Here is a 57,671-nt window from a genome sequence, read left to right on the forward strand (position 1 = left end):
TGTTCGTGGATGTCGAGTTGACCGCCCTGCGTGCGAGCTTCTGCCGACAGTTCCGCCTCGTAGATCTTCGACCGAATTCCATGAACGTGAAGGACACGCGCGAGGGTCAGACCGCCGAGGCCCGCCCCGATGATCGTTATCGAGTTGCTCATGTTTGTTTCCTTTCAGGCTTCGATTGGAACGTCGTTCCAATGACATCTTGGAACGGCGTTCCAGATATGTCAAGATGGTTCGCATGGCGACCAGGAATCAGCGGACCGAACGACGTACGGATGCGCTCTCGAAGGAGCGAATCGTCGAGGCTGCGATCGAGATCCTCGACGACGAGGGCGAAGCCGCGCTGACATTTCGCGCACTCTCCGCACGCCTGGCAACAGGTAGCGGGGCGATTTACTGGCACGTTGCCAACAAGAGCGAACTGCTCGCCGCGGCGACCGACGACGTCATCGCCCGCGTGACAACCGGTGCAACCGAAGGCGCAGCCCCACGGGAGGCGATCCGGACCATCACCCTCGGCGTGTTCGACGCGATCGACGCCCACCCCTGGGTCGGCACCCAACTCTCACGTGAACCGTGGCAATCAGCGGTGATGCAGATCTTCGAAAGTCTCGGCGAGCAACTCCAGGCGCTCGGCGTTCCCCAACCGGCGCAGTTCGACTGCGCGTCCGCACTCCTGAATTACGTGCTCGGCCTCGCCGGGCAGTATGCCGCGGGGGCCCGCCTCCTCCCCCGCGAGACAGATCGGTCCGCTTTCCTCGCGGGCGTCGCCACGCGGTGGGAAGAACTCGATTCCGCTAAGTACCCGTTCCTCAATCAGGTGACGGCGCAGTTGCGCGACCACGACGACCGAGAACAGTTTCTGGCAGGCATCAACCTCATCCTCGCGGGGATCGACACCGTCCGATAGCGGCCGTAGCCGTCAGCGTGAATGAACAGCGGTGTTGGAACCGAGCGCTATGTCGAGGAAATCTCTTGCCGCACCGCGCAATCCGCGATCGGGATCCCAGACGGCTTGGAGTCGACGCGGCATCCGCAAGCCGTCGACGTTGACCGCGACCAGTCGGCCGTCCGTCAGGTCGGCGGCAACTGCCAGCGACGACAGAACAGCCGGGGCGTTGCCTGCCACCACCGCAGCCTTGACAGCGGTACACGAGGTGAGCTCGAGCAACGGCGGCACACAATCGGGAACAGCATTCTCGAGTGTCAGACGCGTGCCGGACCCTGATTCTCGCTGAATGAGCGGTGTGCGCGCGAGTTCCTCGACCGGAACGGGCACACCGTTCGCCCAGTCGTGCCCCGGCGGCACAACCACGACGAGGTGATCACGCGCTACTTCGCACGACGCGAGCGCCGACGGCACATCCGGCCCTTCGACAAATCCGATATCGGCCTGGCCGGCTTGAACTTGAGCAGAGACGTCCGAGGAATTGTGCAAGCTCACCGACGCCACGACGTTGGGGAACTTGTGCCGCATCGCGACCGTCCATCCGGGAACCAGATACTCGGCGATGGTCATGCTGGCGGCAACCGTGACGGCAGCATCACGTTCACCGCGAAGTGCGGCAACTCCCGATGCCATTTCCTCGGCACTGACGAGGATGTGACTTGCCCACTCGAGAATCAGACCGCCCTCGGCGGTGGGACGAACACCGGTCGCCGCTCGATCGAACACCTTGATTCCGAGTTGGCGTTCGACCGAACGCACCCGGGCGCTGACCGCCTGCTGACTGAGTCCGTGCTCCCGGCCGGCAGCACCCATGCTGCCCAGACGCCCTACGGAAAGGAGGACGTCGAGGGCACTGAGTTCCGGCACCCGAGGAGACAACGACATAGTCCCAAGATTAGACCCACAAGGCGAGTTTGTGGGCATTCAAGAACAACCGGTCTACCGGTACGGACCGGATGAGACGACAGTGAAATACATGACCACCACAACGAGTTCCACCTTCGCCCACATCACTCCGAACTGGTTCGCGGCAGCGATGGGAACGGGAATCGTGTCGGTGGCCGCCGCTTCGCTCGAACCGGAGATCGAGGGCTTGAAACTGGTCTCCGAGATCTTCTGGGTTCTGGCGGTTCTCGTACTGTGCGCCTTGATCGGAGCATTTGCCACCCATTGGTCACAACATCGATGTCAGGCCCTCGCCTACCTGCACAGCCCCGCGATGTTCCCCTTCTACGGCGCCGTCGCAATGGCACTGCTGACCGTGGGATCCGCAACCGGCATCACCGGCCCGGACTTCCTCGGCCACGACGTGGCGATCACCGTGTCGCTGACACTGTGGACACTCGGCACGGCACTCGGCCTGGTCACCTACGTCGTGATGATGATTCGACTCGTTCGAGATGCCGGGATGGCGACGGCAATGCCGTTCTGGCTCATGCCCGTCGTACCTCCGATGGTCTCGGCCACCACCGGCGCAGCGGTCAGCACCCACATGCCCGAAGGCGCTCCACGCATCGCGGTACTGGTTTTCTGCTACATCCTGTTCGCTCTGGCGCTGACCGCCGCCATCGGCATTCTGGTAGCCGTCGCCAGGCAGTTCGCACGCAACCGTTCGGCCGGCGTCGACGTGATCCCGTTCAATGCCATTCCCTCACTGTGGATTCCGTTGGGCGTGATCGGACAGTCGATCGCGGCATCCAACCTGTTGGCCGCCGCCTCACGGCATGCACTCAGCCCCGAGCATGCCGACACCCTGCACGAATTCGGGATCGCCTACGGAACCGTCGTCGGAATCATCGGCGTGATCGCGTTTGTCACCGTCACCGTCGTCACCATCCACGCACTGCGCCGCGGCTTGGACTTCTCGCTCGGCTGGTGGAGCTTCACCTTCCCCATCGGAGCATGTGCCGTCGGAGCGAATGCCTTCGGAGTCGCCACCGGTTCCACCCTGATCCTGGGAATCGCACTTGCCCTGCTGACCGTACTGATCCCCATCTGGGCAACCGTCGCGGTCAGGACCGTCCGGTCGATCCGCAGTGGAGTTCTACCGGCGGCTGCATGAATTCGCACCGATGAGTTTTGGCTCGCCGTACGGTCTGTACTCACGTAGACCATTGTCGAGAGCAGGAGTACACGGTGAGTCAGTTATTGCGAGTGCAGAATTTCGGCGTTTCGAGTGACGGAATAGCCTGCGGTCCGGACCAGAGCTTCGAGAGCCCGTTCGGCCTGGACCACGGTGAAATGTTTGCGTGGGCAGGAGCTACGGCCAGCTGGCCCAATCGCACCGATCCCGGCGGCAGCCGAGGCCTCGACGACTATTTCACGCGGGACTTCTCCAACAACATCGGCGCCGAAATCATGGGCCGCAACAAATTCTCACCCTACCGCGGCCCTTGGGAGAATCTCGAGTGGCAGGGCTGGTGGGGCGACGAGCCACCGTTCCACACCCCGGTTTTTGTCTTGACCCACCACGTGCGGCCGTCGTTCACGCTATCGGACACGACATTCCACTTCGTCGACGCCGACCCCGCGACGGCCCTCGCGCAGGCACGTGAGGCAGCGCAGGGCAAGGACGTTCGACTCGGCGGCGGAGTCAGCACTATCCGTGAATTCCTCGACGCCGATCTGGTCGACACGATGCACATCGCTGTCTCCCCGATCGAATTCGGATCCGGTCTACGACTGTGGGAGACACCTGACGAGTTACTCGACCGCTTCAACCTCGACGTTGTGCCGAGCCCGAGCGGCGTGACGCACCACCTGTTCTGGCGGAAGTGACGTGTTGGGGCAGCTCCGTAAACGGGAGCTGCCCCAACAGTTACGCACTATTCGCCGGTCTCGACCTGGCGCCCCGACTGGTACCACGCCATCGTTCCACCGGCCACCGAAACGGCATTGATGCCGCGAGCCTGCAGATACTCAGCGGCTTGCAAGCTCCGACCACCGACGGCGCAGATGATGTACACCGTTTCCGCGTCCGGAATTTCACCCACGCGAGAGACGAATTCGCTGAGCGGAATGAGCGTCGCACCGGGAACTCGGACCTGAGCGAACTCGTCGGCCTCACGGACGTCGATCAACGGCTCACCCGCTGCCAAAGCCGTGTCCAGTGCATTCAAATCGACTTCCAACATTTCTTCTGCGCCTGCCTTCGTGTTCGCTGCTGTCCGAATAGACGGTACCCGGGCGTTTTCGTGCAGCTCCCTTTACGATCTGACAATGACCAATACGGTTCCCGAAAAGTCCGGTTTTTGGAGTCGCCCCACCGTGTGGAAAGTGCTCCTGCTGATCGTCGTCTACCTGGCGTTCTATCTTGCTGTCGGGCAGGTTACCTCCAGGGTTTTTGCAGACCAGATCGACACGGACAATGTCGTGGCAAGCGCCTCCAGCATCCTCCTCGGCGTCGCATTGCCCATCGCGATCGGCGGGATCGCCCTGCTGGTTTTCACGACAAAGGTCGGCTGGCTGCGCGGCGTCTTCGGCCCACAACCCATTCGTGGGCGGGGTTGGATGTGGATCGGTCCGATCATCGTGGTCGCCGCCATTGTTGCGCATCTGGCGGGAACCGATTGGAGCGCCTGGACCACCGGCGAGGTAATCGCCCTGCTGGTGCTCGGTGCGTGCGTCGGCCTGACCGAGGAATTGGCCACCCGTGGCCTGGCAGTGAAGATGTTGCGCGACGCCGGCCACCGGGAACGCTTTGTCGCCGTCGTGTCTTCACTGGTGTTTGCACTCATGCACACCGTCAACCTCATCGCCGGGATGAAGGCGTCAACCGTTCTGGTCACCGTGGTCTACACCTTCGGTTTCGGTATGTGCATGTACCTGACAATGCGTGTGACGGGCACGATCTGGGCCGCAATCGTGTTACACGGCCTCACCGACCCCACCACAATTCTCTCGACCGGCGGGCTGGACACTTCGGTGACCACGGAAGTGAGCGGCGCCGCCGCCATCACCTCTCTACTGACGGTCCTCTTGGTCGTCTTCGGGGTGATCGCCGTCTTCCTCATTCGAGATCGAATCGGCGAAGATCGGCACACACCCGTCTCGGCCTGACCGACCGCGACCGTACAAGACATACTTGTGCCCATGCCTTCTCGAACCACGTACTCGTTCGCCGTCGTGACTGCATCGTGTCTGCTGGCACTCTCCGGTGCCGTCACTCATGCCACCGCGGGGGTTCCGACAACTCCCGAAGTCGCGACCACCGAATCCATCGCGTCGGAATCGATCAGCGATCTGTATGCAGCCAAGGGTGCGCATGAAGTGGCTGCCGATTCAGTTCCCGGGTACCAACTGTTCTACCCAGCCGGCTTGTCGTCTGATGGCAATCGGCATCCCGTCGTCACCTTCGGCAACGGCAGCTATGCGACTTACGAAGAGTACGAAGCGCTCCTGCAGCATCTCGCTTCTTGGGGTTTTGTCGTTGTGGTGGCCGACAGCAGCGTCACCGGCGACGGGACGGAGATCTTGGGGGCTGCCCAGTACGTCGTCGATCAGAACACCAACGCTGAGAGCATTTTTCACCAGCGGATCGACACCGACAACATTGCCTCGGTCGGACACTCCCAGGGCGCCGGTGGCGCGATCAACGCGGCAACCCAGTCCGCGAATCTGATCACCGCCACGGCGGTACTCGATTTGCCTGACCCGTGGTGGGCCTCGCGACCTGTCGACGTGATCGACGTGGCCCAGTTGACCGGACCGACGTTCTTCATGACCGGCGCCGACGACCCGGTCTCCACCGCCGATCCGCAAGCTGAGTACTTCGACAAAACCGCCGGACCGGCGGTCCGCGGCAGACTGCTTGGCGTCGGCCACAATTGGGCCGCAGATGGCGAAGGATTCCGGGGCTACCTCACCGCGTGGCTGAGATTCACCCTGAGCGGCGACCAGACTGCCGCACGTGCATTTGTCGGCGACTCGGCGGAAATCCTCACCGATCCCCGTTGGGACCGGCAAGCGATCAAGGGTTTGTGATGACGATCTTGCCGTAGGCCTGCCCGGATTTCTGCTGCTCGAAAGCGTCAGCGAGGCGGTCGAGGCTGTAGGAAGAATCTATGACGGGACGAAGCGCCAGGCTCTCCAGCCCGGCGACCATCTCCTCCTGATGTGCACGACTGCCCACCAGAACACCTTCGATGGTGACCTGTTTGGTCAGTAGCGAAGTCAGGTCGATCGACGACGAGGGGCCGTTCATGATGCCAAGCGCGCAGATTCGCCCGCCTGGTCGGACTGCCGCCAGAGATTGGCCGAGGGTGGACGGCCCGCCGACGTCGAGGACGAGGTCGATCCCGCCGCTGAGCCGCATCGCTTCCGAACCCCAGTCCGGGCGCTCACGGTAGTTGACCACGTGATCGGCACCGAGCTCGACCAATCGTGCCATCTTGTCGGGGGCCGACGACGTTGCGATCACCTGAGCTCCAACAGCTTTGGCCAGCTGGACGGCAAACAGCGCCACCGTGCTGGTCCCAGGGATCAACACCGACGACCCCGGGATGATCGGGACTCCGGCAAATAGTGCGCGCCACGCTGACAAACCTGCGGTGGGCAAGGTAGCGGCTTCCTCGTAGGTGTAGTTTCGCGGCATCACTGTCACAGCAGATACCGGCACGGTGACGGTGTCGCGGGCGAACCCGTCGACACCGTCACCCGGCGAATTTCCGAATCCGTCGAAATCCGGTGTGCCGCTCCGCCAATGCGGCAAATAGGTGCTCATCACGCGATCTCCGACGCTGAACTGCGTTACGCCGTCTCCGACCGCAACGACCTCCCCGGCAGCATCGGACAACAGGATCCGCGGACCGTCGGTTGCTATCTCTCCGGTCGCCACGAGGTAGTCATGGTGGTTGAGCGAATTCGCGTGGATCGCGATCGTCACCTCACCCGCACCCGGGCCCGGGGTCTCGATCGTCCTCGATTCGAGGTTGTTCAATCCTCCAGGCGGGAGTACGTACACGGCGCGGTTGGTCATGGTGTGGATCCTCGCACGAATGGTGATCGGGTGACGTTCGGAAAGGGTTCTGCTGCTCAGAGGAGAGAAGCGGTGAACCCTCCGTCGAGAACCAGGCTGCTGCCGTTGCACCACGACGACTGGTCGCTCGCAAAGAACACTGCGGCGGCGGCAACTTCCTCGGTCCGGCCATAGCGCGTCTGCTTCGTGACCATCAAGTCGTCGAATCCCCCGGACTCGAGGCCGAGGGCATTCTCGAAATCCTGCTGGTGACTCTTGACCAGGTCGGTATCGATGAATCCGGGCAGCAATGCATTCGCGCGGATTCCGTGGAAGCGAAGTTCGGCTGACAGGGTTTCGGTGAGATTGCGAACTGCTGCTTTGGCTGCGGCATAGCTGCCGATCAAAGGCGAGCCGGTGGTCGACGAGATCGACGAGATGTTCACGATCGAACCGCCACCGGATGCGACGAGAGCGGGCAGCGAATGACGCACTGTCAAGAACACTCCATCGAGGTTGACCGACATCACTTTCCGCCAGTCCTCGAACGAGGTCTCGATCAGCGGGGTCGTGGTGGCGATACCGGCGTTGGGTACTACGACGTTCAGTCCGCCGAACTCTTCGACCGCTCTGGCGACGAGATCCTTGACCTGCTGTTCGTCGGTGACATCAGTTGTGACAGCGATAGCTCCGTCGATCGAGTCCGCCACTGCCTGTGCTGCGCCACCGTTGATATCGGAGACCACGACCCTCGCGCCCTCCGCCCCGAACGCCCGGGCAATGGCGGCGCCGATTCCGGCACCTGCGCCGGTGACAATTGCAACTTTGTTCGCGAGAAGATCGGACATGTCAGCGTTCCCCTTCAATTCTCGGTCGGGACGTAGAAAAGCAATTCGGGTCCGGTGTCGCCGGTGGTCGCGATGGCCTCGGACATGTCGAGAGTTCCGTCGCCCAAACCACTTCCCAACGCCTGCGCGGTGCCCGCGAGATCTTCCGTGTCGAGTTGATAGATGCTCAGGTAGCGGCGCGCGGGCAATGCATCCTCGGGCAGCAACTGCACATCCGCCAGGAAGAATCTGGAGGCGGAGACAACTCCGGGCACTCGTTCGACGACCTGCGGAATATGCACGTCGTCGTACCAGCGGTTGAACGCATCCTCCGAAGACGGATCGGCGGGGTGTACGTGTGCGACGAGAATCGCTGTGCTCATGAAGTTCCTCTTCGACTCGAAGTGCTTTTGGTTCAGCGCGTTTGGAAGGCGACGATATTCACGCGCAAGGCAACTGACCGCGGCTGCGTGTGGTGAATCGATCGCGCTCAAGCGACAACCCTAGGGAGCAAATGTGACCCGCACCATATGCTCGGAGGTCAGAGTTGAGCTCCACATTTGTCCTCTCGGCACAAAACTGTCTCTCGGCACTAACACGGTGGCCAGAATCAGGCGTTAACGGAAGTCTCGCGATTTGGCCGTAACTCGCAGATCCATCAGCTGCATCCGGTCTGCCACGACGGTGACAGCGCCTTCTGCATTCTGCACCTTCCCTCGAATAAGCAACGCCGGCGCCGTATTTGCCAATTTTCGGTACTTTGCCCACAACCCCACCGAACACACGACGTTGACCATGCCGGTTTCGTCCTCGAGGTTGATGAACGTGACGCCCGCAGCTGTGGCCGGACGCTGCCGGTGTGTGACTGCTCCCCCCACCAGCACACGGTCACCGTCCGGGATGTCGAGAAGTCTCGACGCCGGCACCACGCCGAGCGCGTCGAGCTGTGGGCGGAGGAATTGTGTCGGGTACGTGTCGGGAGATACTCCTGTCGCCCAGACATCCGCCGCCGCTAATTCGACGTCGCTCATGCCGGGCAGGGTGGGAGCTGTGACCGACGCACCGATACCGGGCAAGCGGTCGGGGCGCTCCCCCGCCGCAGCGCCCGCTGCCCACAGCGCTTCTCTACGCGAGATACCGAAGCTGGCTAGCGCACCGGCGGTCGCCAGCGATTCAGCTTGTGCGGTAGTCAGTTCCACCCGCCCGGTCAGATCGAGAAACGACGTGAACGGTCCACCGAGGTCGCGCTGTTCGACAATTTTCTCGGCGAGTGCATCGCCGATGTTGCGCACTTCCCCCAGCCCCAGCCGAACCTCGAATCCACCTGCCTCGACGGTGGCATGCGCGAGGCTGACATTGATGTCTGCACCGTGTACCTGCACTCCGTGCCGGCGCGCATCGGCAACCAAGGACTGCGGCGAGTAGAAACCCATGGGCTGCGCGCGCAGAAGTCCGGCGCAGAACGCAGCGGGATGATGAAGTTTGAACCACGAGGAGTAGAAGACCAGCGCGGCAAAACTCTGTGAATGGCTTTCCGGGAAACCGAAATTAGCGAATGCATACAGCTTTTCGTAGATCCGGTCGGCAACCTCGTCACCGATGCCGTGTAGGTCTCGCATGCCCTGATAGAACCTCGCGCGCAGTTGTTCCATCTTCTCGGTGGAGCGTTTCGATCCCATTGCCCGACGCAATTGATCGGCCTCGGACGGCGTGAAGCCCGCAACGTCGACGGCCATCTGCATCAACTGTTCCTGGAACAGCGGAACCCCCAACGTGCGTTCGAGTGCCTTCTCGAGCGACGGATGGTCGTAGGACACAGGTTCGAGTTTGTTGCGCCGACGAATGTACGGATGCACTGATCCGCCTTGGATCGGCCCCGGACGGATGAGCGCGACCTCGACTACCAGGTCGTAGAAGTTTCGAGGCTTCAGACGCGGCAGTGTCGCCATCTGCGCACGTGATTCCACTTGGAACACACCCACCGAATCTGCCCGCTGCAACATCTCGTACACCGCTGTTTCCGACAGATCGAGTTGCGCCAAATCGACTGTGATGCCTTTGTGTTCGGCTACCAGGTCCATCATGTAGTGCAAAGCTGAGAGCATGCCGAGGCCGAGCAGATCGAACTTGACCAGCCCAGCGGCAGCGCAATCGTCCTTGTCCCATTGCAGGACACTGCGATTGGCCATCCGCGCCCACTCCACCGGGCAGACGTCGGCGATGGGACGATCGCAGATGACCATGCCGCCTGAGTGGATACCGAGGTGCCGCGGATAGCCTTCGATCTGCGCCGCCAGTTCGAGTACCGGACGCGGAATATCGGTATCCGCATTCTTGTCGATACCACCCCACCGGCCGACCTGCTTACTCCACGCATCTTGCTGTCCCTGCGAAAAGCCCAGCGCCCGAGCCATGTCCCGCACCGACGACTTTCCTCGATAGGTGATGACATTGGCGACCTGCGCGGCATACGTACGCCCGTACTTCGCGTACACGTGCTGGATCGCCTCTTCCCGGCGGTCGGACTCGATGTCCACGTCGATGTCCGGCGGGCCGTCACGTTCAGGCGCAAGAAACCTCTCGAACAGCAGTTTGTTGCGAACCGGATCGACATTGGTGATGCCGATCGCGTAACACACCGCCGAGTTCGCAGCGGAACCTCTTCCCTGACAGAGGATGTCGTTGTTCTTGCAGAACGACACGATGTCATGCACCACCAGGAAATATCCGGGAAAGTTCAATCCCTCGATGATGGCAAGTTCATGTTCGAGCTGTTCGTATGCCTTCGGTGCACCTTCCGGCGGTCCGTAGCGTTCCAGCGCCCCCACCATGGTGAGCTCACGCAACCACGACGCCTCGGTATGCCCGGCTGGCACGTCGAACGGTGGCAATTTGGGCGCGATGAGCTTGAGATCGAAAGCGCACTCACGACCAAGATCGGCGGCACCACTGACAGCCTCGGGATAGAGCGAGAACAGTGCCGCCATCTCCGCGCCGGACCGCAGGTGCGCTCCGCCGGTAGGGGCCAACCATCCTGCTGCCTCGTCCAAGCTTTGACGCGACCGTACAGCCGCCATTGCCATGGCGAGGCGTCGACGCGGAGGAGCGGCGAAGTGCGCGGCGGTGGTCGCCACCGTACGTAGTCCATGCTCTCTCGCCAATTCGGCCAGAACGGCATTGCGCTCGTCGTCCTCCGCCAACCCATGATGAGTGAGTTCCACCGACACTCGCTCCGCCCCGAAACGCTCGACCAGATCCCCCAAGGCATCCGCCGCTGCTTCGCGACCACCCGACGTCAAGGCTTGCCGCACATGACCTTTCCGGCACCCGGTCAGGATCTGCCAGTGGCCACCGGCTGCTTCGGTCAGCACGTCGTAGTCGTACTGCAGTTTGCCCTTCTCGCCGCCCGCCAGATGCGCGGCAGCGATCTCCCGCGAGAGCCGGCGATACCCTTCCTGCCCACGGGCAAGTACCAGGAGGTGCGTTCCACCGGGATCTGCCGTGCCGGTTCTGGGTACCGAATCCAGAGACAACTCGGCCCCGAACACGGTGCGCATTCCCCATTCACGTGCGGCTTCCGCAAACCTCACCACGCCGTAGAAGCCGTCGTGATCGGTGACGGCGATAGCTTCGAGCCCGAGACGCACTGCTTCCTCGACCAGCTCTTCCGGCGGTGATGCACCGTCGAGGAAACTGAAGGCCGAGTGAGCGTGCAGTTCTGCGTAAGGAATTACACCGGCACCACGGGTGAGCTCGCCCGCGTGGTACTCGCCGCGCTTTCTTGACCAGGCGGGGCTGTCGCTTCCATCGCCCGGAAACAAATCCTCGTGTTCCACACGGCCGGGTCGTCCGGAAAGCACCCGTTCCATCTCGGACCACGTCGGCGGCCCATTTCCCCAACCCACACTGACCTCGCACCTGATCGAGTCGGCCGTCAGGGACGACCGACTGCTCGAGGATGCCGAAAGGGAAGACGCACCACATGCATCGAACTGATGTTCGATGCAGATTCAGTCTGACAGGTCACTCACCCACAGTCAACAGAGCGAATCTCAACCCTCACCGTCTCGTCACATTCAGATGTACGCATGTCTGCACTCCGTTCACTTTCGCCCCAGATCATTAGCGGCGTTCATAATCTCCATCCATACTGTTTCCAGGAGTACTACTCGTATGTCGTTCTCGCGCAACACACGTAGGTTGACGGCCGTCGCCGGCGCCGTCGCCGTTCTGGCCGCTGCCGGCTGCAGCAGCAGCGCCGACGAGGCCACCGGCTCGAACGGCGCGACCGTCGATCGCGCCGCGACCGGCGAACTGTCCTCGAACGGTGGCGCTCGTCGCATCGACGGTGATCAGTCGGCCGCAGTGCGCGACGCCGTCAATGCCTCCGGCGCGAAGAACGTCATCCTCCTGATCGGGGACGGCATGGGCGACTCGGAGATCACCGCCGCACGCAACTACGCCGAAGGCGCTGCGGGCAGCTTCCCCGGCCTCGACGCCCTGCCGATCACCGGCCAGTACACGCACTACGCACTGACCAAGGACGGCAAGCCCGACTACGTCACCGACTCCGCAGCCAGCGGATCGGCATGGTCCACCGGCACCAAGACCTACAACGGCGCGATTTCCGTCGACATCAAGGGGCAGGCCCAGTCGACCGTCCTCGAGATCGCCAAGGCGAACGGCAAGGCCACCGGCAACGTCTCCACCGCCGAGGTGCAGGACGCCACCCCCGCAGTGCAGGTCGCGCACGTCAGTGGCCGCAAGTGCTACGGACCGGAGGCGACGTCCAAGTCCTGCCCGGAGAACGCCCTCGAGAACGGCGGCAAGGGATCGATCAGCGAACAGCTCCTCGACACCCGCGCCGACGTCACCTTTGCCGGCGGCGCCAAGTCCTTCGCCGAGACTGCGAAAGCCGGTGACTGGCAGGGCAAGACACTCAATGAGCAGGCCGCCGCCCGTGGCTACCAGCTGGTGAAGAACGCCGCCGAGATGAACGAGGTCGGCAAGGCCGATCAGGATGCACCCGTGCTCGGCTTGTTCGCCGACGGCAACATGCCCGTCCGCTGGGAAGGATCCGTCGCCACCCGCGACGGTTACCTGCAGCCCGCCGAAACCTGCGTCGACAACCCCAAGCGAACCTCCGACGTACCCAAGCTCGCGGACATGACTCAGAAGGCCATCGACCTACTGAAGGTCAACGACAACGGATTCTTCCTCCAGGTCGAAGGTGCCTCGATCGACAAGCAGGATCACGCAGCCAACGCATGCGGTCAGATCGGTGAAACCGTCGACCTCGACGAAGCTGTGCAGAAGGCACTCGAATTTGCGAAGACCGACGGAGAAACCCTGGTCATCGTCACAGCCGACCACGCTCACACCAGCCAGATCGTCACCAATGTCAGCGCCGACGACATCGCCACCATCGCCAAGGACCAGAACATCCCGGTCGAGCGCGCCCAGGAAATCGTCTACCCCGGCCTGACCCGCAAGCTGACCACCAAGGACGGCTCGGAGATGACGATCAGCTACGGAACGTCCGAGGATCCGGCCGTCGAGTCCGAAGGACACACCGGAACTCAGTTGCGCGTAGCAGCTTTCGGCCCGCATGCGGCCAACGTCAGCGGTCTCACGGACCAGACCGACCTGTTCTTCACGATGACCGACGCGCTGGGACTCGACCGTTCCAAGGTCGCAGCTCACTGATCCGATAACACCTGAATCCGCCCACCCACAGTCACACCAGAGCGGCCAAGGCGCGCACCCGATCTTCGGGTGCGCGCTTCGGGCAACTGGTGCATTTGCCTTCACCGGGTACCTCGTAGATCAGGCAGCACGACGCCCGCTGCGTGAATCTGCGTCGCCCGAACGCCACCGGCGTCAATGGATTACTTACGCGCACAGCAGATTCTCTGCGATCCACGTCCACGAAACGCGGGACCGGAATGCCCGGGTTCTCACCGCGGAGAACTTCGATCAGACCGGCCGCAAATGCACTTCCGCGCTCCCGCGCATTACCGGCGGCATCGAGGCTGCGATTGGCGATGGAGTCCGTTGTGATCGCCCACAGCGCCTGCTGCCGAACGCCGGACACCTCGGCGAGTACCTCGATCACGGGATTGAGCGAGCGGAACATCGCGTGGCCCAACTCCGCCACACTCCGCGAGATCGGAATGACCGATCCGGCAGCAAAACCGCCCAGATAGCCGTTGTCACGCAAGAAGATCCGCCCACCGTCCAACGATGGATCGGCCGCGAACCCGGTGACCATCCCGGTTCCGATCGGAATGCCGGTCAGCGTCGAGCTGGCCGAGTACCACCACAACGTGCCGTTCACTCGACTGTCCGCACTCCCCCATCGCTCTGCCGTATCGGCGACACGTGCTGCCAACCACTGGGGGTCGGTCATCAACACCGCGGGCACCGTATCCGGATACGCGCTCAGGTTGTCGAAGAACGGCACAGCTACTGCCATACGGGCGTAGATCCCGGCCACCGATTCCGTCATGCCAGCCCCAATATCTCCATCCGCGGACGTACTCCGCGTTCGACTCGCGCCCTGATGCCGAAAACCTCGGCCAACAACGGCTCGTCCAACACCTCGACCGTAGACCCACACGCGCGGAGTTCACCTTCGGTGAGCACGGCAAGGTTGTCGCAGTACTCGACCGCCAACCGTAGATCGTGCATCGTGACCACAACTGCGAGCCCCGCCGACGCAAGTTCGGTAAGCAGTTCCATCACGATCAACTGGTGACGAAGATCGAGATGATTGGTCGGCTCGTCCAACAACAGAACCTTGGGCTCCTGAGCCAATGCGCGAGCTATCGAGACACGTTGCCGCTCACCACCCGACAGGGTCGATACGTCTCGTCCGGCAAGCTCGACCAAACCGACCTGCTCGATGCACCGGTCCACGATGGCGGTATCGCGCTCCGTGCTTCGGTCCAACCAGCTGCGGTGCGGAGTTCGTCCGAGCGCGATCGATTCACGAACCGAAAGTCCTGCCGAGACAGTAGGTTCCTGAACACTTGCCGAGACAGTTCGGGCGATGTCCTTACGCGAGAGCGTCGTCGAGTCGACTTGATCGATCAGAACTGCGCCACCTGTCGGCGTCAAAGCGTTGTAGCAGCAGCGCAGCGCCGTCGTCTTGCCACTCCCGTTCGGCCCGACCAAGCCCAATATTTCACCGGACTTGACTGCGAAAGTGATGCCGCGCAACACTTCGCGATTTCCGAGCCGCGCCCGGGTCTCGACGAGTTCGAGCAGGGGCGCAGTTTCGGAGTCTTTCGGGAGTGTCACTGTTCTGGTCTGTGTCACTGTTCTGGCCTGTGTCACTGCTCGAGCCTCCGATACTGCCTGTAGAGCATCCAGACGAAGATCGGTGCACCCACGAGGGCCGTGATCACTCCGACCGGAACTTCAGTGGATTGTGCCACCGAGCGCGCAGCGGTATCCGCGGCAACCATCGCGACGGCGCCCAGCAGGGCTGCAGCAGGGAGCAGTCGAATTGCTCTGGTGCCGACGATGAAGCCGGCCAGATGCGGGATCAGCAGACCGATGAAACCGATTCCACCGGCAACGCTGACTGCTGCGCCCGCCAGTACGGAGACCGCGAGCAAGGACAACACACGGAACCGTCGGACGTTCATACCGAGTGCAGCAGCCCCGTCGTCACCGGTCTGCAAAACGTCCATCCATCGCGAACTGAATAGAAGGGCTGTGCCGACGACGACCAGTGTGATCGTCGGGAAGATCAGCGTCGACCATCGTGCATCACCGAATCCGCCGGCGAGCCAATGCATAACTCCAGTGATGTGACGCTCGTCTGCAATCACCAAAAGACAAAAAGTGATCAATGCCGAAAATATCTGTCCGAGCGCAACACCCACAAGAATGATTGCAGTCGGCTGCGGATATCTACCACCAATCAGCAACGCGAGGAACAACGGAATCATCGCTCCGATGAACGCGGCAACAGGAATCGTGAATACGCCGAGCATTCCGGCTCCGATCCCCAGAACCGTAACCAAAACCACCATGAATCCTGCGCCCGACGAGACTCCGAGCAGATACGGATCGGCAAGCGGATTACGGGTGACAGCTTGAGCAACTGCACCTGCCATGGCCAACGAAGCACCCACTACCGCGGCAGTGAGTGCACGTGGCAGGCGGGAGTCGATCACGATCGACTCCCGCGCCGCGGTCCACCACGTCTCGAAAGTCCCTGGCGCCAATCGAGCTCCGACTATCGCCCAGACGTCACCGACGGGAATGCGGACCGACCCGAAAGACACCGCCAGCCCCATGACCACGGCAAGCGCAACACACAGGACTGCAAGCAAAGCGGTATAGCTGGAACGAGATCTGGTCACTGTGCCGGAACTACGCCCGGATGCAGACCCGCCGCGATGGTCTGGGCCGAGCGCACCAGACGAGGGCTCTCGAAGAAGTCGTCGAGAGGAATGACCACGAATCGATTCTGTTGGACGGCGGGAGTGGTGGCCATGACGGGATGTGACTTCAGGAAATCGATCTTCGCTTGGGCGTTCTCAGATCCGTAGTCCAGAACGACGATCGCCTGTGGCGCACGCTCACCCACGACCTCCCATGTGGTCTTGACGTATGGGCGCTCGCCCTCGGAGTAGATGTTCGTCGCTCCCGCGTAGCCGGCGACGAGCTGACCGACACCCACTCCACCGATCGTCGTCGGAACGTCCTTGCCGCCGTCATAGAAGAATGTCGGCACCGGCGGTGCATCTCCGACTGCCGCCTTCACCGCATCGAGCCCTTGCGTTACCTGATCGGTGACCTCGGCTGCTTCACCTTCGACGCCGAGGATTCTCCCCAACTGCTCGTAGTCGTTTTCCAGCATCGAGATGTCGGGGAATCCCTGGCCGCAGTACTCGGAGAACAGGAACGTGTTGATTCCGCGTTCGGCGAACAGGTCCCGCGAACGGCCTTCCTTCTCTTGAAAGGCGCTGCTCATACCTCCGACGACAAAATCGGGATCGAGATCGAGAATCTGCTCGGTGGTCGGGTATTCCTTGGCGAGGTTGGTGATCTTCGCGAACTGCTCGGCGGTCTCGGGGGTTGGTGTGCTGTCGCCGTATCCCATCCCGACGATCCGGTCACCGACGCCCATCTCGATGAGTACTTCGGTGACGTGATCGTTCATGGTGATGATCCGCTGGGGTGGCGAATCGAATGTTACTTCTCGATCGCAGTTCGTGATGGAAACCGGCTGCGTAAAGGATTCGGTGGTTGAAGAACCACCAGCCGCTTCGCCTTTGGAACAACCTGCCGAAACCAAGGCGACCGCGATGAGAACAGCGGCGGCGCGGGACGGGGAGAACTGAAGTGACACGGGGACCTCGTAAGGGCTCTGAGCCACGAATGAGAATCCGACAGACAACTCCGCCCGCACGCTGATCCTCGGCCAGAGCTCCTGCTGGACTTCCTTTTCGTAGACCACGACGAATGGATGTCGCACACCGCGCGGCGGGTAATCGGGCTTGCCGACACTCGGTGACTACCGAGAATCGACCTACCGTTGCGGGTCAGCGCCGGATTCGGACCGGCTTCCCCCACACGCGCGGCTTGCAAGTGCTTCGAGCAGTATGCATGACGTTTCCGATTCAAGACCAAACGCCCACTACAGTCGATCTGGCCAGACGCCCCCACACACCGGAGTTGATACATGACACGCTGGGCCCAAACCGTCGTCGCCCGGAAATGGTGGGTACTGAGCCTCGCGGTTCTGATAGTTCTCATCAGTGGGGTGTGGGGACTCGGAGTGTTCGGCAAGCTCAGCCAGGGCGGCTTCATAGATCCGGGCAGCGACTCCGCGAAGGTCGCCGACATCATCGAAGACAATCTCGGACCGCAGACCCCGGACATCATCGCGATCTACTCACCCACCGACGGTAAGACCCTCGACGACATCGGGCCGGCAGTAACGGCCGCCGTCGACCAGTTCAAAACGGAAGTGCCGACCGCGTCGGTGAAGTCGTATTGGGGAACAGACGCCGCGGCCAAGGCCAGCCTGCTCTCGAACGACGGATCCATGGCGGCCGTTGCGATCACGTTGGCACCGGACTCGGGCGTCACACCGGCCACTTTCGCCGATCTCTTGCCGAAGCTCGAAGTCGAAGGTGCCGAGGCACAATTCGCGGGTAACACCGTCGTCGGCGTCGCATTCAACACCAAGCTCGAGAAGGACCTGGTGGTCGCCGAAGCCATCGCCATTCCGATCACTCTGGTGCTGTTGGTCTTCATCTTCGGCGGCATCGTCGCTGCTGCCGTGCCCGTGTTCGTGGGTGTACTCAGTGTCCTGAGCGCTTTGGCGGTTCTGCGAATCCTCACGCTGATCACCGATGTGTCCTCGTTCTCGATCAACGTCGCTTCTCTTCTCGGGTTGGGACTGGCCATCGACTACGGACTGTTCGTGGTCGGCCGGTTCCGTGAAGAACTGAATTCGGGCTCGGACCCGGGAGCGGCTGCTCAGCGGACAGTTCTGACCGCGGGTCGCACCGTCATGTTCTCGGGTCTACTGCTGATCTGTGCGTTCAGCGGCATGCTCGTATTCCCCCAGGCCGTCATCCGGTCTCTGGGCTTCGGCGCGATCGCCGCAGTATTGAGCGCGGCCGTCCTGTCGCTGACCGCTGTGCCTGCGCTGCTTGCCATTCTGGGGCATCGCATCAACGCCCTGACGTGGCGCAAGGATGCGGCGCAACGCGGCGAGGAACGCTCGCGCAGGTTCTGGGGCCGCGTCGTCACGTGGGTGATGAAGCGTCCGGTCGCAGTCTCGGTGACGATCGTGGCTGTGCTGCTCGTGATGGCCTCGCCGCTGCTCGGCGCCCGGCTGGGAGAACTCTCGTACACCGCACTACCGGACAACGACCCCGCTCGCGTTGCAATGGACACGTTGGTCAACGACTTCCCGCAAACCGGAAACGGCGCAACGATGATCCTTCAGGCCGAGGACGGGAACACTCTCACCCCGGCCGAAGGTGCAGCGATCGCCGAGTCCGCCGGTCGAGTCGAGGGCATCGGTCAGGCGACCGTCGTCGCGAGCACCAATCAACTCGTCGCGGTTCAGGCTCTCTACAGCGAGGGCTCTACACCCCAATCACAGAGCGCCGCAGTGACAGATCTGCGTGCGATCTCCGCTCCCGACGGAACGGTGCTGCTTGTCGGCGGCGGTCAAGCCATGGTCGACGACGGCAACAACGCCGTCCTGCACTGGCTACCGGTGATGATCCTCATCATGGTCGGATCCACCCTGATCCTGTTGTTCCTCGCGTTCGGTTCGGTGGTGCTGCCGATCAAGGCGGTGCTGATGGCAGCCCTGAGTCTCGCGACCACCTTCGGTGTCCTCACCTTCGTCTTCCAGGACGGACACGGCGTCGAACTCCTCGGGGTCAGTCAAACTCCGCTGGAGGCGACGTTTGTCGTGCTCATCCTGGCGGTGGTGTTCGGATTGTCCACGGACTACGAGGTTTTCCTGATGTCACGGATGGTCGAGGCCAAGAACGCGGGAGCGACGACAGAGGAAGCGGTCAAGTTCGGAACCGAGCGCACCGGCCGCATCGTGACGGCTGCCGCCTTACTCCTGATAGTGGTGACGGGGGCCTTCGCAATGTCAGGGCTGTCAGTGATGAAGTTCCTGGGCGTCGGCATGATCGTCGCGCTGATCGTCGACGCGACCATCATCCGCATGTTGCTCGTGCCCTCGCTAGTGAAGTTGATGGGCGAAGCGAACTGGTGGGCTCCTGTGTGGATGAAAAAGGTTCACGCGAAGGTCGGCATCGGCCACTGATCGCGACTGGATCATGTCGCTGAAGAGTCCCTGGGATCCTGCGGAGAGCCGTGTTTGACTAGGGGTCGTGGATGACTTACCTGAGAGTGTTGTGGTCGGCTCAGCAGTGTTTTCGCGTGTCGACTCGGACGATTCGTTGGCGTGCTGGACATCGAGCATCGATGTCCAGGGGGTCGGTGACTCCAGGCCGGTGAGTCTGGTTATCGAGCCGGCCACCGTGCCGGAGTCTGCGGTGTGTGAGCTCGCTGCGACCGTGATGGCCCGGTTCGGTGAGTTTGCCGAAGTCGCCGCCGATTACCTGCGTCAACAGCTGCGTGGGCCACAGTTCGGCCTCCGCCACTCCGAACTCGTGGAGTTGGACGCCACGGAGTCACTGTTCGGCGAACCTGAGGCGGTGATCTGGGCTGACGGAACCTGGCTGCTGCGGTTCGCTGAGTCAAGGCTCGAGATGGCCGATCCTTTCGGGATCGGTGTTCTGTTCGAAGGAACGACTCCGTATGCGGTCGAGGACTTGTCGGGCGCTGAACCGGCCTAGGGTTTGCCGGCCTGTCCACGCCATCGCCTCGACGATGGTGCGCCGGTCTACTGGCGGACGGCGCATGGCCTTCACACCCTCGGAACAACGGCCGCCCACATCTCATCCGAAATCACGTCACGCGACGCAAGGACGAGCGCGCACCCCACTGCGCCCGAAACTCTTCAGCAACAGACCTAGTGGATTTCCCTGATCGGGCAGTCGTCCTCGAGGATGACTGCCCGATCGTCTAAATCGCTCCGCAGGGCGATGTTCTCCGAAGCTGATTTCGTCAGACTTGGAGCATGACAATTTTCGAATGGATCCTTGCAATCCCCGCTCTTGCGCTTGCCGTCGCGTTCTTGTTCTCCGGAATCATCTCCGCGGGCATCGACTTCGACGCCGAGGACGGTGTCATGACGCACTGATGTTCGTTTCCCTCTAGCCGCTGATCTTACTTTGGAGTAAGTTACCGACTATGGCCACTTACATCGTCACTGGCGGTACCGGATTCCTCGGACGAGCTGCACTGCCACTCCTGCTCGAGCGTGATCAAACTGCTCAGATCCATGTGCTGGTCAGAGCCGGTTCTGTAGCCAAACTCGAAGAACAGGTGTCGGCAATTCCCGGCGGCGATCGCGTGCATCCACTCATTGGAGATCTGACCGAGCCGGGACTGGGCATCGACTCTCCCCCGCCTGCCGACCACGTCCTTCACCTCGGCGCGATCTACGACATCACCGCCGGAGACGAGCAGGCTTCGACGAATGTCGAGGGCACACGCTCCGTGGCCGACCTTGCCGCACAGCTGGGAGCCACCCTTCATCACGTGTCATCAGTCGCAGTTGCGGGCGACTACCCGGGAACCTTCAGCGAAACCGATTTCGATTGCGGTCAAGGCTTTCCCACTCCGTACCACCGAACCAAGTTCGAGGCGGAGAAAATCGTTCGAGAACGAGAAGGCCTCACCTGGCGTGTTTATCGGCCGTCTGCCGTGGTCGGTAACTCCGTCACCGGCGAGATGGACAAGATCGACGGTCCGTACTACTTGTTCCCAGGACTGGCGCTACTCGCGAAATTACCTGCAGCACTCCCCGTCCCGATCCCCAACCTCGGCGCAACCAACGTGGTGCCCGTCGATTACGTAGCCGCCGCCCTCGTCGAATTGATGCATGTGCCCGGCCATGACGGCGAAGCATTCCATCTCGTGAATCCGAAACCTCAACCGGTACGCGAAATCTATGCCGGACTCGCCAAGGCCGCCGGAGCGCCCCGGCCCGCACTCAGCCTGCCGGGCGTGATCGCCAAACCCTTTGTCTCGCCATTGCCGATGGATTCGGCAGAATCGGCGCGGAAGGTCTTCCTCGATCGCATCGGCATGCCTGCAGCATTACTCGACAACATGACGATGGCGCCGACCTTCACCTCCGCGAGAACCGTTGCCGCCCTGGCCGGATCAGGACTGGCGGTCCCCGAGTTCGGGTCGTACTCCACTGTGTTGTGGAAGTACTGGCGCGCAAACCTCGATCCCAATCGCGCACGACGTAACAGTCCCGAAGGACCACTCGTGGGTCGGATCGTTCTGATCACCGGAGGCTCTTCCGGAATCGGCAAGGCATCGGCCATTGCCGCCGCTCAGAAGGGCGCCACCGTTCTCCTGATCGCACGCCGCACCGACGAACTCGATGCCGCAGTACAGCAGATTCGATCAGCCGGAGGCAAGGCGTTCGGTTACCCCTGCGACATCACCGACGACGAGTCGGTCCAGCACACGATCAAAAGCATTCTGACAGAACACGATCACGTAGACATGTTGGTAAACAACGCCGGCCGATCCATCCGGCGCGGCATTTACCACTCCACTGATCGTTTCCACGACTACGAACGAACGATGGCCGTGAACTACTTCGGCGCTGTGCGATTGGTGCTCGCCTTGTTACCGACCATGCGTTCTCGCCGCTTCGGCCACATCGTGAACATCAGCAGCGCGGGAGTCCAGGCGGCAACGCCTAGATTCTCGGCCTACGTGGCGAGCAAGGCCGCCCTCGACGGTTTCTCGGACGTAGCCGCCTCTGAAACCCTGGCGGACGGAATCACTTTCACGACCATCCACATGCCGCTGGTCGAAACACCGATGATCGCTCCGACCGGCGAATACAACAACGGCCCGATCACCAGCCCGGAAAAGGCTGCGGCAATGGTGATCCGCGCGCTGATCGACCGCCCCAAACGCATCGACGTACCACTGGGAACCCTGGGTGATCTGGGAACCCTGTTCGCACCGCACACCAAGGACCGAATTCTCAACCAGATGTACCAGGCCTTCCCCGATTCTCCGGCGGCAAAGGGTCAGGTAGACAAGGAAACTCCGGCAGACGCTCCGGCAACACCGGCGCGACAGCACCACTCGCGCTCGCGCATCCGCAAACTCGGCCGTCGGGCCGCCCGACTCGTGCCCGGTACGCACTGGTGACCGGTGGTGTGACTTCGTCTCGGAGCGTTTCGGCAAGAGGAACGGATCTGTAGGTTCAGTCGGCGAATCCTCACCGGGTCACGCTGACAAAAGCAATCAACCGCCAGTTGCACAGGGTTCCGTATCGGTGCCTGACCCCGGGACCACCAGACCAGACTCGTAGGCGATGACGACAGCGTGCGTCCGATTCTGAGCACCGAGCTTTGCCAGCACGTTCCCGACATGCGTTTTCACTGTCTCCAGGCTCACAACCAGAACCTGAGCAATATCCGAGTTGCACAGCCCGGTGGCCATCAACCGCAATACCTCTTCCTCCTTTGCTGTCAGCGCTGCATTCGGGAACGCCTCAGCGGAGACCAACGGGCGGGGCGTAACCATCCGGCGTAGCGCGGCAGGGAACAGGATCACTTCGCCCGCCGCCACCACACGTACTGCCGCTGCGATCTGCGGGACTGGGAGCCGCTTCAGCACGAAGCCACTCGCGCCCGCACTGAGTGCGGCCGTGACGTAGCCATCGTTTTCGAAAGTGGTGATTACCAAGACTTTCGGCGGTTCGGTGCACTCGGCCTGGAGGTGCCGAGTTGCCTCTATTCCGTTGCGCAGCGGCATCCGCACGTCCATCAGCACCACATCCGGACGAAGTTGCCGCGAAAGCTCCACTGCTTCGATACCGTCGGAAGCCTCGCCGACGACCACAATCCCGGGCTGAGCTGCGAGCAGCATACGCAGGCCGCTGCGGGTAACGTCGTCGTCATCCGCAATCAGCAGGGTGACTGGCATGCTTGCAGGTTTGGCGGCGTCCTCACTCCAATTGGCTTCGGTCATCGTGCCACCCGTACCGGCAACTGAACACTCAATCGCCAGCCCTGGGCTCCGTCCGGTCCAGCCTTGAACTCACCGTTCAAGAGTCGCACGCGCTCGGCCAAACCTGCCAGGCCGCGCCCTGATCTTCGAACTACGTCTGCCTTTCCCCCGGTCACTGCCCCGATGCTGTTGACCACTCTGAGCTCGACGCTCTCCGAGCCGACTGCCACCGTGATTTCGATCGGCCCGCTGTCCCCGTGCCGCAGAGCATTGGTCGTCCCCTCTTGCAGGATCCGGTACGCCGCGCGAGAGAGTGTCCCCTGGATCTGTGAAAGGTCACCCGACAGGTTCACCTCCACAACCGCCCCCGCATGCCGCAACCGATCAATTAACGCAGGCAAGTCCGACAGCGTCCGAGAAGGTACAGCAGGCCTCTCCTCGCGAAGTACACCCAGTACGTAGTCCAGGTCCTCGAGCGCTGCCCGTGTCGACTCCTCGATGCTACGCATGGCGGCCCTCGCCGCGGCAGGATCGGAGGCAAGCACCTCGCCGGCCACCGCCGCCTGGATCGTGGCGGCGGTGAGCGTGTGTCCGATCGAGTCGTGCAACTCGTGAGCGACCCGATTACGTTCGGCCAGTTGCAGTTCGCGTTCTTCCGCCAGCGCGAGCCGTTCAGCCGTGGACGGCCCCAACAGTCGTGGCGCCAGCCATCTCAGCAGTGTTGCCACCAGGACACAAATTCCTACCGCAAGCAGGAGGCAGCCGGCCGCCACGATCCAGGTCCATCCACCCGTCACGTCAACCGACGTATCGAACAGACTGATTCGCGCCGTGCCGCCGAGCCAGTTCCCCGGGAGCGAAATCCCCATGATGAAAAGGACGCTGGTCGCGAGCGCCGCCAGCCAACCCACCATGACATGCAGGACAATCCAGAGCGGGGCCCGCCAGCGATCAATCTCCGAGAGGTTAGGAGTACGGTGTCCGAGCGCTGGACTCGGCAGCGACACCTGCAGCAGTCGGCGGGCAGTAACGATGAGCGCGCGTCGCACAGGATGCACCAGGCCGAGTGCTCCTACCAAAGTCACCCATATGAGCAGGACCGAAAGCACCCGGACGAACTCGGGTGCGGATTGCCACGCGAGAGCAGGCAACATCGCAACCACCAGAAGTGGCAGGCTTGCCAACACACCACAAAAGGCGAAAAGTACAGCTGAGTATGTAGAGCCCCGCATCAGCGGTCGTAGTCCTGTGATCATGATTCGACAAGTATGACTGGGCCGCTCGGCGATGGCCTCCCCCGATCGAGGGAGATGGTTTTCCCGCGTCGGAGCGATGCGCGACCAATCCTCCAGCAGACAGGATCGTGTCCAGACCGATCAATCTCTCCAAGGAGTTCTACTGATGCGCCGCCACAGTCGACAGGGCCAACCTCCCTCACCCCAAAGACAAAGCCGGAAACGGCACCGCGCCCTCTGTTCCGTCGCAATGACTCTCAGCGTGGTCACCCTCGGTGCGTGCTCGTCGTCCGCCGATACCGTCGCTGCGCGGCACGATGCGGTTCAACACTCACTCGACGCACTGGTGAGCGAGGACGGACTACCCGCCGCCCTCGCAAGCATCCAAGACCGAAACGGCAACTCCCACAACTACACCGCAGGAGTCGGTGACCTGACCACCGGATCAGAGGTACCCCCCAACGGCCAGATACGAATCGGCAGCAACACCAAAACCTTCACCGCAGTAGTGGTCCTGCAACTGGTCGCCGAAGGAAAGATCGAACTCGACACCCCCATCGAGACCTACCTACCCGGACTCGTCCGCGGAGACGGGATCGACGGCCACAACATCACCATCCGCCAACTCCTCCAACACACCAGCGGACTCCCCAACTACAGCAACTACCTGGAAGACGAAGTCCGATACTACGACCCACGCGAACTTCTCGACATCGCGCTCGAACATCCTGCCGACTTCGCCCCCGGAACGAGTTGGAAGTACAGCAACACCAACTACGTCCTCGCTGGCCTACTCGTACAGAAGATCACTGAAAAACCCCTCGCCGAGGAGATGAACCGGCGAATCTTCGCGCCGATCGATCTGCAGCACACATACTTTCCTGAACCATACGACGAGAAGATCTCGGAACTTCACCCCCGCGGCTACTACCGGGAGTCATCGGACGCGCCTCCCGTCGACATCACAGAGATAGACCCCTCGTGGGGATGGGCCGCAGGGCAATTGATCTCCACCACCTCGGACCTCAACCAGTTTCTCCACGCACTCCTCGACGGACGACTGCTCCCCGCAGCCCAACTCGACCAGATGCGCACTACCGTCCCCGCGGAGGAAACCTTCGGACCCGATGCCCGCTACGGACTTGGATTGGTCAGCCGCCCGCTACCGTGTGGCGGCCTGTCCTGGAGCCACGGCGGCAGTTTCCCTGGATACGAGACACGCGGGGGCGCTACCGACGACGGACGCGAAGCGAACATCGCGGTCAGCATGCAAGTAGTCGACGACGCCACCCGGAGAAAACTCGAACACGCGGTGGATATCGCCCTTTGTCGCTGAGGCCTCCTGTCAATCACCAAAGGCCGCCTACTCCGAAATAGCTCGTCAAACCGACAGTATCGGCCGCGAGACGCCGGACTCCGAGGTGCAGCCAGCTACACCCCGTACGCTCCGGCACGCACCACCGAGAGACTGCACTTCGCACCATGGAGGACGCGTACGCACGTCAATACTGTTCTCTGCATGTGGAACTCACCACGAGATTCGACGAACAGGAGACCACAACCAATGACCACCCTTCGACGTCGCCCCCTGCTCACCGTGCTTCCGGCAGTCACCGCTGCAGCCCTCATATTGGGCGTGAGCGGATGTGGTGACACCACTGACTCCACTGATTCCACTCGGCAAAGCGACGCTGCCGTGCAACAGGCGCTCGACGGCGTCATCGAGCAGGGGATCCCCGGCGCACAACTCGTGATCTCCGACCCGTCGCGGGGCACTCGCATCATTCGTGCAGGAATGGGAAACACCGCCACCGGCGAGCCTATCCCCGATGATGCGCGGGTCCGAATCGGCAGCAACACAAAGGCCTTCGTCTCGACCGTCGTCATGCAACTCGTCGACGACGGACTGCTCGACCTCGATATGAGCATCGAGCACTACCTGCCCGGAACGGTCGTAGGCAACGGGAACGACGGCAACCGAGTCACCATTCGAGATCTCTTGCAGCACACCAGTGGACTGACGGACTACCTCGCCGCCGGCGGAGCACGGCCGGAAGACATCAAGCCCGGCCAGCTGCTGGTGGGGACAAGCGCACAACCACCGGAGCACTTCTCCCCCACTGAACTGGTCGATATCGCGATGTCTCTTCCACCCGGCCCGGCAGCCAAAGACAAGGCTGTCTATTCGAACACGAACTACATTCTGCTCGGGATGCTCATCGAGAAGGTCACAGGACGCCCTGCCGCGCAGGAGATCACCACCCGCATAATCGATCCGCTCGGACTGATGGACACCTATTTTCCCGCCTCCCGCGAGACACAGATCCGCGGTTCTCATGCACAGGGCTATCACCCGATTGACGGCATTCAGGTCGATGTCACCGATGGCGACGTGTCGTGGGCCGACACCGCAGGTGCGATGGTCGCAACGGGCGCCGACCTCAACACTTTCTTCACGGCTTTGCTACGCGGCGATCTCGTCTCGAATGACAGGCTCGCCGAGATGAAACACACCGTGCCGTTCGACAGGAGCCCGCAGGACAGCTACGGACTCGGACTAGTCCGCGTGAACAGCTCCTGCGGGAAGGAGATCTGGGGTCACGGCGGCGGAATTCCCGGCTTCGGCACCTCGGGCGGAGTCGATACCACAGGACGCGCTGTGACTCTCACCCTCAATCACATCCCGATGAGCGAGGACGCCTTCGTAGCAGCACAGCGAGTTGTCGACGCAGCGATGTGCGAGAAGTGAAGGAAACATGTTCGTGCACGACTTCGCACGCAACATCGAACAACAATTCTTCCCGAGCGAACGATGTCCCGAACCTACCAATCCTCAGGAGTTCTACTGATGCGTAACAATATTCGAAAGGGCTTCCCTTCCTCAGATCGCCGGCAGGACCGCAAACGGCACCGGACCTTTTCGGTCGTTGCCGCGGCGGCCCTCGGTGCCATGACGCTGGCGTCCTGCTCGCCGTCATCCGCCCTCAGTCCCGATACCGTCGGTTCTTCCTCCACCGAGTCCGACGCGGTTCAACGCTCCCTCGACGCGCTGGTGAGCGAGGACGGACTACCCGCCGCCCTCGCAAGCATCCAAGACCGAAACGGCAACTCCCACAACTACACCGCAGGAGTCGGTGACCTGACCACCGGATCAGAGGTACCCCCCAACGGCCAGATACGAATCGGCAGCAACACCAAAACCTTCACCGCAGTAGTGGTCCTGCAACTGGTCGCCGAAGGAAAGATCGAACTCGACACCCCCATCGAGACCTACCTACCCGGACTCGTCCGCGGAGACGGGATCGACGGCCACAACATCACCATCCGCCAACTCCTCCAACACACCAGCGGACTCCCCGATTACGGAATACACGTCAATGACGAAGAGATCAGATACCGCTACGCCGACCCCCACGATTTGCTCGACGTCGCGTTCCAACACCCCGCCGACGCACCGCCCGGAACGAGTTGGGGGTACAGCAACACCAACTACATTCTGGCCGGCCTACTCGTACAGAAGGTTACCGGCCGCCCCCTCGCCGAGGAGATGAATCGACGTATCTTCGCGCCGATCGGCCTGCGCGACACCTACTTCCCATCCCCGGGAGACATGACCATCCGGGGTCCCCATCCCAAGGGATACCACCGCACCGCACCAGACAGCCCACTGAGTGACGTCACAGAGATGGACCCGTCGTGGGGATGGGCCGCAGGGCAGCTGATCTCCACCACCTCGGACCTCAACCAGTTCCTCTACGCGCTACTCGACGGACGACTGCTCCCCGCAGCCGAACTCGACCAGATGCGTACCACCGTCCACGTCGGCGGGCCCACCGGACTCGAGTACGGCCTCGGCCTCACCAGCAGGACTCTCTCGTGCGGCGGGGTCTACTGGGGCCATGGCGGCGACATAGTCGGTTACGAGACCCGCGGCGGCATCACCGACAACGGGCGCGCCGTAAACCTTGCGGTGACTGCTCTTCCCACGACTGCGTCCGCCACGCAACACGTCGTAGACACCGTGGACAGAGCTTTGTGCAGTTAAAGCTCTGGTGACAGCGTCACCCGGAATCTCACCCGAGTGACGCTGTACCGCCCGACGAAACATTCGGTCGGTTATTGGCCGAACGGACCAATGCGGCCTACGTGTCCGCTGCCACACTTCATCAGTCCATGCGGCACAACGCAATTCAGGAGGCATGATGAAGTCGGAACGCGCCACAGTTGAGGAACCCTCGCATAGCGGCGGCAAGTCGATACAAAACATATTGGACAACAAGTCAATTCGTCGAACAACGACTATGACTGTTGGGCTGCTCAGTACGATCTGGATGATCGACATGATAGATCGCGTGATGATCGGGCTTGCACTGCCGATGATCGGAGACGAATTCTCCCTCAGTAATACGCAATTGGGCGGAGTCGTGTCGATCTTCGCCATCTTTTACATGCTCGGGCAGGTCCCCGGCGGCATGCTGGCCGACCGATTCGGACCCCGGCCACTGTTGATCGTTGCGTTGATCCTGTGGTCGGTGTTCACCGCACTGACAGGATTCGCCTGGGGACTCGTCTCGCTGATGGTCATGCGTGCGATGTTCGGGCTCAGCCAGGGTCTCTTCCCAGCAGCGTCGTTCAAAGCTCTGGCTGAGCGAACCCGTCCGAAAACTCGCGCCACGGCCATGGGCTTCATGATCGGTGCAAACAACCTGGGCCCCGGCATCGCACCATTGATCATCGCCCCAGTTCTCATGGCCGTCGGTTGGCGGGACGCATTTTGGCTGGTGGCCATAGTCGGCGCCGTGATCGGCACAGTCGTCTGGTTGGTGCTCCCGGCGCCGTTGGACACAGAGATCACGGAAGATCCGGAGGCCGCACTGCAACCGCTCGCCAGTGAACACTCACGCGCCGCGGTATTCAAGTCCGTTTCGGTCTGGAAGTTCGCACTTCTGTTCTGCCTGGCTAACATGGCCGGATATGGGCTGTTGACCTGGGTGCCGAGCTACCTCCTCAACGAAAAGGGGCTCTCGCTGATCGATACGGGAATCTTCGCGGCGATCCCGTTCATCGTCACGGCATTGGCCATCGTCGTCGGTGGACGTCTGGTGGACAAGTACTTTCACGACAGCGCGCGCATTCTGCTCGTTCCGTGCATGGCCACCTCCGCCATTCTGCTGTTCTTGATGACTACCACCGATACCGTCGCGATGTTCACGTTCTATCAAACCCTCGCGATGGGCGTCAGCGGACTGTGCTCGATGTCGATCTTCGCCCTCCCGTTGCGGGCATTGCCTGCCGAACTCCTCGGTTCCGGAATGGGTTTGATCAACGGTTGTGGACAGCTCGCCGGTTTCATCACCCCCCTCGTGATGGGATGGATGGTGGACCAGTTCTCGTACATGGCCGCGTTCGGAGTCCTGGTCGGCGCGACGGCTGCGGCGGCTCTGGTGGCCATGATCGTTCCGCAAACCCCGGCGAAATTCTGAGGGCTCTCACGTGGTCCGGCGAAGTGGCCGCTGAAGGGTCGTTCCCGGCAGTGGCCGCTTCGCCGATCCGGAGCTGACCCCGGTGCCAGCTCGTCACCTCACTGCATCGAACCCGTTGCGCGAGCGCCGAAGTGCGCGCCCTGCAAGCATCCCCGTCGGCACCCCGTCCGACAGTGCCGGTTGCCCATTGACCACAACGTGCCGCATTCCGGTCGCATACACTCTTGGGTTGTCGTATGTCGCGAGATCCTCTACCTGCGAGGGGTCGAAGATCGCCAGATCGGCGTATCCCCCTGGCGCAATGTAGCCCCGCTTCGCCAAACCGAAGTTTTCAGCAGGAAGGCTGGTCATTCGGCGAACGCATTCCTCGACTGATTGCCCGCCAATGCCGCGGGTGTAGCGGCTCAGAATACGGGCGAAAGTTCCGAATGAACGGGGGTGGACGGGTTGCCCCGCGAAAAGGGTCTCCGTGCTTTGAGCATCGGCATCGGAACCAACCGAAACCCAGGGACGCTCGAAGGCAGTTCGCGTGTTGTCCTCCGACGCAATGAAATAGGCAGCCTCGGCTGTGGGGAGAGCGTCGAGAACAGCCAGTATGGTGTCTACCGGGTCGTGATGCCCCATCCTCCGAGCAATAGATCCCAGAGCTTCCCCCGCTCGGATCCCGAGTGCCGGTACCTCGGACAAGATCGTCACCCCATCGGCGCCTCCGGACGCAGCGTAGAGATTCTCCCAGTCCTCGTCCTCACGATGGATCCTCTCGCGGATCTGCTCTCGGACACCGGTCGAGTTCAGGTGCGTGCGCCCGGCCGTCGTGTCACGACACCGAAACTCCGGTGGCAACGCGGCACTGAGCAGCGTGTTCCCCGCCTCGTACGGATATACGTCCGCGGTGATTCGCACACCGTCCTCGCGAGCCGACTCAACCAATTGCAAGGCCTCGGACATTTTGTGCCAGTGCGACTTACCAGCAACCTTGAGGTGGTAGATCTCCCCGCGCGCTCCTGTCGTTCGAGCGATATCGACCAGTTCCTCGATGCTTTCGAGAAACCTCTGCCCTTCGCTTCGGAGATGGCAGATATGGACGGCATCGTGTCTGGCGAGCACCTGCGAAAATGCTCGCAACTCGCCGGAATCCGCATAGCTTCCGGGTGGATAGATCAGAGCCGAACCCACTCCGAGAGCTCCATTTTCAAGCTCCTCGTCGAGCAGGGCACACGCTTCGGCCAGCTCTTGTTCACTCAACAGGCGATTGTCCACACCCGCAACCACCATGCGCAGATTCGCCGCGCCGACGAAGCTCGCCACGTTGAAACCGACGCCGTTCGTCTCCAAGGATTCGAGAAAATCATGCAACCTCGGCCAATGTGATTGCACCCCAGTTGGAATCGCGCCCAATCCGAGCATCGCCGGAGTCATCGAACCCGTGACCGGTCCGAGAGACACGCCTTCACCGAAGACCTGGGTTGTGACCCCCTGATACAAGTCCGACAATCCTCGTGGGTCTTGCTGCAGCGTGAGGTAACTATGGCTGAGCACATTCACAAAACCGGGAGCCACCATGCAACCGCGAGCATCGATGTCGATCGCCCCCGGCACAGCACCGATCGTTCCGACTTCCACGATCGTGTCACCGGAGATCGCAACATCCGCTTTCCTGGGCGGGCTCCCTCTACCATCGAGCACAGTCCCGTCCCGAACGACGATTGTCGGCAGCATCACGTCTCCTCCACGGTGGCCTTGCTGTCGCGAGATGCGACCCTGTTCACTTTGCTGAATCGTGGAAGCGAAATCTTGTTCCAGACACACATACGCGATGCAAAATTGGTGCCGCCCTACCAAACTGGCCCATGGTTCCGATCATGCCATCGGTCAGCCGACGACCCCGCGGATCTCATTCTCGGAGGCATTGGCGCCCGTGCAGACAACAGCAACGCGCTTGCCAGCGAAGGTGTTCGGATGCGCATAGACCGCAGCAAGTGCGGCCGCACCGGCGCCTTCGCTCAAAGTGTGAGCGTCGTAGAGCAACGCCCGCTGCGCGAGGGTGATGTCATCGTCCGTGACGAGCAGGAATCCCCCGAGGCGTTCACGCAAGACACGTTGAGTGAGTGCGAACCCGGCACCGGTCGCAAGCCCTTCGACACGGGTGGTGTTCGAGCGCTCGACGCACGTGCCGGAACTCCACGAGTCATGTGCGGCTCGTGCGGCCTCAGACTGCACTGCGAACACCTCGAGGTGCGGTGCAAGCGCACTGGCGACGAGACACGCCGCCGCCGCACCGCTGCCGCCACCGACTGGGACCACCACCGCGTCCAGATCAGGTTGTTGTTCGAGGAGTTCGACGTAGGCCGTTGCAACACCGGCGAGGATTGCCGGCTCATTGGCGGCGCTCACGAGACGCAGGCCGTCACGTTCGCTGATGAAATCGGCATGAGCACGTGCCTCGTCGAAGTTCACACCGTGCTCGATGAGCTCGGCTCCGAGCATGCGGACAGCGTGAGCCTTGACTGGATTCGCCCCAACCGGCATGACGATCACACACCGCACGCCCCCACCCGCCGCGGCATACGCCAAGGATTGAGCATGGTTTCCGGTCGAGTAGCCGACAATCCCCCGCGCCCGCGTCGCCTCATCCAGTCCTGCCACCAGGTTCAGTCCGCCGCGAACCTTGAACGCACCCGTGGGGTGCACGTTCTCGTGTTTGACGAACAATTGGCTGCACGAGCCCGCACCCAAGGTCGGGTGCGATATCAGGGGCGTGACCGGTAGATGCCGACGGACGACCTGACTGGCACGCTCGATGTCTGCCCATACGGGTGGATGTAGCTGGTTTGATGCCGTGAGATCAGATGCCGGTGCCATGTGATTCACCCTGCCAAACACCGATTCATAGATCCAATACGTGTTTTCGTCCAAAGCATCGAAATCTTCTATGATTTTGGCATGCTCGATCTAATTCGGCTGAGGGTCCTGGTCGCTGTTGCACAGGAAGGGTCGGTGACAGCCGCCGCCGATTCTCTCGGTTACGCGCAGCCCTCCATCAGTCACCACCTTCGACAGCTCGAATCGGAAGTCGGGGTTCCACTGTTCCAGAGAGCGGGTCGTGGACTGCGCCTGACGGACGCTGGCGCAGTGCTGGTTCGGCGAGCCACCGAGATCCTCGGCCACGTCGACGCAGCGGTAGCCGAAGTCCAGACGTACGCAGGACTGAGGGCCGGGCGGGTACGACTGGCCGCATTCCCGTCAGCCCTGGCGAGTTTGATTCCGCAGGCGATGGCAGCGTTCACGTCCCAGTACCCCGATGTGTCCATCAGCCTCGTTGATGCAGAACCACCCAAAGCACTTGCACTGCTTCGTAACAACGATGTCGACGTAGCTGTTGTCTTCGCGCACGAGGACACCCCTGAAGTCGGGCTCAAGCATGTCGCGCAGACGACTTTGCTGGAAGATCCGTTGTACCTGATCACCTCTACGCGGAATGCAGATGCCGCCAACGAGATCACGGACTACGCCGGTGAGACCTGGATTGCCGGTTGCCCGAGCTGCCGAGCCCACCTCCTCACCGCTTGCAATCGAGCTGGATTCATTCCGCGGATCGAGTTCGAGACCGACGACTACGTCGCCGTCCAAGCCCTGGTCGCCTCCGGAAGCGGGGTAAGCACCCTTCCGGCCCTCGCCCTCCAGGCACATCAGAACCCGAGTATCCGCGCACACCGCATTCCCGGCGAGCGACGCACTGTCTCCGTCGCAACCTACGGCAAACCTCCACTTGCTCCCGCGATCGACGCGTTCGTCAGAACTCTGACAGCGATATCCGAATCCATGCGTGAGCGCGTCGAATTGGATGGGCACCAAGATAACCGGTGACCTCAGGTCCGGCCGACCACCGCGACTATCAGTGCGGCAAGTTCGCTTCGAGCATCGTCGGGCGAGAGCGCTCCCGCTACCGCCGCATGCGAGAGTGCCTCTGCAGCACCGAATATTGCGGTCATCGAAGGTTGCGCAAGTCCTCCGCCCGCACCAAAGGGAGTCAGCACCTCCCGACATCGTTCGGAATAGGCGTGTTCCGATTCACGCTTGACCCGCTCCAGCTCGGGCGAACCCTCCAGCGCTGCAAGCACACCCGTCAGTTCACGCCCCTGCGCCAGCGAACATCCGACGTAGGAGTCGGCGATGGCATTCGCGCGTCCGTTCAGAGACTCATCCGCGGCATCGAGATACTCCTCGAGCATCACCGTCTGACGATCGTCGAATTCCTTGAAGAGCGCTGCCAACAACGCGGCGCGAGAGGCGAAATGGCTGTATACAACTGGCTTTGCAACGACGGCACGTTCAGCCAACCGACCAAGGGTCAGCGCGTCCGCACCCTCCTCTCGCACCAACGCCCACGACACCTCCACGAGTTGTTCGTACCTGCCGGCTCGCGACAGTCTCGTACGTGCCATCGGACACCTCCTTGCGCTATATACCAATAGTAACCTACTCTTAGTACATAAGCGCACCATCTACCGAAGGACGCTCATGACCACACTCGTCGTAGTCTCCCACCCCGATCCCCAGTCACTTACCCAGCATGTCGCCCGTTCTACCGCCGACGCGATCCGCGACCTGGGCGGCGACGTCGACTTCGCGGACCTACATGCCGAGAATTTCGATCCCCGATTCGCCGAAGCCGATGTGAACCTGTTCCGCGGCAAAGGGGCTCCCCCGGCCGACGTTGCAGCCGAGCAGGAGCGAATCGATCGTGCAGACGATCTGATTCTCGTGTTTCCGATGTACTGGTGGTCGATGCCCGCACTACTCAAAGGTTGGATCGATCGAGTCTTCGTCAGCGGATGGGCGTACGAATTCACCCCGGGAAGCGAATTCGTGAAGAAACTGGACCGACTCACCGTCCACCTGATTCCAGTCGCAGGTGACGACGCCGAGAGTTTCGACCGACACGGCGTGTACGAGGCCTTCCGGACACAGATCGAACGCGGAATCATCGAATATTGCGGTGCCACACTGGGATCGACAACCTTCGTTCACGAGTCGGACACGAAGAGCCGAGACGTCCTCGCCGCAGAAATCCACGACCTCAGCGAAAGCATCGCGTCCCGTGTCGCCTACCCTGCGACCGCGACTTCCCGTTGACGGTCAAAAACGGTCAACTGGCGCTTGACCGGCCCGTGGCCGCCCAGTAGCGAAGCGTGTCTCCCGAATGGCCGAGGTTGCGCGACAACTGATCAGCTGGGCGCACGCTATCGAGAAGTCCCCCACACCCTTCGATAACATTACGCGAACCCGCGTTCGTTTCGTCGCAGGTAATCAGGACGCGACTGAGCCCCACCGGGTCGCCGGCATACGTGAGCACTTCCCGCAGAGCAGCCGACGCTATCCCTTTCCGCCGTTCCGACGGCCGAATCCCGTAGCCGATATGACCACCAAGATCCGCCAAGAACTCATTCAAGCTGTGTCGCAACTGGATAGCACCGAGATACCTGCCGTCTCGCACGATCCACCAGTTGGTTGCCGGGACAATGTCGGGCCCCGGCAACGCCTCGGGCTGCGCCAACAACTCCTGAACCCACTGCCCGAATCCATCGCGTGATGCAAGGTCCAGATCCAGACGTTGCGCAACTCCCAACGCCGAACCGGGCTGATCCGCCTGCGGTCCACCCCACTCGTCACGCGACTCCAACCAGGACACCCACAAGGCCTCGTCAGGCGCAACCAAATCGACTGTCATAGCAGCGATGCTACGTCGCACCCGCAATGGTCGAGACTTCGCCTCAATCCATCGCAAAAGCACATAGTGTCGATGTATGAGTGGACGATTCACAGCTGGGGTCTTTATCGTCGTCGTCAGTGTCGTCGCCGTTGCGTTGGTTTGGACCGGCGTTCGAGACTATGAATCTTTCACTCCACCGGTCGCGACGGCGGTCGATCGGGCAGACTGCCTCGCCCCTGATATCACCGCCGCGCTCGTAGCCCCCGAGGCACGCGACAGCAGCATCGCACTTCGCCCCGAGGGAAGTGGTTACCCGCCTCCTGATTTCAGCCCCGTTGCCGTTGTTCGATGCGAACGCGGAGAAACGTCCGACGGTGGGTTGACCATCGACTCCATACGCCTCGAGGGGGACATCCACGCGGTGGACGATGCATTCCGCGAACAGTCTCGTCGATTTCCTGCCAACGTCCGGGCCGACTGCGCGTACCGTCTCGTCCCGCCAGCCGGTTTGTGGCTGGTAGACGAAGCAGGAGCAGCCATACGCCCTACCTGGCCGACCGCGCCCTGCGGACTGCAAGAGAAACCACACGCAGCCCTGCGCCAACTACATGAGATCAGCCGCGCGCAGCATCCGGTCGACGGCATCTCCTCCGATGACGCCGGAACCTGCGCGGAGTCGATCGGACAACCGTTCGCGACGACCACTGAAGCTGACATGAGTCGCATGGCAGAACACGAAGACACTCACGCGCGCCCACTGACGGAAACAGCTTTGGCTACACCGATTTCCGACGTCGGCAGACTACTGGTGTGCCGCTATTCCACCGAACCGCCGCTGCCCGAGTCCCGAATCCGCTTGTCACGCCAGCAGAGTACTGATCTGATGGAGGTTGCATCCACCGCGCCACCTGCAGGCCCATGCGATCTCGTCGCCCATCACATCGCTTCGATCGACGTACTTCGTCCCGACGGATCGGGCGGCACGCGGATGGCAGTCGAACTCGACGGATGCCAACGCGTAAACCTCCTCGGACAACGTCAATTACCGCCCGCAGTCATTGCGCTCCTGTTGCAGTAGCGATGACCCACACCCGAGTTCATCGAGACTGATCGTAGAAAACCGACGATGAAATCACAGGTCTCGAATCGACGTGACGACAACCGGCCTGACCGGCTTGGGCGCCGCGCCGCAACTCGGTGGACGCGGCGCGAGTTCGGAGACTGCAGTCTCCACGGCCCATTGCCGGCCGTCCACATGTGCGACGACGCATGTCCCGTCACTCGCCTGCTCGATGACAGCCAAGTCGTCGATTCCGCAGGTTATTTGCTGTCGCACAGCAATTTCCGAAGCCTGCCCCGCAGGAGACCAACAACTCCGTCCACGCAGGCCTGGCAAATGGACCTGATCTCGGGAAGCCACCTCCACGGCCGTGACACTCTCACTTGCCGACAGACGGCCGTACGTATTGCCGCTCGGCAACAGGATCATCGACGGCGCGAATCGGTGCCCGCCGGTATGCGAACACTCCCACACCTGGGGTCCGAAGGACGACATCAGCGCTGCGGCGATCGGCCTGCCGAATACAGCGCAGCACTGGTCGCGCTTGCCGTGTGCGCAAACCAATACGACTGGCTCGGTCACTTGCTCGCCCAGTCCTGGTGGCGGCCCATCCAACAAGAAGAAATCGACGTCGAGTAATTCCATCGGCGAATCGATGTGCAACCTTTCACACCATGAGTCGCTCGGATCGGAGCGCGCAAGCAGGACGGTGTGTCCATCAGTCATCGGATCGGTACGCCCGGGTCGCCGAACGAACATGATTCGCACGTTCGCTGCATCGGCTCGGCGGCTCAGCTCGGCGGCAAGGTCCTCCCCCAAGGCCGTACCGTCCAACACGTCACGACCCCACGCGGCATTGAATTCGAGGCATACCCAGCCCCGCACGACGGCAGCGCTGCCTGCCAGCGGCTCATCGACAGCAGACAGTGCGGAACAGGTTTCGGCTTCGATCACGAGGCCCATTGTGTCAGCCTCGCTGGGTGTCGATTCGCAAGTCCCTGTGGCCCAGTGACACGGCAGCTCAATAGAACTTCTTGCCCTCCGCAAGCTGGTTCACGAACTTCTCGATCCGCCTGGCTCGCGTCTCCGGACGCTTTGCCTCCTGCAGTCGGTACGCGATGGTGAATCGGTTGGTGGAATTGAGCGTCGCGTAGAACTCACGAGCCTTCGGGTTTTCCGCGAGCGCATCGAGAAAGTCTTTCGGGACCTCGGCCTTGGCTGATCCCTCGTACGCGCGATCCCATCGACCGTCGGCCTTGGCCTTCTCGATCTCGGCGATGCCGGAAGGCTCGAGAAGTCCCGCAGCGTCGAGGCGGGCGACTATCTCGACGTTGCGTTTGGACCACGGACTCCGCGCGGTGCGTCGCGAAAACTTCTGTACGAAGAAATCGTCGTCGATTCGCCGTGCGAGGCTGTCGATCCAGCCGAAGCACAGGGCAACGTCCAACGCTTGGTCGTAGTCGATCGAACTGTGCGACGAGGTCTTCTTGGCCATTTTCAGCCAAAGGCCGGGGACCACCTCGTGGTTCTCGGACAGCCATCGACGGAACTCTGCTCCGTCAGCGAAGTATTCGGTGCCGAGTTCGACTGCCATCAGTGCTCCTCATTTTCGCGATACCCATACCCTGACAAAACCCTGCGACAAATATCCGAGAGTTCCGAGTGCGAGCACCCATTTGGCAATACTGACGGTCGAAGCGGCGCGAACCCTCGAGTCGGTGATCCTGTCGCGATGATCGAGGAAATGGAGTCCGACCACGTTCTCGACGTAGTCGCCGGCCGCCGACAGTACCGGCACTACGGCAAGGGCGCGCCGAGTTGCCGGGGAAAGGGGAACCCGCTCCCCGAGCCTCGTGCCCGCTGACCGCAAAGCCATCGCGTAGATCGCGGGATGTACGAAGTCGGGGTAGTAGTGACTACGAAATCGTGCCGTGGCCTCGTCGTCCATGGAGTCCAAGATCTCGACGTACCGGCGAGCGGAGAACGCCGTCTGCACTTCCAATACTTTGGGAGCCACCGGCCCGAGTAGGCGAGCAATATTCGCTTGTGAGACAACAAAAGCGGTGGTCCACAGTGCCATCGCCTTCGCAGATCCAGTTGGTGCCATGCCACGATCGTGCCATCTTCGCACAACAGAACGGAACGGCCCGACGGAAGAGCTCGCCGAAAATGTGAATGAGGTTGTAAAAAGCGGGCATTCCGTATCGATCATCGGTCAGATAGCGGGGAGCGCGCATGTCGCCCAAGTCCAACCCGACTGTTCTGTTCATCCACGGACTTTGGATGCACCCGACCACGTGGGACCCCTGGGCGCAGGTTTTCAGCGCGCAGGGGTACTCCACAATGGCGCCGGGATGGCCAGGGGACGCGTCGACCGTGGGTGAGACGCGTGAACACCCGGAAGACATCGCGGGACACGGCATCGAGGACGTGACGGATCACTACGCCAAGGTGATAGCCGATCTCGACGAACCACCGATCGTGGTGGGGCATTCGTTCGGAGGTTTGATCGCGCAGAAACTTCTGGGCCAGAAGCTGGCGACCGCGGCAATTGCCATCGACCCGGCTCAGCCCAAAGGGGTGTTGAAACTTCCCCTCGTTCAACTGGGCAGTGTTTTCCCGGTCCTGTCCAACCCCGGGAACTACCGGAAGGCGTACTCACACAACAGAGAGTCGTTCCACAAGTCCTTCGCCAGTGCCGTGTCCAAGGACGAGTCCGACGCATTGTTCGAGCAGTATGCGATTCCCGCCCCTGGTCGGCCGTTGTTCGAGGCAGCACTCGCCAACTTCGCGCCCCACAGCCCCGCTGCAGTAGATTTCAACGCCCGCCGCGGGCCACTCCTGATGATCGGCGGCGGCAAGGATCGCACAGTCCCGAAAGCCAGTTCGGACAGCTCGTTCAAGAAGTACGCCAAGGCCCCGACGATCAACGAATACAAGGTCTTCGGCGATCGAGGTCACTCGCTGACCATCGACCACGGCTGGCGTGAGATCGCGGACTACAGCCTTGCCTGGCTCGACAAGCAGGGCATGAGCCCGCCGCAAGGCAAGCACGAAAGTCAGTCTCAGCCGAAAGCTTGAAAACGACGGCGGTACACCTGCGGCGAGATTCCGAGATGCGTCGAAAATGCTCGTCGTAGGGATTCCGAACTGCCGAATCCCGCCAATTGCGCGGCTTCGGTCACCGAGTGGCCGGCATCGAGGAGCGCTTTCGCGGAGTCGAAACGGATCAACTCGACGTATTTGGCCGGCGTCGTACCGAGTTCTTCCCGAAAGAGCCTCGTCAGATGCCGTGGGCTCAGGTGCGCCAGGGCAGCCAGTTCGTCGACCGAGTACTCCCCCGCCGGATCGGCGGCCACCGCCTCGACCACTGCGCGAAGCGCGGGCACCCGGGGCCGCGGCCCGCTCAACGACGGCGAGAACTGTGACTGCCCACCTGGACGTTGGAGAAATACCACCAGAAGCTGTGCGACACGTCGGGCCATTTCTGCACCATGATCTCGCTCGAGCAATGCGAGCGCGAGGTCGATCCCGGCGGTCACACCCGCAGACGAGAACACCGTGCCGTCCTGGATGAAAATGGCGTCGGGAACTACCGTGATCTGCGGATAGGCGCGCGCCAGCGTTGCCGTGTGTTGCCAATGCGTCGTTGCGCGGCGTCCGTCGAGCAGTCCACTCGCCGCCAGGATGAATGTCCCGGTACAGATCGAGGCAACCCGACCCGAACGTCTCGCCAGATCGCTCGCTGCCTCACGCAATTCCGGACTCACCGGCATCGACGGGAACACGTCGCCACCCATGACCAGCAACGTGTCGAAGGAACCGGAATCTGCGACGTCACAGTCGACCGGAATGCGCATGCCGGTCGACGAGTCGACATCGTGTCCACCTACCGAGCAGATCACCAACTCGTAGTTCGCTCCGCCGCGATTGGCCTCTGCGAACACCTCACTCGGACCTGCGACGTCGAGCAGTTTGACGCCGTCGAACACCAGGACGGCAACTCGATGCACTGCGGTCACGATCGCTCCCCTTCGTCCTGATCTGTGGACAGTATGGCCGAGATCAGGGTGCGCCCGCGTGCGTGCTCGACCGACACTGGGACAGACCGAGAAATTCGCAGCAGCGACGAGCAGAGCAGGTACCGATGAACACGATCATTGCCGGTGTGAAAATCCCCGATTCGAAGATGGCTGCCGACGCCACCGAACTCGTCCGAGATACGGCGTCCGAGTTACTGTTTCACCACTCGCGACGCGTCTTCCTCTTCGGATCGCTGCAAGGCGCGCGTTTGGGACTGCACGCCGACCCTGAATTGCTCTACGTCGGCGCCATGTTTCACGACCTGGGGCTCACCGAGAAATTCCGGGACAGTACGGCGCGATTCGAATTGGACAGCGCGGACGAAGCGCGGCGATTCCTCACCGGCTACGAAGTCGACGAAACCGACATCCGCAAAGTGTGGGAAGGCATCGCTCTACATACGACGCCCGAGGTCCCCTCGCGGCTGGAGCCCGAAATCGCCTTGGTGACAGCGGGTGTGGAGACCGATGTACTCGGAATCGGATACAGCGAACTCGACCAGGCCGACATCGACGCCGTCACCGCGGCCCACCCCCGTCCGGATTTCAAGAATCAGATCTTGAAGGCCTTCACCGACGGCTTCAAGCACCGTCCCGAAAGCACGTTCGGGACGGTGAACGCTGACGTACTCGAACATTTCGTGCCGGGATTTCGGCACATCGATTTTGTCGAGGTCATCCAGAACTCGGCTTGGCCCCAATAGAATTCGCAGTCATTTGGCCGCCTCACTCATCGCAGCGGCATCTTCTGCCCCGAACTTTTCCTCGAGGGTCTCCGGCGAATAGTCGAGGTCGATCTCGGCGACGTCGCGCCCGCGTGCAGACTCGATCGCCGAAAGTCGGCGCTGCGCACGGTCTGCGGCATACTCGAGGAACTCCTGATTGTCCAAACCGAACGGCTGCACCTCGAATTGATCGTTGACCCAGTTGATCATTCCGAGGGCCATGGGCATGAGTTCACCCATCCGCTGCTGGACGACGTCCCAGTTGTGATCGTCGGCGGCGACGTGCCTTCGGCAGGTGAACGTTCCCCAAGCCATGTGCCGTCGTTCGTCGTCACCGATCTTTCGCACCAATTGCTGCATGCCAGGGAGGATTCCGCGCGTCGCACAAACTTTCTGCCAGGCGTAGTAACCCGTCAACGCCAGACTGCCCTCGATGACGTGGTTGTACGTGACGCTGGCACGCACCTGGTTGACCGGGCTGGGGTCTGTCTCGAGAATGCGTAGCGACGACGGCAGCTCCTCGTAGAACAGTTGCCGGTAGTACGGATTGTCAGCGACGTAGGAATGCAGGTCACTGGTCAATCCCACTTCGTCCATCCACAGCCGAAACACCTGGGTGTGCTTGGCTTCCTCGAAACAGAACTGCGTCAAGTACATCTCGTCGCCGAATCGTCCCTCGGTCGACATTGCTTTCATGAACGGTTGAATGTCTTCGGTGACGGCTTCTTCACCGGCGATGAACTGCGCACACAGGAAAGTGGCGCTGCGCTGTTGTTCGCTGGTCAGCTCCTGCCAGTCACGGGCATCCTGCGAAAAATCGAGGTCGGTTGGGTTCCAGAATTTGGCGTTTCCCTTGGTGAACAATCGGAGTGGGAACGAATCCCAGTTCAACCCTCCCGACCGAAGAGAACTGAAACCTTCTCGCCCCGGCGAGGTGACAGTCATGACATTCCTTCTTCCCGAACCGAAGACAGATGCCCCACTAGCATGCCCGCAGAACTGAAACGTGAATCAGTTTTGACGAAATTCGATCTATTCCTTCAGGGAAACACCCTTGGTCTCCATCACTGCGAAGAGCTTGGCGTTCATCTGAGCTGCCAGATCCGGCCGATACGAACCGATGTTGAGCGGATTGGCGAGATTGTTCAGTTCCAAGGGGTCGGCTTGTAAGTCGTACAGTTCGTATTGCGGCGCAGCAACTCCCGCAGGATCGAAGTACATCGTGTACTTCCAGCGGCTCTCGCGTATGCACCGAATGTGGTTGGGCTGCGTGACGATGTTCTGACCGTCGGGCGTCGCACAGTTCTGATCGTCGTAGGTGAACAGAATCGTGTCCTGAACCTGCGTGCTGGGACTTTGCGGATAAGCGGCAGCGTCGACGATGACCGGTGTCAGATCGGTACCCAGGAAGTTCCACGATTGACGCGCAGGCGCTTGGGCGAGCGTGGCGAGAGTGGGCACCACGTCGATCAACGACGCCAGGGCGTCGGTGCGAACGGGTTCGGGAAACAGCAAGGGGTTGCTGATGACCAGTGGAACGCGCAGTGTTTCCTCGTAGGCGTTGAACACTTTCTGCCGCAAACCTCCGTGGCTCATCCCCATCTCCCCGTGATCGGACATCCGAACGATCACCGTGTCGTCGAGCATCTGTGGAGTGGCTTCGATCGCGTCGAGCACGCTGCCGATGTGTTCGTCGACCACCTTGTGCATATAGGCGTAGAAGTTGATGTAGTTACGCGCCTGATCGGGTCCGAGCAGCGGCCCGAGCCCGGCTGCCAACAGCAGTTCCGACTGAACCTGGGCTGTCGGTTTGTGATTGAGCGCCAGGATCTCGTCGAAGGTGGGCGGCAAGTCGATACCCTGCTCGAAGGCGCCTGGCGCGTCCGATCCGTAGTTGTCGCACGTGCCGTTCATCGCGTTCCACGTCTGGGGGTACGCGAGGACATCGTGCGGGTTCACGAACGAGACGATCAGCGCCCAAGGCTGTCCGGATGCGACTGCGGGTCCGGAGAGAAACTCGACAGCTTCCTCGGCGACACGGCGATCATGGTCTGCGCACCCGCCACCGAAATGATCCGGATTGGTGTCCTGGCCCGCGTCCGGCGGAATCCACCCCTCGAAGCCGAATCCTGCCACGTCCTCGCTTGTCGGATCACCACCCTCGACGCCTTTGCTCAGATGCCATTTCCCCCGGTACTGGACGTTGTAGCCGGCCGACGCCAGCAGCTTTGCCATGTTCTGTTCGGAGACCTGCAACTGTGGCTCGGTGGGTGAGACAGTGCCACCTTCGGTGAGCGTTCTGGTGACCCCGTGCTGCGCGGGGTAGAGGCCGGTGAAGAACGTACTGCGACTGGGCGAGCACATCGCGGTGTTGCACACTGCCTGGTCGAAACTCAGCCCGTGATCGGCAATCCTCTTGCGGTTGGGCAGATTCTGTTCAGCCCAGCCTTGGGGCCAGTACATCGGCCGGCGTTCCTGATCGGTGATGATGACAACGATGTTGGGTTTCTGTGGAAACCGATCGGCGGGTGCTGCTTGTACCGGCACCGCGCTCACCGCGCCGGCCGCGACGTCTGCCACTCCCGCGAGGACAAGGGCACCAACGCCACCGAGGAACGTCCGGCGCGGCAATGAATGACAATGCGGGGCTGGAACGTTCTCTGGGTTCACGGGCGTCGTCCTCTCGGAGGCGTTGTCGCCCCAGAGTTGACCGAATCACTCTTCGCTACACATGCGCGAGCAAACTGCCCGTGCGCTGATCAGTTCGATAACCCGATCCGCACAGCGCAGCGGATCCGGTGTCCGGCCGATACCGAGGGTGTCGACTATCGAAATCGTCCTTCGCACATCAGCCTCCTCGACACCCCACGACCAACCGAAGTCGTGATTCCAGAGCAGAACTGCGTTCTTCCCCGGATGGTGCCTGGCATGAACGGGAAGGACGATCACCGCATCCATGCTCGGCCCCTGCGGCCATCGGACGGTCTCACCGTGAACGGACCGTGCTACCGCGTCGACGTATTCGTGTGCGGACCAGTCGTTGCCGTTGGTATGCATGGAAGTACATTCGGTGCCACACACGTTTCGGATGGGTTCTTGGCATCACCGATCGAGTATTGCGCTTTCAGGAAATGAACGGCAACACAACGGATTCGAATTGGCGATGACCGTCGCGGTGGACACTGTGGCCGGTACGGAAAGAGACCAATTCGCAGCGTGCGACGGTGGCTGCAACAGCGTCGAGGCGAACAGGATCCACCATCCCGCCCAGACCTCCACGCAGGAACAACATGTCAGCCTCGATGAGCGGCAACCGATCCCACCACTGCGGATCCGGTCGGCGGAACTGCTCGAGCGCGGACCGCGTCATCGAGCGATCGAACGTCAACGCGGCTCGCGGATGCCGCACCAAACTTGTTGTGGCGTGCCACAGTTCTGGGACACTCGGCAATTTCCTCGCGAACACCTGTTCCGGGTCACCCGCACGTAGTGGTAACGGCGCTTCCTCGATGACCAACTTCCGCACCGCAGTGGGACGTTTCTGCGCGATCAACGACGCCGCGTGCCCGCCGAGCGAGTGGCCGACCAGATCCACCTGCTCGAGTTCGAGATGATCACACACGTCCATGACGTCGTCCGCGAACTCCTCGAACAGATACGACGACGCACGAGCGCTCCGGCCGTGGCCGCGAAGGTCGACCGAGACAACTCGCCGGTTGCGTGATCGCAAGGTCCGCGCGAACTTGTCCCAGGTACCGCTGTCGCCGCCCATCCCGTGCACGAGGACTACCGGAGGCAGATCGGCCACACTGGGATGCGAGCCGGAATCGCGGTAGCTGATCTGGACCCCGCCGGCACTTCGTACGTTAGCGACACTCACGAGTTCCCAGGATAGACCCGTCCTCACGGATTGCTGACGCGGTCAGCCGAGGCCGCAACTCCCCTGGTCGCGTGACCTCGTCGTAGCGACCGAGTCCGATCCTCGCGATGTTTCGCAGCGACTCGCTTGCATCGGCGAAGTAGCCGCAATGCCCTCGAACGGCACCGGTACCGAAAACAATGGCTTCGTGCTGCGCCCGAACTGGAGACGGGCCGTGCCCGATGTGGCCGATCTTCACGCGTGGGAAGTAGCGGATCCAGTCCGACGGACCAAGCGCAGCCCAGAGATTTCCGGCAAAGCACAGGTCTTCGCGCGAACTGGTCCCCATCCCCGGACTACCCAGCACCACGCAATCGTCCACTCGCGCCGACGGGAGAGCGAGTCCGCACACCACGGCCCCGTAGCTGTGCCCGACGAGCGTCACATGCGCCGATCGCGGCAGGATACGAGTCAACCGCGCCAGATCTATCGCACCAAGTTCTGCAAGTGTCCGGGAGAACGACTCGAGAAATCCCCACGGCGTCCGATAACCGACCCACACGATCACCGCGACGCGGTCGTTCGGCCCGAGCGTTCGGAGCATCCTTCCCAGTGTCCATCCGCTCGCCCGTGGTCCTGTCGGACGGTTCTCGTCGAAGTAGTTTCCCAGTCCGTTGTCGTTGCCCGGCACGAAGATCATGATGTGCTCGGCTGTGGCGACATCGCCGAACACCTCCACGATCCGGCCTTCGCCGGACTCGTCGTATGCCAGAAGTTGTGCGTCGCGTAGCTCCATCGGCTCGTAGTGAAGTCGATCGGTTCCGGAAACGTCAGCTCGACCCGCCGTTTTCATGACACTCCTCGCGAAGAGTTGCAACGACGAGAATCATTGCAACAGTGAGTTTTTGAATGTCATCAACGCTAGGCGCCCGATGGCGTCAGTGCGATGGCGCCAGCGCCCCTACTGTTCGTACAGTCGACTCGACCATGTCCGGTACAGCTGGCTGTACCTACGAGCTCATTCGTACACGCCCTCCACCGACCATCCACCGCCTTCACAGATCATCAGCAACGCCCGCGATTCCTCCAACAGCACCTGAGCCCGCGCGGCCGTGCGCGCCGAGGCTGCGTCCCACCATCGCTCGTCCACCGGCCAGGGCCCGGCCCATCCCTGCACTGCCCATTCCTTGCTCCCCCACTTCAGCCTTCCCGGCTGCGAGCTGAAGACACCGCGCTCAGTGACGTACACGGCGTTGCCGGCCACATCCTCCAGCCATACCTTGGGATTGTCGACGAAGATCGACCCCGGAGACGGCTGCGGCAGACGACCAGGCCACGGGGCTGTCGGATCATGAGCAGCTACCCGCTCGTCACCCAAGGGCAACAGGGTAATTCGCTCCGAGGGCCCTCGACCACCGCTCAGGACACCGACCTGAACCGATTCGCCGCCCAGAAGACCTTGCACGCGCACCAATGCTCGCCTGGCCCGCTCCTCCTCGTCGCCGACACCGCCCCACAGCCCCAACTGCAAAGCGCCGGCACTGACCACCTCCACCGGTTCCAGACGCAACACCGCTATGCCTGCGGTCGGCCGGGTCCCACTGCGCCCGGTGAGCCAGCCGTCCAGTTGCCATCGCACTCGATCGGCCGTTCCCTCCGGTGTCAGAGGTTCGGCGCAACGCCAAGTCCGAGAAAGATTTTCACCGTTGCCCGTGCTGGCCGAAATCGACAGGCGGGTACACGCCACTGCGGCAGCCGACAATTTGTCGTGCAGGAGACTCGCCAAGGCGCGCCCGGCAAACGCTGCGGCATCCACCCGCTCGATCGACGGATCGTAATGCTGCTCCACTTCCAGATCCGGCGGAAGCGTCCGCGCCGACGGTGGCCGCTCGGGTTCACCGCGCGCCGCACGATGCGCGAGCACCGCATCGGCCCCGAAACGCGAAGCGACGTCCACTGCCGGTAAATCCGCGAAAGCACCGATGGTTCTGATCCCGAGCCTGCGCAGCAGATCCACCAACTCCCCGCGATGCGGCGCAGACAGACTGGGCTCGGCCGCCAACTCCGGCATGGGTAGCGGCGCCAGAAACCGTGCCCCCTCCCCCGGCGGCACCAGCGCTGCCCGGCGCGCGGCAATGACCGCTGTGGACAGTTGATCCGCCACACCCACCTGACTCTCGACGCCCGCAGCAGATGCCTGATCCACCAATCGTTCCGCCGCGGCTTCCTCCGAACCGAAGTACCGACTGACACCTCGCGCACTGAGCACCAACAAACCAGGACGAAGTACCTCGACGCCCGGTGCCACCGCATCAATGGCCGCGGCGACCGGCTCGAACAATCTGGCGTCGCGTTCCGGATCTGCCATCGCCACATACAGTTCCGGGCAGCGGGCCTGCGACTCGCGTCGGCGCAGGCCTCGTCGCACTCCCTCCGCGCGGGCCGTCGCCGAACATGCGATCACCCGATTACCCGAGGTGACCGCGACAGGATGCGTGGCAGGAAGATCGGCAAGCGCTGCCGCTGCCACCGCCGGCCAGTCCGGGCACCACAACGCCAGAACTCTGCTCACAGTGACACCACCCGCGACGACACCACCTGCTCCGACACGGCCTCGACCGGCCGGGAAGGTACCCACTCGACCCGCCCGGCTGCACTACAGATGTCCAGACGCGTGGTCCGGGGCTGGAACGAGCGCCCCCGAGCACGAACCGCGAGGCTCAGGGAACTGAGCCGACCACGCCCCAACTCACGGCCCTGACCGAACCCACCGTAACCATGAACCCGAGCGTCCAACCGAACTTCGGCCCCGTCCCAGTGACCTTCGGTGACAACAAGAGTCGAGCCCTTGCTCCGGGCGCGCGCCACCACCGCTCGCGCACGCGACGGGGATACCGACGCACCCGCCAATCCCAGAATCACCAGATCCATACCGTCGAGCAGCACAGCAGCGATCTCGACCGGATCCGGCCCAGGCGCCGGAATGAGCGCCAGACGTTCCAGTTGCGCACCCATCTCGTACGCCGCCAGCAATCCCAGTCGAGGTTGCCCGATGACTGCCACATGCCCCCCGGACGCCGTCACGGACGCGACCAATCCCAAGAGCAAGGAAGCAGCGCCCTCGACGGACACCACGGTTCCGCGCACCAAACCGCCCTGCGGTAGCAATGCCCCGATACCTTCCGGCACTGGGAGAACACCAGCCTTGTGCGCGCGGTTCACGACCGGTATGTCCCGGTCGGCAACACTCTCGAAGGCTGCTGCACTTGTCCCGGAAACACCAGCCACGGAAACACTCGGTCCCGAAAACGACGTATCGCCGCGAGAGGGAATGGACGCGATCTGTCGGCGGAGCTGTGCCAGCCGATCCTGACGGGACAACCCCGCCGCATCTGCCGACAGCTCCACCAACTCGGTCACCTCGGTCATCCCCATCCTCCGGAACACCGGAAAAACTCACTCGGCAGCAATCCATAACCAGCCGGCAAACCGCGGGGAAGTCGGGTCTGACATGCATCCAACGAACAGCAATTTCGAACATATTTTCGAACTGTTTTCAGTAAACCGTGTCACCCCCGACACGTCAAGCAGAGCAAAAAACCCAGTTCACAGGAGCCTCGAGCGTCACAGTGGCATCAATCCATTAACCTTGAGATGTGACAGCTCAGGAGCAGACCGGGAGGGGCATCGGGCCCGAATACCTGCTGGCGGGGCGGTACCGACTCCGCTCCAAGATCGGCGACGGAGGCATGGGCGCCGTCTGGCTGGCCCGCGACACCCTCCTCAGCCGTGACGTCGCGGTGAAACAGGTCACAAGCACGGAAGGCCTCGACACCGAAACGGCCGAAGAGGTCCGTGAACGTACATTGCGCGAAGGCAGGAACGCCGCAAAGCTCACCCACCCCCACTCCATCGCCATGTACGACGTCGCGATCGAGTCCGGTGAACCGTGGTTGGTCATGGAGTACTTCCCCGCCCGCAGCCTCGCCCAGGCGATGAACCTGGCCGACACGTTGCCACCGCTGGAGGTCGCGCAGATCGGCGCGCAGATCGCTGCGGCACTCACCGAGGCGCACGCCGCCGGCATCGTCCACCGCGACATCAAGCCCGGCAACATCCTGATCGCCGACCGAGGCAAGTCTCTCGGCACCGTCAAGATCAGTGACTTCGGCATCGCCCGCGCAAAGAGCGACGTATCCGACACCCAGGACGAGGTCATCACCGGCACTCCCGCGTACTTTGCACCCGAAGTTGCCCGCGGCGACGATCCCACCGAGGCCAGTGACGTCTTCTCACTCGGGTCGACGCTCTACACGGTGATCGAGGGTCAACCGCCCTTCGGCATCGACTCGGACGCCATCGCTCTACTGCATCGTGTCGCCAAGGCCGAGATCTACCGACCCACCAAGTCCGGACCGCTCACCGACGTTCTCCTTCAGCTCCTCGAGCCGGACCCCACCCGTCGGCCGACGATGGCTCAGGCACGCGACGCGCTCGCTGCAGCCGCGACGGGCGGTGGCACGATCGAGCAGTTGATCGACGCTCCCGTCTACTCGTCCGAAGGCGCCGTGCCGGCGTGGGCTCACCGCACCACACAACTCGCCGACCCACACCGCCGCAATCGCCTGACCGGCTCCACGATCACCGGACTGCCTGCAGTGCAACAGAACACGCCACTGCGGAACGTCCCCAGCCCCATGGACATGTTCTCCTGGCCGCCGCGGATACCGACCGGCCCCGCCGATGCCAGCACCCGCGACAAGGTAGTGGCCTGGGCTCCCCTCGCCATGACAGGCATGGTTGCCGTCATCATCTTGGCCGCACTGATCGTCGTCATCCTGGTATTCACGGCCTGACCGGACGCTCTACGCGGGCAGAATGTTTGCGTTGAGGTGAAACACGTTGTCCGGGTCGTACTTCGCCTTGACGGCGGACAATCGCGCGTACTTCGCCGCACCGTAGGACGCTCGCACTCGGTCCTCGTCGACATCGGTCATGAAGTTGACGTACCCGCCTTGATTGGACGAGAACGGACGCAAGGCTTCCCAGGTCTCACGCACCCACGATCGATCCAATTCCAGTGTCCCGGCATCGGTGGCCGTAGCCGTCATGTTGCACACGTAATGTGGTGTGCGAGAACCACCGAACGCAGTGTCGTCCTCGCCGACGGAGGTGAAAGCTCCCTGCAGCGGAAAGATCGGCATGAAGGACATCGGCGACGATTTCTTGCCCGCTTGCTCGGTCAGAACATCGATCACGGCGTCGGAGAAATCCACCAGGTCCAAGGCCTTCTCATAGGCGTATGCACCCCATGGTTCCGATTCGTCGAGCATCGACTGTAAACCGATGTACGGGAGCGGGGTGACGAACTCGAACAGCGTCGGCACGCCCTCTCGAATCGGCGCAATCGCGTTCGAGTGTTCCTCTTCCGATCCGAAACCGGCTACCAGCAACGCGTATCCGGGCAGCAGGTGAAACTGATCCGGAACAAACGGTGCCGGAGGCGCGGACAAACCGACGGCAACCATCGCTCCGGCATTTCTCGGCAGGGCAGGCACCACTTCGCGGCACAGACGAAGCGCTGCGGGTCCGTCCTCCATCCCCCAGAAGAACAGTCCCAGATGCACTTCCGGACCGATCTCGCTCAGACGGTACTCGAACTCGGTGACCACTCCGAAGTTTCCACCGCCGCCGCGCAGCGCCCAGAACAAGTCGCTGTGATCGTTCTCGGAGGCCCGCACGATCGAACCGTCGGCGAGCACCACCTCTGCCGACACCAGATTGTCGATCGCCAGGCCGAGCGTGCGCGTCAACCACCCCATGCCGCCGCCGAGGGTCAGGCCACCGACGCCGGTATCACTGATCACTCCACCGGTCACTGCCAATCCGTGTTCCTGCGTCGCGGCGTCGAGGTCGGCAATCGTCGCACCACCACCGACCCTGGCTCGCTTCGCGGACGGGGCGACACTGACTACGTTGATCGCACTGAGATCGATCATCACACCGCCTTCACACACCGAGGTACCTCGGTAGGAATGCCCACCACCTCTGACCGAAACCTCCAACGAATGGGCTCTGGCAAATGCAAGTGCCACAGATACATCCGACGCCGACCGGCACCTGGCGATCACCGCCGGACGATGATCGATCTGCCCGTTCCAGATCGACCTGGCGTCGTCGTACTCCGGATCTCGGGGGCTGAACACAGAACCCGTGATCGCCGATTTCAGTGGCGCGAACTCGACCGTCGTCATCATGCACCGCCCTCGTCGGGTGTCGCGGTGAGAAGCAGGTATTCCCACTCCATCACGAACGGCTCGCTTCCGCTGCCGTACTTCTTTGCCAACTCGAGCAGATCGCGATCGAGCGCCTGTGTGCGGTCAGGATCGCCGGCGATGTTCCGGTACACCGCGATGGTCGGGCCGTAATTCTTCTTGAAGAAATCGCGGAAATCTTCCGGCCCGCTGAATGTGTCCACACGAAGTACGTCTTTCCTTGCGGCAACATCGCCGAGCAGATCACGAACATGGTTCTCGTCGCCCCACAAAGGCGCCGGCTGCGAACCAGGAGGCGGGGGCGGTGCATACGGCTTCATCGTTTTGAACATCTCGCCGATGAACCCCGTCGGAGTCCAACTCAGCACTCCGATCTTTCCGCCGGGTCGGCATACTCGCAAAAGTTCGTCCGCGGCGCGCCGATGATGCGGGGCAAACATCACACCGACGCACGAGAGCACTACGTCGAACTCGTTGTCGCCGAACGGAAGAGCCTCGGCGTCGGCCTCCTGCCAATCGAGTTCGACACCCGCGAGTGCCGCGGCCTCCCGTCCTGCCACGAACAGTTCGGGAGCCAGGTCGGTGGCGATCACCTGCGCACCCAGCGCAGCCGCCGGAATGGCGGCGTTGCCGGACCCCGCCGCGACGTCGAGCACCCGATCTCCTTTCTGCACGCCGCATTCACGCACCAATACAGGTCCGAGTTCCGCGATGACCTGCGTCGCCACCGCCGGATAGTTACCGAGCCCCCACATTGCCCGGTGCTTGGCCTTCAGCTCCCGGTCCAACCCGAGAGTCCCCGTTGATTCACTCATTACCGTTCTCCTTCAATAATTTTCGTACTCGGAGCCCGACAGCGTTCATGCCGTTACTCCGACGCTACGACGACGGTTCACTCCTCTCCAGTACGAAATCTGTACCGGAGCACCCCGGAGGCCTACGATCGAGAGATGGGGTCCTCGTACCACCAGTTCTGCCCCGTCGCCAAGGCGATGGAGCTACTCGACGAGCGGTGGACACTGCTTCTCCTCCGCGAACTGATCATGGGAAGCGAACATTTCAACGATCTCCGCCGCGGGCTCCCGCGAATGTCACCGACTCTGCTCTCGACCCGGCTTCACCAACTCGCGGTCGCCGGCATCGTGGAGCGAGAAGAAACCGACTGTGTCGTCAGCTATCGTCTGACCGACGCCGGCCGCGAACTGCGCCCTGTGGTCGAAGCTCTCGGCATCTGGGGTACCAGGTGGATCGGTGAACTGGGCGACGAAGATCTGGATCCGAAGCTGCTGCTGTGGGACATGCATCGCCGCGTGGATCATTCCGTGGTGCCTGAAGGCAAGACCGTGGTGCACTTCGCATTCTCCGGAGTACGTGGACATTCGCGGAACTGGTGGCTCGTCATCAATTCCGGTGAGGTGGACATGTGCGATATCGATCCGGGTTTCGACGTTGCAGTGTCGGTCTCTGCGGGCTTGCGACAGATGACCGAGATCTGGCGAGGTAACCTGACCTGGTCGGACGCCATACGGTCCGGTGACGTCACCATTTCTGGGCCTACTGCGTTGCGTCGTAGCCTGCCTTCGTGGTTCGAGCTGTCGACTTTCGCGTCGATCCCGCGCCCCGCGTAGCGCGCGCTCACCAGCCCCGTTCCGTCCTGTTACAGAGCTGTTGCAGACCGTGACACCGTCGACGAACGGTGACCACCTGCCGGTGACACTGACCGAGAAGTCTCTGTTGTATGCCCAGCCACCGCGGAATCATCCGCTTCGTCGCACTCGGTGCAGTCGTGCTCGGTGCGGTCGCGCTCAGCTCCTGCTCGTACACAGAAGAAGCACAACCGAAGAGCGGTAACTACCTTGCCACTCAGCCTGATTCAGGACCTTCAGGCGGCGAGATCGAGGACGGCATCAGCTTGCAGGACACTCATGTGCCCGCGCTTGCCCGTCTCGATTCCGCACTGCTCGCGGCGCTCCAGTCGGCAGCGGCCGACGCACAGGCATCCGGCGTGGACATGCACGTCACGTCGGGTTGGCGGTCCGCGGCATACCAACAGCGACTGTTCGACGAAGCCGTCGTCAAGTACGGCAGCGTGGACGAAGCGTCCAAGTGGGTGCACTCGCCGAGCCTGTCCAAGCATGTCAGTGGACAGGCCGTCGACATCGGACCGACCGACGCCGACGACTGGCTCATTCAGCACGGCAGCGATTACGGCCTCTGCCAGACCTACGCCAACGAGATGTGGCATTTCGAATTGGCAACCACTCCTGGCGGGGAATGCCCGCCACAACTGAGCAACCCCTCGGACGAGAGAGCGGAAGGCTGATCATGACACGAGTCAAACCAGCGAGACTGATTGCCGCACTGGCACTCTTGATCCTCGGAGTCGTCGAATTCGAATTGGCGGTCAACACCACCGGTGGTCAGATCGTCGACCAACAACTCATGGTGGGTGCGGCCACCTCCGAACGCCTCAGCGTGTTCTCCGCCGAGTTCATCGGCCTCGTCACCCCGATACTGATAGTGGGAGGAGTGCTCGTGGCGCTCATGATCACATTGCGCAACAACCCGATTGCGCTAGCTTTACGCGTCGTCGTCGTGACCCTCGGTCCCATCACGACGGCTTGGGTTCTCAAACAATCGCTGGATCGACCGGACCTGAACGGTCTGGTGATGCACAATTCCTTCCCCAGCGGCACTTTGACGGCCATAGCTGCTCTGGTCTGCGCGATCGTGATCGTCACGCCCTCGAGGTGGCGGGCGGTCGTTGCGGTCAACGGTGCGCTGATCACCATCGGAACCGCGATCTCGGTAGTCGTGCTGCAATGGCACCGCCCGAGCGACGTGATCGGTGCACTACTGCTCGTCGGCTGCTACACCCTCGCTGTGTCGGCATTTCCGTTGAACACCAGCGTCGCCCGGCATGCGGTGCTGGCAGACTCAGGCAACGAGCGACTCTCGCGAGTGTGACCCCTGTACCCTTGGCTGACCGAGATTTCTCCGACCGCAGAAGGCCCCTGATCATGGCGAGTCCAAGGTGAGCTCATGGTGAGCATACTTTTCATAGAAGACGATCCAGCCGTGGCCGAGGCAATCACGTTGGGACTGAACCGACTCGGGCACAACGTCAGCCATCGCCCCGACGGTAACGGTGATTTCGACGACGCCCTGGGTGCCACGGACCTCGTCCTACTCGACCTCGGGCTGCCGGGTGCCGACGGTTACGAGATCTGCCGACGTATCCGCACCCGAAGTTCGATCCCGATCATCATTCTGACCGCTCGATCCGACGACATCGACACCGTCGCCGGCCTGGAAGCCGGTGCCGACGACTACGTCGTCAAACCGGCCAGTCCGCGCGTCCTCGACGCTCGTATCAAAGCCGTCGTGCGGCGCTCGGCACCGGCAACGACGCGCCCGGATGCGACGCCGGGTGCAGAGACGTTCGGCGACCTGGAATTGGATCGGTCGTCGCTGCAGGTCCGCAAGGCCGGGATGCTGCTGACCCTCACCCCGACCGAACTCCGACTGATCCTGGCGCTGACCGAGAACCCCGGACAGGTCCTGAGCCGCCGACAGTTGTTGTCCGCAGCCTGGGACCAGGAGTATCTGGGTGATTCCAGAATCGTCGATGCAGCAGTGCAGCGGCTGCGCGGAAAGATCGAGGACGACCCGGCCGCACCGACCGTCATCGAAACGGTGCGCGGGTTCGGGTATCGCTTCAACACCAGCCCAGCCCGATGAGACCGACCTGGCTTCAGGTCGACGGTCTGCGAACCAGGCTCGTGCTCGTGTTCATCGCAATCGTCGTGATCATCGCCGGGGCAACCGCGGGTGTCGTCTCGTTCATGGCGCGGTCGTGGATCTATTCCAACGCTCAGGATGTCGCGACCGCACAATTTCGCGACGAACTGCAATACGTCAACGGAACACCGGTAGAGGAGTTGACGCCTGCCAACCTCCAACAGATCTTCCAGTCCGACATGACGCTGATCGTCGACGGCGAAGTCATCCGTCAAGGATCCGTGGATGCGGCGACCATTCCGCCCAGCTTCGACGAAGGTTTGGACAGTCCGAAGCTGATCCGTTTCGAGAGGCTCGACTCCCAGCGCATCATGTTGGGAATGTCCGTCAATGTCGTGGACATGAGCGCGGACGACAGCTACGACAACGAGACATTGGTCAAAGCCGTCACCATCCGGCCGCTGGTAGGAGTGCAGGACAAGTTCGACGACCTGCTTCGAGCTGTCGGCCTCACCCTCGCCGCCGGTGTGTTGGTGAGCGGACTACTCGGGCTGTGGATCGCGTCGACGCTTGTCCGTCCGCTCAAACGCCTGGACAAGGCGGCCGCCCGTGCTGCCGACGGCGACCTCAGCGTCCGACTCCCCGAAGACGGAGTAGCCGAACTCGCCCAGGTCACAACAACGTTCAACAACATGGTCGCTCGCAACGAAGCGGTCATCCGAGGTCTGGAAGAATCGGAAGAGCAGTCGAGAAGGTTTGTCGCAGACGTCTCCCACGAGCTCCGGACGCCGCTCGCAGCACTGGTGCCGGTCAGTGAGATCCTCCGTGAAGAGATCCCCAATCTTCCGCCCGACGCCGCCGCTGCCGCGCGCATCGTGAGCAGTGAGATCGGCAAGCTCACTCGACTTGTCGAAGACCTCATCGAAATGTCTCGCCACGACTCTCAGCAAGCGCACCTCGTCCTCGACGACGTCGACCTCGTCGAATTGACCGAGCGCACACTCGAGAGCCGCGGATGGACAGATACCGTCGAACTGCGCGCACCCGAAAGTGTCAGCGCCAGAGTCGATTCGCGTCGGATCGACATTGTCGTCGCCAACCTCGTCGGCAATGCACTGCGCCACGGAGCGCCCCCGGTTCGCGTCGAGTTGAGCGTCGAATCCGGGTTCTCCGTCATCACCGTCGTCGACCACGGCCCTGGCATCTCACCCGAAGACCGGCAGGCAATCTTTCGGCGGTTCTACAAGGTCGACACCGCGCGCGGACGCAGCGAGGGCAGCGGACTCGGACTCTCGCTCGCCGTCGAGAACGTGCACTTGCACGGCGGCACCATCGGCGTCGACCAGGTGGACGGGCGCACGGTCTTCACGGTTCGCCTGCCCAATCGCTGACCCTCTCCCCGAGCGAACGTACCTTTCGGCGCACCCAAGGCGATCGTCGTACCGTTCGCTCGAAAAGGGGTGGGCACTTCGCACCCTGAACCGTCCGCGTTTGACCAAATAGTGGGATTTTGGTTTCAACATGTGAAACCACGCGAGTAGCGTCGGCATCGTCGAACAGCGTAGAGATCGGAGGGCACCATGACGCAGGCGTCGCGGCTGGAAAAGACGGCCGTCTCCCCGAAGGCGTGGACGATGCTCGGAATCGGCGTCGCAGCCCAGGCCGCAGGCACCGTCTTCGTCAGCACCCCCGCCTTCTTGATCCCGCTGCTGCATTCCGAGCACGGCCTCTCGTTGACGCAGGCCGGAACTCTGGCCGCTGCACCCACTTTCGGCATGGTTCTCACGCTGGTGGCGTGGGGAGCGATGGCTGACAGATTCGGCGAGAAATGGGTCATCTCCATCGGGCTCGGCCTGACGGCGATCGCCGCGCTGGCCGCGACCACCACCGACAACTACACCCTCCTCGGGATCGCATTTCTGCTGGGCGGAATGGCTGCGGCGAGCACCAACGCTGCCAGTGGACGTGTTGTGGTCGGCTGGTTTCCCAAGGATCGGCGCGGCCTCGCGATGGGAATCCGGCAGATGTCACAGCCCCTGGGCGTGACCATCGCGTCGCTGACCATCCCGACTCTCGCTGCGAACGTAGGAATCGGTTCGGCTGTCGGACTGTCGGTAGCTCTCAACGGCGTTCTCGCCCTGATCTGCGCCGTCGCAT

At 62.1% G+C, this 57,671-nt stretch carries 56 protein-coding genes and 1 riboswitch (2 of these 57 cut by a window edge); of the genes, 26 read left to right on the plus strand and 30 right to left on the minus strand.

The window, feature by feature from the left end:
- Positions 1–152, minus strand: the 5' portion of a protein-coding gene (locus ABIE52_RS11775; RefSeq protein ID WP_192712575.1) for an FAD-dependent oxidoreductase. It extends 985 nt beyond the left edge of the window; only the first 152 of its 1,137 coding nucleotides appear in the window; it begins with the start codon at positions 150–152; its stop codon lies off the left edge, out of view.
- A 74-nt stretch (positions 153–226) separates the two neighbouring features.
- On the opposite strand from ABIE52_RS11775, the gene ABIE52_RS11780 reads away from it, so the two are divergent.
- On the plus strand, positions 227–907 hold the full coding sequence (locus ABIE52_RS11780) for a TetR/AcrR family transcriptional regulator (RefSeq protein ID WP_192712604.1): 681 nt from the start codon (positions 227–229) through the stop codon (positions 905–907).
- A 12-nt stretch (positions 908–919) separates the two neighbouring features.
- On the opposite strand, the gene ABIE52_RS11785 is transcribed toward ABIE52_RS11780, so the two are convergent.
- Entirely contained in the window at positions 920–1,831 is a 912-nt protein-coding gene (locus tag ABIE52_RS11785) for a LysR family transcriptional regulator (RefSeq protein ID WP_030535095.1), read from the minus strand.
- 91 nt (positions 1,832–1,922) lie between these two features.
- On the opposite strand from ABIE52_RS11785, the gene ABIE52_RS11790 reads away from it, so the two are divergent.
- Positions 1,923–3,008, plus strand: a complete 1,086-nt coding sequence (locus tag ABIE52_RS11790; protein ID WP_042449826.1) for a TDT family transporter — start codon at positions 1,923–1,925, stop codon at positions 3,006–3,008.
- 74 nt (positions 3,009–3,082) lie between these two features.
- A complete protein-coding gene (locus tag ABIE52_RS11795; protein ID WP_003940771.1) occupies positions 3,083–3,724 on the plus strand; it encodes a dihydrofolate reductase family protein in 642 nt (213 codons plus the stop codon).
- 47 nt (positions 3,725–3,771) lie between these two features.
- Here the strand turns inward: ABIE52_RS11795 and ABIE52_RS11800 are convergent, their stop codons facing one another.
- On the minus strand, positions 3,772–4,080 hold the full coding sequence (locus ABIE52_RS11800) for a rhodanese-like domain-containing protein (protein WP_003940684.1): 309 nt from the start codon (positions 4,078–4,080) through the stop codon (positions 3,772–3,774).
- An 85-nt stretch (positions 4,081–4,165) separates the two neighbouring features.
- On the opposite strand from ABIE52_RS11800, the gene ABIE52_RS11805 reads away from it, so the two are divergent.
- Both ABIE52_RS11805 and ABIE52_RS11810 read left to right on the plus strand, forming a co-directional pair.
- Entirely contained in the window at positions 4,166–5,005 is an 840-nt protein-coding gene (locus ABIE52_RS11805) for a CPBP family intramembrane glutamic endopeptidase (protein ID WP_039972807.1), read from the plus strand.
- Positions 5,006–5,038: 33 nt separating this feature from the next.
- Positions 5,039–5,929: a dienelactone hydrolase family protein gene (locus ABIE52_RS11810; RefSeq protein WP_007727417.1), complete on the plus strand. Its 891-nt coding sequence runs from the start codon at positions 5,039–5,041 to the stop codon at positions 5,927–5,929.
- Here the strand turns inward: ABIE52_RS11810 and ABIE52_RS11815 are convergent.
- The 4 genes from ABIE52_RS11815 to ABIE52_RS11830 all read right to left on the minus strand — a co-directional run bounded on the left by ABIE52_RS11815 (position 5,916) and on the right by ABIE52_RS11830 (position 11,634).
- Positions 5,916–6,923 (minus strand): zinc-dependent alcohol dehydrogenase family protein, encoded by a 1,008-nt coding sequence (locus tag ABIE52_RS11815; protein ID WP_007727420.1) that lies wholly within the window; start codon positions 6,921–6,923, stop codon positions 5,916–5,918. The genes ABIE52_RS11810 and ABIE52_RS11815 overlap by 14 nt on opposite strands.
- Positions 6,924–6,979: 56 nt before the next feature.
- A complete protein-coding gene (locus ABIE52_RS11820) occupies positions 6,980–7,750 on the minus strand; it encodes a glucose 1-dehydrogenase (protein WP_003940866.1) in 771 nt (256 codons plus the stop codon).
- A 14-nt stretch (positions 7,751–7,764) separates the two neighbouring features.
- Complete coding sequence (locus ABIE52_RS11825; protein ID WP_192712576.1) at positions 7,765–8,112, minus strand: hypothetical protein; 348 nt, start codon at positions 8,110–8,112, stop codon at positions 7,765–7,767.
- 234 nt (positions 8,113–8,346) lie between these two features.
- Positions 8,347–11,634 (minus strand): error-prone DNA polymerase, encoded by a 3,288-nt coding sequence (locus ABIE52_RS11830; RefSeq protein ID WP_007727426.1) that lies wholly within the window; start codon positions 11,632–11,634, stop codon positions 8,347–8,349.
- A gap of 268 nt (positions 11,635–11,902) precedes the next feature.
- On the opposite strand from ABIE52_RS11830, the gene phoA reads away from it, so the two are divergent.
- Positions 11,903–13,435, plus strand: a complete 1,533-nt coding sequence (gene phoA / locus ABIE52_RS11835; RefSeq protein ID WP_003940796.1) for an alkaline phosphatase — start codon at positions 11,903–11,905, stop codon at positions 13,433–13,435.
- Between the two features lie 31 nt (positions 13,436–13,466).
- Here phoA and ABIE52_RS11840 read toward each other — a convergent pair whose 3' ends face one another.
- Genes ABIE52_RS11840 through ABIE52_RS11855 form a run of 4 tightly spaced genes read right to left on the minus strand, consistent with a single transcriptional unit; the run spans position 13,467 to position 17,096 of the window.
- Entirely contained in the window at positions 13,467–14,237 is a 771-nt protein-coding gene (locus ABIE52_RS11840) for a (2Fe-2S)-binding protein (protein WP_003940787.1), read from the minus strand.
- Positions 14,234–15,031: an ABC transporter ATP-binding protein gene (locus ABIE52_RS11845; RefSeq protein ID WP_083197714.1), complete on the minus strand. Its 798-nt coding sequence runs from the start codon at positions 15,029–15,031 to the stop codon at positions 14,234–14,236. Before ABIE52_RS11845 ends, ABIE52_RS11840 begins: the two co-directional genes overlap by 4 nt.
- A gap of 32 nt (positions 15,032–15,063) precedes the next feature.
- Entirely contained in the window at positions 15,064–16,104 is a 1,041-nt protein-coding gene (locus ABIE52_RS11850; protein ID WP_007727434.1) for a FecCD family ABC transporter permease, read from the minus strand.
- Positions 16,101–17,096 carry an ABC transporter substrate-binding protein gene (locus ABIE52_RS11855; protein WP_030535103.1) on the minus strand — a complete coding sequence of 332 codons (996 nt, stop codon included), beginning with the start codon at positions 17,094–17,096 and terminating at the stop codon, positions 16,101–16,103. The genes ABIE52_RS11850 and ABIE52_RS11855 overlap by 4 nt, the downstream gene beginning before the upstream one ends.
- A gap of 116 nt (positions 17,097–17,212) precedes the next feature.
- Positions 17,213–17,358: riboswitch (cobalamin riboswitch) on the minus strand.
- A 71-nt stretch (positions 17,359–17,429) separates the two neighbouring features.
- Between ABIE52_RS11855 and ABIE52_RS11860 the strand changes: the two genes are divergently transcribed.
- The 4 genes from ABIE52_RS11860 to ABIE52_RS11875 all read left to right on the plus strand — a co-directional run bounded on the left by ABIE52_RS11860 (position 17,430) and on the right by ABIE52_RS11875 (position 22,537).
- On the plus strand, positions 17,430–19,550 hold the full coding sequence (locus ABIE52_RS11860; RefSeq protein ID WP_192712577.1) for an MMPL family transporter: 2,121 nt from the start codon (positions 17,430–17,432) through the stop codon (positions 19,548–19,550).
- Between the two features lie 67 nt (positions 19,551–19,617).
- A complete protein-coding gene (locus ABIE52_RS11865; RefSeq protein ID WP_230359679.1) occupies positions 19,618–20,085 on the plus strand; it encodes a hypothetical protein in 468 nt (155 codons plus the stop codon).
- 284 nt (positions 20,086–20,369) lie between these two features.
- Positions 20,370–20,492, plus strand: coding sequence for a hypothetical protein (locus ABIE52_RS11870; protein WP_003940840.1), 123 nt, complete (start codon positions 20,370–20,372; stop codon positions 20,490–20,492).
- A 50-nt stretch (positions 20,493–20,542) separates the two neighbouring features.
- Positions 20,543–22,537: an SDR family oxidoreductase gene (locus ABIE52_RS11875; protein WP_007727443.1), complete on the plus strand. Its 1,995-nt coding sequence runs from the start codon at positions 20,543–20,545 to the stop codon at positions 22,535–22,537.
- A 96-nt stretch (positions 22,538–22,633) separates the two neighbouring features.
- On the opposite strand, the gene ABIE52_RS11880 is transcribed toward ABIE52_RS11875, so the two are convergent.
- Positions 22,634–23,362, minus strand: coding sequence for a response regulator transcription factor (locus ABIE52_RS11880; protein ID WP_007727444.1), 729 nt, complete (start codon positions 23,360–23,362; stop codon positions 22,634–22,636).
- Entirely contained in the window at positions 23,359–24,525 is a 1,167-nt protein-coding gene (locus tag ABIE52_RS11885) for a sensor histidine kinase (RefSeq protein WP_199267515.1), read from the minus strand. The genes ABIE52_RS11880 and ABIE52_RS11885 overlap by 4 nt, the downstream gene beginning before the upstream one ends.
- A gap of 301 nt (positions 24,526–24,826) precedes the next feature.
- On the opposite strand from ABIE52_RS11885, the gene ABIE52_RS11890 reads away from it, so the two are divergent.
- From ABIE52_RS11890 to ABIE52_RS11905, 4 genes are all read left to right on the plus strand, one after another.
- Positions 24,827–25,912, plus strand: a complete 1,086-nt coding sequence (locus ABIE52_RS11890) for a serine hydrolase domain-containing protein (RefSeq protein ID WP_230359678.1) — start codon at positions 24,827–24,829, stop codon at positions 25,910–25,912.
- A gap of 228 nt (positions 25,913–26,140) precedes the next feature.
- Positions 26,141–27,325, plus strand: a complete 1,185-nt coding sequence (locus ABIE52_RS11895; protein WP_007733647.1) for a serine hydrolase domain-containing protein — start codon at positions 26,141–26,143, stop codon at positions 27,323–27,325.
- A gap of 99 nt (positions 27,326–27,424) precedes the next feature.
- Positions 27,425–28,621, plus strand: coding sequence for a serine hydrolase domain-containing protein (locus ABIE52_RS11900; RefSeq protein ID WP_230359677.1), 1,197 nt, complete (start codon positions 27,425–27,427; stop codon positions 28,619–28,621).
- A gap of 295 nt (positions 28,622–28,916) precedes the next feature.
- Positions 28,917–30,059 carry an MFS transporter gene (locus tag ABIE52_RS11905; RefSeq protein ID WP_354541488.1) on the plus strand — a complete coding sequence of 381 codons (1,143 nt, stop codon included), beginning with the start codon at positions 28,917–28,919 and terminating at the stop codon, positions 30,057–30,059.
- Positions 30,060–30,152: 93 nt separating this feature from the next.
- Here the strand turns inward: ABIE52_RS11905 and ABIE52_RS11910 are convergent, their stop codons facing one another.
- Positions 30,153–31,778 (minus strand): N-acyl-D-amino-acid deacylase family protein, encoded by a 1,626-nt coding sequence (locus ABIE52_RS11910; RefSeq protein ID WP_007727452.1) that lies wholly within the window; start codon positions 31,776–31,778, stop codon positions 30,153–30,155.
- Positions 31,779–31,931: 153 nt separating this feature from the next.
- Positions 31,932–32,921, minus strand: coding sequence for a threonine ammonia-lyase (locus ABIE52_RS11915; protein ID WP_192712579.1), 990 nt, complete (start codon positions 32,919–32,921; stop codon positions 31,932–31,934).
- Between the two features lie 81 nt (positions 32,922–33,002).
- On the opposite strand from ABIE52_RS11915, the gene ABIE52_RS11920 reads away from it, so the two are divergent.
- Positions 33,003–33,926, plus strand: coding sequence for a LysR family transcriptional regulator (locus ABIE52_RS11920; RefSeq protein ID WP_007727464.1), 924 nt, complete (start codon positions 33,003–33,005; stop codon positions 33,924–33,926).
- 2 nt (positions 33,927–33,928) lie between these two features.
- Here the strand turns inward: ABIE52_RS11920 and ABIE52_RS11925 are convergent, their stop codons facing one another.
- The gene (locus ABIE52_RS11925) at positions 33,929–34,504 is read right to left on the minus strand and encodes a TetR/AcrR family transcriptional regulator (RefSeq protein ID WP_007727466.1); all 576 of its coding nucleotides are present in this window, start codon (positions 34,502–34,504) and stop codon (positions 33,929–33,931) included.
- 76 nt (positions 34,505–34,580) lie between these two features.
- On the opposite strand from ABIE52_RS11925, the gene ABIE52_RS11930 reads away from it, so the two are divergent.
- A complete protein-coding gene (locus ABIE52_RS11930) occupies positions 34,581–35,195 on the plus strand; it encodes an NAD(P)H-dependent oxidoreductase (RefSeq protein ID WP_007727467.1) in 615 nt (204 codons plus the stop codon).
- 13 nt (positions 35,196–35,208) lie between these two features.
- Here ABIE52_RS11930 and ABIE52_RS11935 read toward each other — a convergent pair whose 3' ends face one another.
- On the minus strand, positions 35,209–35,790 hold the full coding sequence (locus ABIE52_RS11935) for a GNAT family N-acetyltransferase (RefSeq protein WP_007727469.1): 582 nt from the start codon (positions 35,788–35,790) through the stop codon (positions 35,209–35,211).
- A gap of 76 nt (positions 35,791–35,866) precedes the next feature.
- Here ABIE52_RS11935 and ABIE52_RS11940 point away from each other — a divergent pair, with 76 nt between their 5' ends.
- The gene (locus ABIE52_RS11940) at positions 35,867–36,850 is read left to right on the plus strand and encodes a hypothetical protein (RefSeq protein WP_007727471.1); all 984 of its coding nucleotides are present in this window, start codon (positions 35,867–35,869) and stop codon (positions 36,848–36,850) included.
- A gap of 54 nt (positions 36,851–36,904) precedes the next feature.
- Here the strand turns inward: ABIE52_RS11940 and ABIE52_RS11945 are convergent, their stop codons facing one another.
- From ABIE52_RS11945 to ABIE52_RS11955, 3 genes are read right to left on the minus strand one after another with little or no spacing between them, the layout of a single operon-like run.
- Complete coding sequence (locus ABIE52_RS11945; protein WP_007727473.1) at positions 36,905–37,795, minus strand: ferredoxin family protein; 891 nt, start codon at positions 37,793–37,795, stop codon at positions 36,905–36,907.
- 58 nt (positions 37,796–37,853) lie between these two features.
- A complete protein-coding gene (locus ABIE52_RS11950) occupies positions 37,854–38,426 on the minus strand; it encodes a YdeI/OmpD-associated family protein (protein ID WP_007727476.1) in 573 nt (190 codons plus the stop codon).
- A 9-nt stretch (positions 38,427–38,435) separates the two neighbouring features.
- Entirely contained in the window at positions 38,436–38,939 is a 504-nt protein-coding gene (locus ABIE52_RS11955) for a hypothetical protein (protein ID WP_042449832.1), read from the minus strand.
- A gap of 128 nt (positions 38,940–39,067) precedes the next feature.
- Between ABIE52_RS11955 and ABIE52_RS11960 the strand changes: the two genes are divergently transcribed.
- Complete coding sequence (locus ABIE52_RS11960) at positions 39,068–39,913, plus strand: alpha/beta hydrolase (RefSeq protein WP_003940761.1); 846 nt, start codon at positions 39,068–39,070, stop codon at positions 39,911–39,913.
- Here the strand turns inward: ABIE52_RS11960 and ABIE52_RS11965 are convergent.
- Complete coding sequence (locus tag ABIE52_RS11965) at positions 39,898–40,854, minus strand: GlxA family transcriptional regulator (protein ID WP_007727480.1); 957 nt, start codon at positions 40,852–40,854, stop codon at positions 39,898–39,900. The genes ABIE52_RS11960 and ABIE52_RS11965 overlap by 16 nt on opposite strands.
- Positions 40,855–40,979: 125 nt before the next feature.
- Here ABIE52_RS11965 and ABIE52_RS11970 point away from each other — a divergent pair, with 125 nt between their 5' ends.
- Positions 40,980–41,618, plus strand: coding sequence for an HD domain-containing protein (locus ABIE52_RS11970; RefSeq protein ID WP_007727481.1), 639 nt, complete (start codon positions 40,980–40,982; stop codon positions 41,616–41,618).
- Between the two features lie 9 nt (positions 41,619–41,627).
- On the opposite strand, the gene ABIE52_RS11975 is transcribed toward ABIE52_RS11970, so the two are convergent.
- The 7 genes from ABIE52_RS11975 to imuA' form a co-directional block, all read right to left on the minus strand.
- Complete coding sequence (locus ABIE52_RS11975; protein WP_003940790.1) at positions 41,628–42,584, minus strand: R2-like ligand-binding oxidase; 957 nt, start codon at positions 42,582–42,584, stop codon at positions 41,628–41,630.
- Positions 42,585–42,671: 87 nt separating this feature from the next.
- The gene (locus ABIE52_RS11980; protein ID WP_081557620.1) at positions 42,672–44,309 is read right to left on the minus strand and encodes a sulfatase family protein; all 1,638 of its coding nucleotides are present in this window, start codon (positions 44,307–44,309) and stop codon (positions 42,672–42,674) included.
- Between the two features lie 45 nt (positions 44,310–44,354).
- Complete coding sequence (locus ABIE52_RS11985) at positions 44,355–44,696, minus strand: DUF6292 family protein (RefSeq protein WP_007727485.1); 342 nt, start codon at positions 44,694–44,696, stop codon at positions 44,355–44,357.
- Positions 44,697–44,763: 67 nt separating this feature from the next.
- Entirely contained in the window at positions 44,764–45,519 is a 756-nt protein-coding gene (locus tag ABIE52_RS11990; RefSeq protein WP_030535116.1) for an alpha/beta fold hydrolase, read from the minus strand.
- Entirely contained in the window at positions 45,506–46,351 is an 846-nt protein-coding gene (locus ABIE52_RS11995; protein ID WP_125050548.1) for an alpha/beta hydrolase, read from the minus strand. Before ABIE52_RS11995 ends, ABIE52_RS11990 begins: the two co-directional genes overlap by 14 nt.
- A 165-nt stretch (positions 46,352–46,516) precedes the next feature.
- Complete coding sequence (locus ABIE52_RS12000) at positions 46,517–48,070, minus strand: DNA polymerase Y family protein (protein ID WP_047270190.1); 1,554 nt, start codon at positions 48,068–48,070, stop codon at positions 46,517–46,519.
- Positions 48,067–48,927, minus strand: a complete 861-nt coding sequence (gene imuA', locus ABIE52_RS12005) for a DnaE2-dependent mutagenesis accessory factor ImuA' (protein WP_047270228.1) — start codon at positions 48,925–48,927, stop codon at positions 48,067–48,069. Before imuA' ends, ABIE52_RS12000 begins: the two co-directional genes overlap by 4 nt.
- A 227-nt stretch (positions 48,928–49,154) precedes the next feature.
- On the opposite strand from imuA', the gene ABIE52_RS12010 reads away from it, so the two are divergent.
- Positions 49,155–50,354 carry a serine/threonine-protein kinase gene (locus tag ABIE52_RS12010; RefSeq protein ID WP_003940952.1) on the plus strand — a complete coding sequence of 400 codons (1,200 nt, stop codon included), beginning with the start codon at positions 49,155–49,157 and terminating at the stop codon, positions 50,352–50,354.
- Positions 50,355–50,363: 9 nt separating this feature from the next.
- Here ABIE52_RS12010 and ABIE52_RS12015 read toward each other — a convergent pair whose 3' ends face one another.
- The gene (locus tag ABIE52_RS12015; protein ID WP_047270191.1) at positions 50,364–51,755 is read right to left on the minus strand and encodes an FAD-binding oxidoreductase; all 1,392 of its coding nucleotides are present in this window, start codon (positions 51,753–51,755) and stop codon (positions 50,364–50,366) included.
- A complete protein-coding gene (locus ABIE52_RS12020) occupies positions 51,752–52,588 on the minus strand; it encodes a class I SAM-dependent methyltransferase (protein ID WP_047270192.1) in 837 nt (278 codons plus the stop codon). Before ABIE52_RS12020 ends, ABIE52_RS12015 begins: the two co-directional genes overlap by 4 nt.
- A gap of 135 nt (positions 52,589–52,723) precedes the next feature.
- Here ABIE52_RS12020 and ABIE52_RS12025 point away from each other — a divergent pair, with 135 nt between their 5' ends.
- The 6 genes from ABIE52_RS12025 to ABIE52_RS12050 form a co-directional block, all read left to right on the plus strand.
- Positions 52,724–53,401 carry a winged helix-turn-helix transcriptional regulator gene (locus ABIE52_RS12025; RefSeq protein WP_003940889.1) on the plus strand — a complete coding sequence of 226 codons (678 nt, stop codon included), beginning with the start codon at positions 52,724–52,726 and terminating at the stop codon, positions 53,399–53,401.
- A 110-nt stretch (positions 53,402–53,511) separates the two neighbouring features.
- Positions 53,512–54,096 carry a M15 family metallopeptidase gene (locus tag ABIE52_RS12030; RefSeq protein WP_003940687.1) on the plus strand — a complete coding sequence of 195 codons (585 nt, stop codon included), beginning with the start codon at positions 53,512–53,514 and terminating at the stop codon, positions 54,094–54,096.
- A gap of 2 nt (positions 54,097–54,098) precedes the next feature.
- Complete coding sequence (locus ABIE52_RS12035; protein WP_047270193.1) at positions 54,099–54,740, plus strand: phosphatase PAP2 family protein; 642 nt, start codon at positions 54,099–54,101, stop codon at positions 54,738–54,740.
- A gap of 75 nt (positions 54,741–54,815) precedes the next feature.
- Positions 54,816–55,514: a response regulator transcription factor gene (locus tag ABIE52_RS12040; protein ID WP_003940940.1), complete on the plus strand. Its 699-nt coding sequence runs from the start codon at positions 54,816–54,818 to the stop codon at positions 55,512–55,514.
- A complete protein-coding gene (locus ABIE52_RS12045) occupies positions 55,511–56,905 on the plus strand; it encodes a sensor histidine kinase (RefSeq protein WP_047270194.1) in 1,395 nt (464 codons plus the stop codon). The genes ABIE52_RS12040 and ABIE52_RS12045 overlap by 4 nt, the downstream gene beginning before the upstream one ends.
- 189 nt (positions 56,906–57,094) lie before the next feature.
- Positions 57,095–57,671, plus strand: partial view of an MFS transporter gene (locus tag ABIE52_RS12050; RefSeq protein WP_192712580.1) — the 5' end (the start) only. Its footprint extends 632 nt past the window's final position; the window shows 577 of its 1,209 coding nt (coding positions 1–577); it begins with the start codon at positions 57,095–57,097; its stop codon lies beyond the right edge, outside the window.

The sequence above is a fragment of the Rhodococcus sp. OAS809 genome (assembly GCF_040546695.1).
In the GTDB taxonomy this organism is placed as follows: Bacteria; Actinomycetota; Actinomycetes; order Mycobacteriales; family Mycobacteriaceae; genus Rhodococcus_F; species Rhodococcus_F qingshengii.

Bases quoted from the DNA above. Each gene is read 5' to 3' on its own strand.
- ABIE52_RS11780 (WP_192712604.1), top strand. From the start codon at position 227: ATGGTTCGCATGGCGACCAGGAATCAGCGGACCGAACGACGTACGGAT.
- ABIE52_RS11785 (WP_030535095.1), bottom strand. From the start codon at position 1,831: ATGTCGTTGTCTCCTCGGGTGCCGGAACTCAGTGCCCTCGACGTCCTC.
- ABIE52_RS11790 (WP_042449826.1), top strand. From the start codon at position 1,923: ATGACCACCACAACGAGTTCCACCTTCGCCCACATCACTCCGAACTGG.
- ABIE52_RS11800 (WP_003940684.1), bottom strand. From the start codon at position 4,080: ATGTTGGAAGTCGATTTGAATGCACTGGACACGGCTTTGGCAGCGGGT.
- ABIE52_RS11805 (WP_039972807.1), top strand. From the start codon at position 4,166: ATGACCAATACGGTTCCCGAAAAGTCCGGTTTTTGGAGTCGCCCCACC.
- ABIE52_RS11810 (WP_007727417.1), top strand. From the start codon at position 5,039: ATGCCTTCTCGAACCACGTACTCGTTCGCCGTCGTGACTGCATCGTGT.
- ABIE52_RS11815 (WP_007727420.1), bottom strand. From the start codon at position 6,923: ATGACCAACCGCGCCGTGTACGTACTCCCGCCTGGAGGATTGAACAAC.
- ABIE52_RS11820 (WP_003940866.1), bottom strand. From the start codon at position 7,750: ATGTCCGATCTTCTCGCGAACAAAGTTGCAATTGTCACCGGCGCAGGT.
- ABIE52_RS11825 (WP_192712576.1), bottom strand. From the start codon at position 8,112: ATGAGCACAGCGATTCTCGTCGCACACGTACACCCCGCCGATCCGTCT.
- phoA (WP_003940796.1), top strand. From the start codon at position 11,903: ATGTCGTTCTCGCGCAACACACGTAGGTTGACGGCCGTCGCCGGCGCC.
- ABIE52_RS11840 (WP_003940787.1), bottom strand. From the start codon at position 14,237: ATGACGGAATCGGTGGCCGGGATCTACGCCCGTATGGCAGTAGCTGTG.
- ABIE52_RS11860 (WP_192712577.1), top strand. From the start codon at position 17,430: ATGACACGCTGGGCCCAAACCGTCGTCGCCCGGAAATGGTGGGTACTG.
- ABIE52_RS11870 (WP_003940840.1), top strand. From the start codon at position 20,370: ATGACAATTTTCGAATGGATCCTTGCAATCCCCGCTCTTGCGCTTGCC.
- ABIE52_RS11875 (WP_007727443.1), top strand. From the start codon at position 20,543: ATGGCCACTTACATCGTCACTGGCGGTACCGGATTCCTCGGACGAGCT.
- ABIE52_RS11880 (WP_007727444.1), bottom strand. From the start codon at position 23,362: ATGACCGAAGCCAATTGGAGTGAGGACGCCGCCAAACCTGCAAGCATG.
- ABIE52_RS11890 (WP_230359678.1), top strand. From the start codon at position 24,827: ATGACTCTCAGCGTGGTCACCCTCGGTGCGTGCTCGTCGTCCGCCGAT.
- ABIE52_RS11895 (WP_007733647.1), top strand. From the start codon at position 26,141: ATGACCACCCTTCGACGTCGCCCCCTGCTCACCGTGCTTCCGGCAGTC.
- ABIE52_RS11900 (WP_230359677.1), top strand. From the start codon at position 27,425: ATGCGTAACAATATTCGAAAGGGCTTCCCTTCCTCAGATCGCCGGCAG.
- ABIE52_RS11905 (WP_354541488.1), top strand. From the start codon at position 28,917: ATGATAGATCGCGTGATGATCGGGCTTGCACTGCCGATGATCGGAGAC.
- ABIE52_RS11910 (WP_007727452.1), bottom strand. From the start codon at position 31,778: ATGCTGCCGACAATCGTCGTTCGGGACGGGACTGTGCTCGATGGTAGA.
- ABIE52_RS11915 (WP_192712579.1), bottom strand. From the start codon at position 32,921: ATGGCACCGGCATCTGATCTCACGGCATCAAACCAGCTACATCCACCC.
- ABIE52_RS11920 (WP_007727464.1), top strand. From the start codon at position 33,003: ATGCTCGATCTAATTCGGCTGAGGGTCCTGGTCGCTGTTGCACAGGAA.
- ABIE52_RS11925 (WP_007727466.1), bottom strand. From the start codon at position 34,504: ATGGCACGTACGAGACTGTCGCGAGCCGGCAGGTACGAACAACTCGTG.
- ABIE52_RS11930 (WP_007727467.1), top strand. From the start codon at position 34,581: ATGACCACACTCGTCGTAGTCTCCCACCCCGATCCCCAGTCACTTACC.
- ABIE52_RS11935 (WP_007727469.1), bottom strand. From the start codon at position 35,790: ATGACAGTCGATTTGGTTGCGCCTGACGAGGCCTTGTGGGTGTCCTGG.
- ABIE52_RS11940 (WP_007727471.1), top strand. From the start codon at position 35,867: ATGAGTGGACGATTCACAGCTGGGGTCTTTATCGTCGTCGTCAGTGTC.
- ABIE52_RS11945 (WP_007727473.1), bottom strand. From the start codon at position 37,795: ATGGGCCTCGTGATCGAAGCCGAAACCTGTTCCGCACTGTCTGCTGTC.
- ABIE52_RS11950 (WP_007727476.1), bottom strand. From the start codon at position 38,426: ATGGCAGTCGAACTCGGCACCGAATACTTCGCTGACGGAGCAGAGTTC.
- ABIE52_RS11955 (WP_042449832.1), bottom strand. From the start codon at position 38,939: ATGGCACCAACTGGATCTGCGAAGGCGATGGCACTGTGGACCACCGCT.
- ABIE52_RS11960 (WP_003940761.1), top strand. From the start codon at position 39,068: ATGTCGCCCAAGTCCAACCCGACTGTTCTGTTCATCCACGGACTTTGG.
- ABIE52_RS11970 (WP_007727481.1), top strand. From the start codon at position 40,980: ATGAACACGATCATTGCCGGTGTGAAAATCCCCGATTCGAAGATGGCT.
- ABIE52_RS11975 (WP_003940790.1), bottom strand. From the start codon at position 42,584: ATGACTGTCACCTCGCCGGGGCGAGAAGGTTTCAGTTCTCTTCGGTCG.
- ABIE52_RS11985 (WP_007727485.1), bottom strand. From the start codon at position 44,696: ATGCATACCAACGGCAACGACTGGTCCGCACACGAATACGTCGACGCG.
- ABIE52_RS11995 (WP_125050548.1), bottom strand. From the start codon at position 46,351: ATGAAAACGGCGGGTCGAGCTGACGTTTCCGGAACCGATCGACTTCAC.
- imuA' (WP_047270228.1), bottom strand. From the start codon at position 48,927: ATGACCGAGGTGACCGAGTTGGTGGAGCTGTCGGCAGATGCGGCGGGG.
- ABIE52_RS12015 (WP_047270191.1), bottom strand. From the start codon at position 51,755: ATGATGACGACGGTCGAGTTCGCGCCACTGAAATCGGCGATCACGGGT.
- ABIE52_RS12020 (WP_047270192.1), bottom strand. From the start codon at position 52,588: ATGAGTGAATCAACGGGGACTCTCGGGTTGGACCGGGAGCTGAAGGCC.
- ABIE52_RS12025 (WP_003940889.1), top strand. From the start codon at position 52,724: ATGGGGTCCTCGTACCACCAGTTCTGCCCCGTCGCCAAGGCGATGGAG.
- ABIE52_RS12030 (WP_003940687.1), top strand. From the start codon at position 53,512: ATGCCCAGCCACCGCGGAATCATCCGCTTCGTCGCACTCGGTGCAGTC.
- ABIE52_RS12035 (WP_047270193.1), top strand. From the start codon at position 54,099: ATGACACGAGTCAAACCAGCGAGACTGATTGCCGCACTGGCACTCTTG.
- ABIE52_RS12040 (WP_003940940.1), top strand. From the start codon at position 54,816: ATGGTGAGCATACTTTTCATAGAAGACGATCCAGCCGTGGCCGAGGCA.
- ABIE52_RS12045 (WP_047270194.1), top strand. From the start codon at position 55,511: ATGAGACCGACCTGGCTTCAGGTCGACGGTCTGCGAACCAGGCTCGTG.